A 55617-nucleotide genomic window follows, 5' to 3' on the forward strand; every position below is an offset into this window, starting at 1 on the left:
GAGGTGGGTGGGGGCGGGCGGGGGGCCGCGTCAGCCGGTGGCGAGGGAGACCTCGGTCAGGCGACCGAGCGGGACGGCGACCCCGTCGACGACGGCCTCGGGCTCGTCACCGGAGAAGCGGACCGAGGTCACCGTCCCGGTGGCCGTGGTGCCGTCCTCGGCGGTGTAGCCCACGTGGTGGCCGACGAGGGCCCCGGCGCTCAGCGAGCGCTGCAGCGTCAGCAGCGAGGCGTTCTGGGCGGCGATCTGCTCGAGCTTCTCGACCTGGGTGAACGTCGCCGTCTGCGACATGAACTCCGTGGTGCTGGTCGGGTTGTTCGGGTCCTGGTAGCGCATCTGCGCGACCAGGAGCTGCAGGAACACGTCCTTGTCCATCTGGTCGGCGCGGGTCACCGACGTGGTGGCGGGCGTGGTGCCGCCCATGCCGCTGATCGGATCGGTCATCGCTCGGTCAACTCCCTTCAGACCCGGACGTCCAGGCCGGACGCAGCGGTGGTGGCGACGGGGGCCGGCCGGCCCCCGTCGAGGTCGGCGGGGCGCTGCCACGGGCCGCCGCGGCCGTCGGGACGGCCCTGCTGCCCGGACCGGTCGCCGCCGGTGTGCTGCTGGGCGGTGGCCCAGCCGTTGCCCGGGCCCCGGTCGACGGAGGCGTTGGTGCAGTTCAGCCCGGCGCTCTGCAGGTCCCGGCGGAGCTCCGGGAGGGCGTCGAGCAGCGCGGCGCGCCCGGCCTCGGTCGCGCCGCGCAGGGTCAGGTCGACCGCGCCCTGCTGGAGGGTGACCTGTACCTCGACCCGGCCGAGGGTCTCCGGCGTCAGGACGACGGTCATCGTGTGCACGCCGTCGGGCGCGGTGCGCAGGACGGCGACGTGCGAGGCGACCTGGGTGCCCACCGGGGGTGCGGCGTCGGCGTCGGCCGGGGCGCCGGCCGGCTGGAGCACGGCCGTCGTGGGGACGGGAGCGGAGCCGGCGGCAGGCGGGCCGGAGGCCGCGGGGGCTGCCGGAGCGGGGGAGTCCTGCGGGCTCGTGCCGGTGCCGGTGTCGCCCGCGGTGGTGCCGGCTGCGGTCCCGGCGGGCGCCGCCCCGACCGGTCCGGTGACGGGCGTCGGTGTCGCCTCGTCGGCGGCGGGTGCGCGGTCGGGCGCGGCGACGACGACGGACAGACCCGGCAGCGCCCCGGTGCCGTCCGCCGGTGCGGCGGCCGGCGGCACGACCGGGGCGGTGCCCGGCTGGGGGGCGACGACCGGTGCGGCGGCCGTCGGCGCGGTCGGGGTGCCGGCCGGCTGTGCGACCGGCGCCGTACCCGGCACGGGGCCGGCCGGCGGGGCCGCGGTCGTCGGGGCGGTCGGTGCGACTCCCGCGTCCACGACGGCGGCGCCGCCCGCCGGCACGGCCGGGACGGCACCGGTGGCCGCGACGGCCGGCGTCGCGGCGGGGGGCGGGGTGGCCGCGGCCGGGGCACCGCCGTGCAGCAGCAGCCAGAGGGCCGGGGGCATGCCGGTCACCGCGGGCACCGTGCCGTCGGCCGGCGGCGTGTCCGTCGCGGCCGGCGTCGTCTCGTCGTCGGCCGTGGCCCCGGTCGGGGCCGCGTCGTCCCGGCCGCCGCGACCGGGGTTGCCGGCGACCGCGTCGTCCAGGGCGGAGGCGAACTCCTGACCGGCGGCCGGTTCGCTGGTCGTGGCTCCGGGAGTCGGCGCGGCCGTGGGCGCGGCCGGCAGCACAGGGGTCGTCATCGGTAGGTCGCCGCCTTGCTCATCACGGACCGGACGTAGTCCTGGGTCTCGGGGTAGGGCGGGATGCCGCCGTGGCGGCTCACCGTCCCGGGGCCGGCGTTGTAGGCGGCCAGCCCGAGCTCGGTCGAGCCGAACCGGTCGGTCAGCTGGCGCAGGTAGCGGGCGGCGCCGTCGACGGCCGACGCCGGGTCGAGGGCGTCGACGCCGAGCCCGGCGGCGGTGGCGGGCATGAACTGCATGAGGCCCCGCGCGCCGGCCGGGGAGACGGCCGAGGCGTCGAAGCCGGACTCGGTCGAGGCGACCGCCGCGAGCAGCGCCGGGTCGACGCCGTGCCGGCTGCCGGCCCGGGTGAACAGGTCGGCGTACGGGACGCCGGACAGGGCGGCACCGGACGCTGCCGACGCGGCGGTGGCCTGCTCGGGCAGCACCCGGCGGATGACGGTGGGCGCGCCGACCGACTGCACCTTGACCGTCTCGCCCTCCTGCGGGGCGGCGATCATCTTGCCGTCGCCGATGTAGATCCCGACGTGGTCGATGCCGGGGCGGGACGGGGTGTGGTCGAAGAAGACCAGGTCGCCGGGGCGGGCGTCGGCCAGCGAGGCCACCGCGGTGCCGGCGGTGGCCTGCTGGGAGGAGGTGCGGGGCAGCTCGATGCCGAGGTTGCCGAAGACGAGCTTGGTGAACCCGGAGCAGTCCAGGCCCCTCGCCGGGTCGGTGCCGCCCCACAGGTACGGGACGCCGAGGTACCTCTGCGCCTCGGTGACGACGGCCTGCCCGGAGGCGGCGCCCGCGGTGCCCGCAGCGGTGGTCGTGGCCGACCCGGTGCCGGTGAGCCCGGCGGCCGAGACCGCGGAGGCCCAGGCGCGGCTGGTCGAGGTCTGCACGGGGGTGGCGAAGCGGGCCTGGATCTCGCCGATCCGGGTCTGCACGGCGATCAGTCCGTCCACGGCACCTCCCCGGAGGAGGTCCGACGGGCCGATCGGCCGGTCACGAGGTCGTCCACGGTCCTCTCCTCGGCAGCCTGCTCGGCGAGTCGGACCGTCTGGAGGTGACGTTCCCGCAACCGCTCCAGTCCCTTGGTCCGCTGCGCCGCCGCCGTCCAGGCCGCGCGGACCAGCCCGGCCTGCTCGGCGGAGGCGGTGGCCAGCGACCGGGCGGCCGCGGCGTCCTCGGCCGCCACCCGGGCGAGCACCATCGCCGCGCGGAAGGCGCCGGAACCGACCGCGCCGGTCGGCAGGACGGCCGCGACGGCGTCCTCCGCCTCGGTGGCCCGGCGGTCGGCGTCGGCGGCGGCGCGGGCTGCCTCGGCGGCGGCCAGCGCGGCCGCGCGCTCCTGGGCCCGTCGCGCCTCGAGCACCGGCTGCAGGCGGAACGCGCCCCGCTTCACCGGGCCGGCGGGGGGAGTGTCACGACGACCTCACGATCCGGTTGAGCCACGCCCACGACTCCTGAGCCGGGGTCAGCTCGCCGGTGGACTGCTGCAGGAACGCCTCGATCGCGGGGGCCACCTGGCGGGCGCGGTCGACCAGCGGGTCGCTGCCGGCCTGGTAGGCGCCGATCTCGATGAGCTCCTTGACGTCGCGCAGCGCGCCCATCAGCCGCCGCACCTCACGGGCGTCGGTCATCTGCGGCGCCGGGACGACGGCCCCGGCGACGCGGGAGATCGACTCGAGGACGTCGATGGCCGGGAAGTGCCCCGCCGTCGCCAGCTCGCGGGTCAGGACGATGTGGCCGTCGAGGATCGAGCGGGCGGAGTCGGCGATCGGCTCGTTGTGGTCGTCGCCGTCGACGAGCACCGTGTACAGGCCGGTGATGGACCCGGTGGCGGCGGTGCCGGCCTTCTCCAGGAGCTTGGGCAGCATCGCGAACACGCTCGGCGGGTAGCCGCGTGTGGCCGGGGGCTCGCCGGCGGAGAGCCCCACCTCGCGCTGGGCCATCGCGGTGCGGGTGATCGAGTCCATGAGCAGCAGGACGTCGCGGCCCTGGTCGCGGAAGCCCTCCGCGATGCGGGTGGCGACGAACGCGGCCTTGAGCCGGACCAGCGGCGGCTCGTCGGAGGTGGCGACGACGACGACCGTGCGGGCCATGCCCTCGGGGCCGAGGTTCTCCTCGAGGAACTCCTTGACCTCGCGGCCACGCTCACCGATCAGACCGATGACCCGGATGTCGGCGTCGGTGCCCCGGGTGATCTGGGACAGCAGCGTCGACTTGCCCACGCCGGAGCCGGCGAAGATGCCGAGCCGCTGGCCCCTGCCGCAGGGGACCAGCGTGTCCAGGGCGCGGACGCCGGAGGTGAGCGGTTCCTGCACCCGGCGGCGCGCCAGCGGGTGCGGGGTCTCGCTGGACAGGTCGACGAACTCCAGGCCGGCGTCCAGCGGCGGGCCGCCGTCCACCGGCCGACCGAGGCCGTCGAGCACCCGCCCCAGCAGGGCCTCGCCGACCGGCACCTGCAGCGGCATGCCGGTGGCGCGGACCCGGGCGCCGGAGTGGACGCCGGACAGCTCGCCGAGCGGCATGCAGGTGAGCCGGTCGCGGGTCACCGCGACCACCTCGGCGAGCAGCCCACCCGAGCCGGGGTCGACCTCCACGAGGTCACCGACGGCGGCGACGATGCCCTCGACGGAGAGGGTGAGCCCCATCGCGCCGACGACCTGGCCGGTCACCTGCGGGCGGGCGGCGGCGCGTGCCCGGTCGAGCAGGCCCGGACCACTCACGGGGCGAGCACCGCCCGCACCCGCTCGAGCGCGGCGCCGAGCTGGGCGTCGACGCGGGAGGCGCCGGTCTCCGCGACCGCGCCGGCCCGCTCCACCGAGCGGTCACCGACGACCCGCACCGTGTCGGGCAGCTCGGCGAGCGCCTCCTCGGGCAGCTCGCCGAGGTCGTCGGGGTGCAGCCGCACGACGGTGGGGGCATCGGCGGGGCACAGGGTCAGTGCCCGCCGGACGGCGTCGAGGGCGGGGGTGTCGGCGATGGCCAGCTCCCGGCAGAGCAGGTCCTCGACGAGGGTGAGCACGATCGAGACGATCGAGTCGCGGACGTCCTCGGCCACCGGGACGGCGGCCTCCTCCAGCTGGGTGACCGCCGCGCCCATGGCCGCGGTCGCCGACACCATGCGCCGCTCCCACCGCGCCTGGACCTCGGCCAGGCGCGCCTCGGCGGCCCGCTCGGCCTCCGCGACCACCGCACCGGCCGCCCGGACGCCCTCGGCGTGCCCGGCGGCGTAGCCCTCGCGGCGGGCGTGCTCGCGCAGCCGGGCCAGCTCCTCGGCGTAGACGTCGCCGAGCCGGAAGGAGGGCCGGGTGGCCGGCACCGGCATGTCGGCGGCCCGGCGGATCGTCGTCCGGCGCTCGACCGCGGGTGGTCCCTCCCGCGGTGGCGGGACGGTGCTGCGGTAGGGCGCGGCCGCCGCGGCCGAGGCGCCGCGCAGCAGTGCCGTCTCGCGTGGGGCGTTCTCAGGCGACGAACTCATCGTCCCCGCCGCGCGAGATGGTCAGCACGCCCTGCTCCTCGAGGGTGCGGATGACGCCGACGACCTTGGCCTGGGCCTCCTCGACGGTCCGGGTGCGGACCGGGCCGAGCAGCTCGATCTCCTCGGCGAGGTTCTCCGCGGCACGCTCGGAGAGGTTGCGGACCACCTTGTCCCGGACGTCGGGCCGGACGCCCTTGAGTGCGGTGGCCAGGTCGTTGGCCTCGACCTCGCGCAGCACCAGCTGCAGCGACCGGTCGTCGATGGACACGATGTCCTCGAAGACGAACATCTGCGCCCGCACCTGGTCGGCCAGCTCCGGGTCGGTGCTCTCCAGCCACTCGAGGATGGACCGCTCGGTGGGCCGGGACGAGCGGTTGATGATCTCCACGAGGGTCTCGACGCCGCCCACCGTGCTCATGTCCTGGTGGGCCAGCAGCGACCCCATGCGGCGGCCCAATTCCTCCTCGACCAGGCGGACCATCTCCGGGGAGGTGCGGTCCATGGTCGCGATGCGGTGGGCGACGGCGGCCTGCTGCTCGGGGGCGAACCCGGACAGCACCTCGGCCGACTGCGCCGGCGTCAGGTGGGCCAGCACCAGCGCGATCGTCTGCGGGTGCTCGTCCTTGAGGAAGGTCACCAGCTGCCGGACGTCGGCGTTGCGCAGCGAGGAGAACGGCACCTCGGAGTAGACGACGTTGAGCCGGGACAGGATGCTCTCGGCCTTGTCGTCGCCCAGGCCCGCGGCGAGGATCTCGCGGGCGAAGTCGACACCACCGCGTCCCACGAAGCGCTGTGCGCTCATGAGGTGGTGGAACTCCTCCAGGACGCCGTCGACGTCGTCGGGCTCCACGGTGCCGAGCTTCATGAGCTCGCGGGTGACCTGCTCGACCTCCCGCGGGCGCATCCTGGCCAGCAGCGCGCCGGCATCGTCCTTGCTCAGCTGGGCGATGAAGACCGCGGCCTTGCGGATGCCGGGCAGGTCGGGCGCCTGGCGCACCGCCGGCAGGACGGAGGTCCGGGCGGCCGGGGTGAGCCCGACCATCTGCTCCACGCTGGCGAGCGTCATGACCTGCTGCCCTCGCTCAGCCAGCCGCGCAGCATCGCCGCGACCTCGTCGGGCTTCTCACTGACCATGGCGGCGATCTCCCCTCGGACCCGCTGCCGCTCGGCGGCCTCCAGCTCCGGCGCCCTGGTGTCGACCGGGATCTCACGGGTGCTCTCGATGCGGATCCGGTCCAGCTCGGCGAGGACGTCGTCGGGCAGCGCGAGCTCCTCGTAGTCCTCCTCGTCCTCCCGGTTGCGGCGCGACCGCAGCCAGACGACGAGCACCAGCAGGGCGATGCCCAGGGCGATGCCGCCGGTCCTGATCATCGACCAGAGCTGCGCCTGCTGCTCGGCCGCCTGCGCGGCCTCCAGCTCGGCCGCGGCCCGGTCGGCGGCGGTGGTGTCGAACGCCATCGACGCGACGGTGATGTCGTCGCCCCGGGCGGCGTCCAGGCCGACGGCGTTGCCGATGAGGTCCTCCACCTGGTTCTGGTTGAGGCTGCCCGCCACCGTCTGGTCCATGACGACCGAGACCGTCAGCCGGTTGATCGCGCCGGGCGCGCCCTGGACGGTCTCCACGGTCTCGCCCACGGCGTTGTTGGCCGTGGTCGACTCCTTGCTGTACGTCGACTCGCCGCCCGCGCCGGCGTCGGCGGTGTTCTCCGGGCCGAGCACACCGCCGACGGTGGCGCCGGTGCCGGTGTACTCCTCGGTGCTGGTGCTCTCCGAGACCGGCGGGGTGCCCTCCTCGTAGGTGTAGGTCTTCGAGGTGGTGTCGCGCTGGTTGAGGTCGAGGTCGGCGCGCACCGACACCTGGGCGTTGCCCGGGCCCAGCACCCGGTCGAGGATGACCTGGGCGTTGGCGGCCAGCCGGTCCTCGTACTCCTGCTCCAGCTGCGAGCGGGCGTCCCCCGCCGCCGACGTCACGCCCTGGCCCGGCGCCGAGAGCACCTGGCCGGTGGAGTCGGCGACGGTGACCTGGTCGGGGTCCATGCCCTCGATGCTGGATGAGACCAGGTTGGTCACCGCCTGCACCTGACCGCCGGAGAGCGTCGTGCCCGGCGCCAGGTCCAGCAGCACCGAGGCGGTCGGCTCCTGCTCGTCGGAGACGAAGACCTCGTCCTCGGGGAGGGCCACGTGCACCACCGCGGAGCGGACGCCCTCCAGTGCCTCGAGCGTCTTGGCCAGCTCGCCCTCGAGGGCCCGCTGGTAGGACACCTGCTGCTGGAACTCGCTGGTCGTGATGCCCTGCTCCTCGAGCAGCGCGTAGCCGGTGTCGGAGCCGGCGGGCAGACCCTTGCCGCTCATCGACAGCCGCAGGTCGTAGACCTGGTCGTTGGCGACCATGATCGTGCCGCCCCCGTCGGCGAGCTCGTAGGCGACGCCGGAGGCGTTGAGCTCGTCGACGATCGCCGACGCGTCGGTCGACGCCAGGTTGGAGAACAGCGGCGCCATCGTCGGTGCGGTCGTCCACCGGACGAAGAAGAACCCGCCCAGGAGCAGCCCGGCGGCCAGCAGGCCGATGACGACCTTCTGCCCCAGGCTGATCGTGGACAGCGTGGAGCGGATGCGCTCCAGCGGTCCGGCGAGGGCGGGAGGCATCAGACCGGCATCCTCATGATCTCGGTGAAGGCCTCAACGGCCTTGTTCTTGAACGTCACGACCATCTCCTGGGCGACCTTCGCCTCGGTGGACGCGATCATGTAGTCGTGCACGTCCTTCAGGTCGCCGGTGACGGCCTGGGTCGCGAGGTCGTTGGACACCGCCTGGGTGGTCTGCAGCTGGTCGAGCGCGCCGGCGAGGACACCGGCGAACCCCGAGCCCGAGGCGGACTGCGTGCCGGGGGCCGCCTCGGTGCCGGCGACGTCGCCGACGGCACCGACCGCCGGGATGGACACGGTGGGGAACGCGATGCCCCCGATGGGCGAGGTCATGAGCCCTTCCCGAGTTGCAGGGCCGCCTGGTAGGCGGCCGTCGCCCGCTCGATGGTCGCGAGGTTCGCCTGGTAGCCGCGCTGGGCCATGATCAGGTTGGTCATCTGCTCGGCGAGGTCGATGTCGGGGTACTTCACGTAGCCCTCGGCGTCGGCCAGCGGGTGGTCGGGCTGGTGGACCAGCCGGCCCTCGGCGCTGCCGAACTCGGCCCGCGCGGTGCGGACACCGCCCTCGCCGGAGCCGTAGTCGACGGCCTGGGCGACGATGAAGCGCTCCTGGAACGCGTCCTCCTCGGTCCCGGTGACCGTGTTCAGGTTGGCGATGTTGTCCGAGACGGCGTCCAGCCACTTGCGGTGGGCGAGCATCCCGGAGCCGGCGACGTTGAGGCTGTCGAACACCGCGTCACGCCGTCCGCAGGGCGGTGCGCAGGCTGCTGTACTTGCCGTCCAGCGCGTTGAGGGCCAGCTGGTAGCGCAGACCGGTCTCCGTGGCGATGACCGTCTCGCTGTCGAGGTTGACGTTGTTGCCGTTGGTGTTGGTCGGCTCCAGCGACCGCGCGACGCTGCTCCCGCCGATCGTCGGCGTCCGGCCACTGCTCAGCTGGCTCCGCAGGTCCGACTCGAAGTCGACGCGGCCGGCGAGGAAGCCGGGCGTGTTGATGTTGGCGATGTTGTCGGCGGTGACGCGCTGCCGCTGCGCCAGCCCGCTCAGGGCGGCGTGCAGCGTCGTCGTGGTGAGGTCGCCGATCATCGGGCGGTCGCCACGGGGGCGGGGCAGGACACGATCGACCTCCGGGTACGCGGAAAAGACACTCGCGAGCGAGTGGGTGGTCCGCCGATCCGTGGCGAGGTGGTGCTGTCCGTGCCCCTGTGCCATCGGCATCCCGAGCCCCAGGCATGACCAGATGTCGCCGACGGGAGTGACCGGTGTCGGCAGGTGGTGTGGGCGGGACGGGTGTGACTGCTGGGGGCGACCGGCCGTCCCGGGATGCGTGCGTCCGTGCGCAGGGTCGGAGCACGCGAACGCCCCCGCGGCGCCGGTGGCGCCACGGGGGCGGGGGTGCGGGGTGCGGGCTACAGGGCCCGGTCGATGAACGACGCGACCGGGCGGGCCGGGCCGTAGGACATCCGGGCGGCGACGTCGCGCTGCCGGCGTGACTGGATGATCCGCTCGACGAGCTCCTCGGCGACGGCCAGCTGGTGCTGGAGCAGCCGGGCCGCACGTTGCCGGAGGTCCTCGGGCAGCGGCCCCAGCCCGGAGGGCGGGACCCAGTCCTGGACCCGACGGCCCCACGCGGCGACCTCGTCCACCCGGTCCTCCGGCAGGTCACCGGCGGTCATCGTCGCCTCGGCGGCGAGGACCTCGCCCTCCAGCTCGTCGAGGACCGTGGCCCAGTCGCCCGCGCCGTGGTCCCCTCCGGCCGGGGGGCGGGGCGGGGTCATGCGGGGGCCGCGGCCAGCGAGGCGGCGGCCTGCCGCCACGCGTCCCGGAGGGGCTCGACGATCTGCCGGCAGGAGGCGACCCGGTTGCGGTCGCCCTTGACGGTGGCGGTGGTGAGCTCGGTGATCAGCCAGGCGTAGAGCGCGGCGAGCCGGGGGCCGCCCTCCCAGACGTCGACGCGCAGGCTCGAGCGCAACTCGAAGACGATGTCCTGGGCGTGCCGGAGCTGGCTGCCGGCCTCGTCGCGGTCGCCGGCGACGAGTGCGTTCTCGGCCCGCTCGAGGTCCAGGACCAGGCGGTCGTACAGCATGACCAGCAGCTGCTGCGGCGAGGCGGTGGCGACGGTGTCGCCCATGTAGCGGGCGCGCAGGGCGGCGGCACTCATCGGGGTTCCTCCGGGTACGGGTGGGTCAGTTCTTGTCGGACGACGACCAGCTGGGCAGCTGCGCCAGCTGGGTCGACAGCCACGTGGACTGGTTGTTCAGGGTGCCCAGCGCGCTCTCCATCGCGGTGAACTGCCGCGTCAGGTTCTGCTGGCGCAGCTCCAGGCGGATGTCCCACTCGTCGATCCGCTTCTGCAGCTGGGTCGCCTCGGAGTCCTTGCTCTTGGCGAGGAGGGTGAGCGTGCCCGTGGTGGCGTCCGTGGCCACCTTGGTCACCTCCAGCAGCCGCTGGGCCACACCTGGCACGGCAGCCGTGCCGGTGACCAACTGCTGGGCCAGCGCCGGGTCGGCCTTCAGCCTGGCGGTGAAGGTCTCGGCGTTGAACGCGACCTTGCCGTCGCGGGTCAGCTGGAGGCCGGCCGTGGCGGCGGAGTCGTCGGCACCGATGGCGGAGGAGACGGCGGTCAGGATGTCGCTGGCCAGCTGGCGCAGGGTGCTGTCCCCGCGGAGTGCCGCGGTGCTCCCGGTGCCGTTGTAGCTGTACCCGGAGACACTGGTGAGGGCGTTGTTGGCCGCGGTGACCAGCGCCTGGACGGCGCCGGCCACCGCGGCGGGGTCGGTGGCCACCGTCAGGGTGGTCGTGGTGCCCTTCTCGCTGACGGTCAGGGTCGTACCGGCGAGCAGGTCGGTGAACGTGTTCGTGTTGGAGGTCACGGGGAAGCTGTAGGTGTCCGCGCTGCCCACGGTCAGCTGGGCGTCGACGCCTTGGGCGAGGACCTTGAACGTCGGGCCGCCGCTGACGGTGAACGCCCCGTCGAGGCCCGAGGTCATCGAGGTGAGCTGCAGGCGGGCGCCCGACCCGGTGCCGACCGCAGAGGCGGTCACCCCGGCGCCGGCGGCGTTGATGGCCTTGATGGCGTCGCCGAGGGTCGCGCCTGCGGCGAGGGACACCGTCGTCGATGCCCGGTCGTTGTCGGCGTCGGCGATCGTGAGCGTGGTCGCGGCGGCAGGCGGGTTCCACGCGACGTCCCCGATGACGGAGTGGGTGGCGGCGAGCCGGTCGACGGTGAACGTGACCGACCCGGTGGAGGCACCGGCCGCGGCGCTGGCGGTGACCGTCGGGGACGAGCTGGTGGCCTTGACGGCACCCCAGGTCGTCGCCTTGGTGAGCGCCTCGGCGGCGGAGTGCAGCGCCGCGACGGAGGAGTTGACGGCACGGTAGGCGGCCGCGTCGACCTGGGTGTCGGACAGCTTGGTCCGCAGCAGCGTCTGGGGCTGCCTCTCCAGCTGCATCAGCTGGCTGACCAGCGACGCGTAGTCCATCCCGGAGGTGAGACCGATGCCGGTGCTGATGCCTGCCATGCGGTGTCCTCCGGGAGAAGTGTGGGCGGTGCGGGGTGGAGCAGCAGTGAGGGGGGAGGCCGAGGGCCTCCCCCCTCACCGGGTGGTGCTCAGGTGGTGCGGGTGGATCAGCCCAGCAGCTTCAGGATGCCCTGCGACGACTGGTTGGCCTGGGCCAGCATGGAGGTGCCGGCCTGGGTCAGGATCTGGGTCCGGGTGAAGTTGGTCATCTCCTGGGCCATGTCGGTGTCGCGGATCCGCGACTCCGACGTCGTGGTGTTCTCGATCGCCACGTTCAGGTTGCTGATCGTGTGCTCGAACCGGTTCTGGTACGAACCCAGCTGGGCTCGAGCGTTGGAGACCCGCTGGATCTGGGCGTCGATCGCGGTGACAGCGGCCTGGGCGCCGCTGGCCGAGAAGAAGTCCAGGCCGCCCGCGACGGCAGCGCCGGCGGCGGCGCCCGTGCCCGGGGCCGTCGTGCCCATGGTCCCGCCGTTGGTGGAGCGGACGACGAGCTCGTTGTCGTCGTTCACCGAGGCGCTGAACTTGGCAGCGAAGTCACTGTCCGCGTTCAGGGCCTTCGCGACGTCCTCGACGCTCGTGTAGGCCCCGGCGGTCGCGTTGAGCGCCACGGTCGCCGTCGTGGTGACGCCGCCGCTGGTCGACGAGAACGTGTAGTTGTCCTCGACCAGCGTGGGCGTGACGATCGCGAAGCTGGCGCCGGCGACGTCGAGAGCGTCGGCGACGGACTTGACGTTGGCCGCCGTCAGGTCGACCGAGATCTGGCTGGCGGTGTCACCACCGGCGCCGACCTGGAAGTTGAGCGTGGCGGTGTCGCCGTTCAGCAGCTTGGTGCCGTTGAAGTTGGTGGAGTCGGCGATCCGCCCCAGCTCCTTCTGCAGCCCGTCGACCTCGGTCGCGATGGCGTTGCGGGCAGCCGCGTTGTTCGTGTCGTTGGCGGCCTGGACGCCGAGGTCGCGCATGCGCTGCAGGATCGAGGTGGCGGTGCCCAGGGCGCCTTCGGCGACCTGCACGACGCTGATGCCGTCCTGGGTGTTGCGGACGGCCTGCTTCATGCCGCCGATCTGCGAGCGGAGGCCCTCGGAGATGGCCAGACCCGCAGCGTCGTCGGCAGCGCGGTTGATGCGGAAACCGGACGAGAGCCGCTCGAGCGACTTGCCCATCTGGTCGTTGGTCACCGACAGGTTCCGGTACGCGTTCATCGCGGCGGTGTTGGTGTTGACGCTGAGACCCACGGTGTTCCTCCTTGGAATCGGGTCCGTACTGGTTCCCGCTGCATCCGTGCTGCGGGGCTTGCCCTACTGGTTTCGGCCGGCACCAGCAGGGTCTTGAGGCGAGTCCGGCACTATTTCCGCCCGGGCTCACTCATGCGGGTCGGGCAGCGCCGCGGGCCACGGCCGCCCAGGGGATGCGGGGCGGGGGGAGCGGCGGGGCGTTGCGACCGGCGACGCGGTCGACGTAGGAGCGCTGCTGGTTGCGCGCCCGGACGCCGCCGTCCGCCGGCACCGCCCTGCCCTCCCAGACCTCGCTCATCGCCGCGTGCAGCAGGGTGAGCGCGCGGGCGCGCATCTGCGAGACGCGGGACAGGGTGACGCCGAGGTCGGCGGCGATGTCGGTGAGCGACTCACCGCCGAAGAAGTTCCGCTCCACGACCTCGTCGAGCCGGTCGGGCAGCGCCCGGATCGCCTCGTGCAGGTACCGGCTGCGCTCGCTGCGCAGCAGGGCCCGCTCCGGGGACTCGCCGGTGTCGGGGAGGTCGAGGGAGGTGCCGTCGGAGCCGCTCTCGGCGTCGATGCTCACCATCACCGCCCGGTGGACGTCGACCTGCAGCGAGTCCAGCTCGCTCGTGGCCATGCCCAGGCTGGCGGCGAGCTCCTCACGCGTCGGCGGCCGGCCCAGCGACATCGCGAGGGCGTCCGCGGCGGCGTCGGTGCGCCGGGCGGCGGCCCGCACGCTGCGGCTGGCCCAGTCCCCGGAGCGCAGCTCGTCCAGCACGGCGCCCTGCAGGCGGGCCAGCGCGTAGGTGGCGAAGGAGGCGCCCGCCGACGGGTCGAACCGCCGGGCCACCTCGACGAGCGCGACGCGGGCGCAGGACAGGAGGTCCTCCCGGCTCACGTGACCGGGCAGCGAGATGCGCGAGGCCACGGCGTTGACGGCGAACGCGGCCAGCGGCAGGTGCTCGGTCACGAGGGTGTCGACGTCCCGGGCGGGGAGTTCCCGCGCGGCGGCCGGTGGCCGCGGGGCAGGGAGCCGCTCGAACGCCGGGGCACGCGGTGGTCTCACACCCCCTTCCTCGGCAGGCCGGGGGCCGGACGGGACCTACCGATCGGAGCAGATCCCGTCGGACTTGAGGCCTCGGCTTGAGGGCCCACCCCCCGGTGCCGATGGCAGTTGGTGAGAACACGCTGGCGGCACCGAGGTCTGGCAGCCGGGGAGAGCGGAAGGACGGTGAGGGACGTGGACTACCAGCACCTGTCGACGTTGCTCTGGCGCGAGCAGGAGCTGCTGGACCTGCTGCTGTTCAAGGCAGAGGAGAAGCAGTACCTGATCGTCACCGGCAAGACCCGCTGGCTGGCGCGCATCGCGCACGAGATCGAGGTCGTCCTCGACCAGCTGCGCACGCTCGAGGTCGAGCGGGCTGCTGCCACCGAAGTCCTGGCCACCCGCCTGGGGGTGGGTGCCAATCCGTCACTGCGGAAGCTCGCCGAGGCCGCCCCTGCCCCGTGGAACGACCTGTACGGCAAGCACCACGAGGCGCTGCTGGTGCTGGTCACCGAGCTGCGCAGCCTGTCCGACGCCAACCGCGAGCTCATCGAGGGCGGCCTGGCCGCCCTCGGGGACGCGCTCCTGTCGGTCAAGGCGCCCTCGGCCGGGACCTACGGCTCGACCGGCCGTAGTGACGCGCGGGCGCACCGCGCGGTCACCCTGGACGGTGCCCTGTGAGCACCTTCAGCGGACTGAACGCCGCCACGACGGCCCTGTGGGCGGCGCAGCGTGGTCTGGACGTCTCCGGTCAGAACATCGCCAACGTCAACACCGAGGGGTACTCCCGGCAGCGGGTCGACCTGCGGGCGATGGGCGGCACCGAGGTCCCCGCCGTCCACTCGGTGAGCAGCCAGGTGGGTTCGGGAGTGAGCTCGGACCAGATCATCCGCATCCGGGACGTCTTCCTCGACGGGCGCGCGCAGGTGGAGTCGGCGCGTACCGCGAGCCTCACGGTGCGCAGCGATGCGCTCAGGCAGGTGGAGTCCGCCTTCCGGGAGCCCGGTGACACGGGGATCCAGAGCATGCTCGCCGACGTGTGGGCGGGGTTCAGCGACGTGGCGAACAAGCCCACCGAGCCGGCGGCGCGCAGCCAGGTCCTGGAGCGGCTGGACATCCTGACCGCCGGCCTGCGGACCACCCGGGCCTCGCTGGACCAGCAGTGGACCCAGACCCGCGACGACCTGCAGGCGCTGCTCAGGGACGTGAACGAGAGCGCGGAGTCCATCGGGGAGCTGAACGCGGCGATCCGGACGGCATCCCAGGCCGGCCTGCCGGTCAACGAGCTGTCCGATCGCCGTGACGCCCTCGTCCTCTCGCTGGCCGAGCAGGTCGGCGCCACCTCGATCCCGGGCCGGGACGGGATGGTCGACGTCGTCGTCGGGGGCAGCACGCTGGTGTCCGGTGCCCACGTGCTCGGGATGGAGCTGGTCGGGGCGGACACCGCGGACGGCGTCGGCAGCGGGGACGACCCGCGGGTGCAGACCGCCCCCGGCGGGACGAGCCTGAGACTCGGCGGGACCGTGGGCGGACAGCTGTCGGCGCTCACCGGCGTCATCCCCTCGTACCGCGGCCGGCTCGACCAGCTGGCCCGCGACCTGGTGCAGGACCTCAACGCCGTCCACGCCGGCGGCACCGACAGCACGGGCACCGTGCACCTGGGTGGCTACGACAGCACCGGCGCCAAGGGGGGCGTGCTCCTCGACGACGGCTCGGGGGCGGCGACCGTGGACCTCACCAAGGTCACGGCAGCGAACATCACGCTGCGCATCACGGAGGCGGGCGAGCTCGCCGCGGCCGCCAAGTCCCCCGACGACCTCAAGGCGTCACCGACCGACCCCACCGGCCCGGTGTCGGCCGACGGCGGGAACGCCGACGCGTTCTTCCGGCTCAGTCTCAAGCCGAACGGCGTCGATGCGGACTACCGCACGCTCGTCGTCGCCCTGGGGGTGGAGTCCTCGGTCGCCGGGCGCGACCTCACCGTGCAGTCGGTGATCTCCACCCAGGTGGACGCGGCGCGGGAGGCGGTCTCGGGCGTCAACCTCGACGAGGAGATGACCAGCATGCTGTCCTTCCAGCACGCCTACAACGCCGCGGCCCGCATGGTGACGGCCATCGACGAGGCCCTGGACACCCTGATCAGCCGTACCGGCCTCGTGGGGCGGTGACCTGATGAGGATCACCCATCGCGCCGTCACCCAGACCGCGCTGCTCGGGCTCAACGGCAACCTGGCCGCGGTCGGCAAGCTGCAGCAGCAGCTGACCTCGGGCAAGCAGATCAGCGCCCCCTCGGACTCGCCGACCGGGACGAACCGCGCCATGCAGGTGCGTCAGGACCAGAGCGCGGCCGGCCAGCACGCCCGCAACATCTCCGACGGGCAGAGCTGGCTCGACGCCACCGACACGGCGCTGAGCTCCGTCATCAGCCAGGTCCGGCGGGTCCGGGACCTGACCGTGCAGGGGCTGAACACGGGCGCGCTCTCGGGCGCCTCCCGGGTGGCGATCAGCGTCGAGGTCGCCGCCCTGCGCGACAGCCTGCTCGGACTCGCGAACCAGACTGTCGCCGGGCGGCCGTTGTTCGGCGGGGTGACCACGGGTGCCACCGCCTACGACTCCTCGGGGAAGTACGTGGGGGTCGGCGGCACCGCGACGGTCCCGGTCGTGGAGACCCGCCGCCGGGTGTCGAACAGCGAGGAGCTCCGGATCGACATGACCGGCCCGGAGGCGTTCGGTGACCCGGACGGTGAGGACCTGTTCGCCGTGGTGGCCAGCATCGCCGACCACGTCGTCGGTGACCCGACTGCGCTGGGGGCGGACCTCGATGCGCTCGACGGGGCCCTCGACCGGCTGCTCAGCGCCGCCTCCGCGATCGGCGCCCGCTCTGCGCGCCTGCAGGCGGCGGCGCAGGTCAACACCGACCTGCAGCTGTCCCTGAAGACGCAGCTGGCGGACGTGGAGGACATCGACCTGGCCAAGACGATCATGGAGCTGAACCAGCAGGAGGTCGGCTACCAGGCGGCGCTGCGGGCCACGGCCAAGGTCATCCAGCCCACCCTCCTGGACTTCCTCCGATGACGCTGTCCGCGGTCACGACGCTGCCCCTGCTGTCGCTGACCGAGGCGCTGCCCGGGTTCCCCGGGCACCGTGACTACGTGCTGGTCACGGCCGACGGCGACGGTCGGCTGTTCTGGCTCCAGTCGATGGCGCCGGAGGGGCCGCGGTTCCTCGCCGTCGACCCGGGCATGTACTTCCCGGGGTACGCGCCGGTGCTGCCCCGGTCGGTCTGCGCCGACCTGGCGCTCGCCGAGCCCACGGAGGCCCGGGTGTACTGCCTCGTGACCGTTCCGCCGGAGGGGCCGGCGGCGGCCACGGCGAACCTGCGGGCACCGGTCGTGGTCAACCCGGCGAACTGGCGGGCCGCGCAGGTGGTCCTCCGGGACGACACCCATCCGATCCGGCGTCCCCTGCGCCGATAACTGGAGAGGGCGGCGACACCGGCCGGCGCACACCGCGCCCGGCGATGCCGCCCGGCACCACCGCCAAGGACGGCTCCCGCACACCCATGGAGGGGTACCCATGCTCACTCTCACCCGCAGCGTCGGCGAGACCATCCGCATCGGCGACGACATCGAGGTGCACGTCGTCGAGGTCCGCGGCGGCACGGTCCGCCTCGGGTTCAAGGCCCCGCGCGAGGTGACCATCCACCGCGAGGAGGTCTACCGGCAGATCGCCGAGGCCAACCTCCTCGCGGCGCAGGTCACCGCCGACACGCTCGGTGCACTGGCCGCGTTCGCCCCTGCGGCGGCCGGTGCGCCGGAGCCGGCGGCGGACGGTGGCTCCGACGGCCCCGCCGAGCCGGCCGGTGCCCCGGCAGGTCACGAGCCGGTCACGGAGGACGCCGCCGGCTGACAGATCTGACCGGGGGAGGACCCCCTCCTGTTGGCGAGACCTGCCGAGCACCTCATCGGACGGTCGCGATCCGCCACCAACACGGGCAAGACCTGCCGAAGAGAAGGCCCGACAACTGCGTTCGGCACAGCGAGTGTTGTGCCGGTTCTCGTCCGTGCGTGCGCGAGAGTTGCCTCAAGCACGTCACAGGGGGCGATCACCATGGAACAGAGCGCAGTCACCGCCACCGGCATCGACGCCGGCGGCTTCGGCACCGAGTCCGACACCGTGGTCGTGCACGTCCAGCTGCGACCGCGGCGTGGTTCGACCCGGCGCTGCCTGGCGGCGCTGGCCGAGCTGGCCGGCGAGCACCCCGACGTCTCGTTCGACCTCACGGGGCTGAGCAAGGACGACCGCGTCGTCCGCGTCACCGTCGGCGTCGAGCTGGGCCCGCGCGCCGCGGTCGCCCGGTTCTCGCCCGAGGCGCAGGCCGCGTACGCCTTCGTCAGCGCGATGTTCACGACGCTGTACGACCACATGCCCGTCTACTCCGTCGAGCCGAGCAGGGCCGAGCGCGCCGCGGCCGCCGACCTGGTGGCCCGTCTGGAGTCGGCGTCGGCCGCCCCTGCCGCCGTCCCCACGCCGAGGCAGCCCCGGCCGACCGAGCAGATCCCGGCCTGAACCCCTCCCCGGGCGTCGTCCTGGCGCCCGGCGCGGCCTCGTCTTCCCCGCACAGTCGCCCAGGAGTCCCGGTGTCCGACCGCATCCCCACCACCCTCGACGTCCCCGCCGACCCCGGCGCCGCCGCGCACGGTCGCGCGCCGCTGGTCTTCGGCGGCATCCCCGAGGCCGAGGGCTGGGTCCTCGCCCCCATCACCCCGCGCGACCGCGTGCACTTCCGCGTCGACCGCGAACTGCCCCTCGACCAGTTCCGTCGGGAGCTGCCGGACGGCGTCACGGTCACCTACGACCAGGGCGACGGCCTCTACCGGGTGGACGGCGCGTGCGGGTCTGCCCAGGTGCTCGCCGACTGGGTGCGGGCGTGGTGCGCCGGGCGCGGGTACACGACGGTGGGCCTGCGGGCCGAGACCGACGTCCGCCGCCGCGCGCCGCGCGACCTGCCGCCGGCCTACCTCGACGAGCTGTGCCGCCACTACCTGCCGGTGAGCCTCAAGCGGCTGCAGCGGAACATGAGCACGTTGCGGCTGCACCTGCCCGACCCCGACGACCTCACCCAGCAGGTCAGCGAGTGGATCCTCAAGGCGGTCGGGCAGTACGACGAGACCAAGGGCGTGCCCTTCGGGGCGTTCCTCGCCACGCAGCTGTCGAAGTGGGTGCACGACCTCGGCCGCAACGCCCACGGCCGCACCGCCGCCGACACGGAGAACAAGCAGCAGAAGGCGATCGCGGCCTTCCTCGCCGAGCACCAGCGCAAGCCCAGCGAGAAGGAGCTGGCCGCGTACATGGGGCAGAGCGTGGCGACGCTGCGGCGCAACTCCCAGACGGTCGCGACGCTCAACGGGCTGCGCAACCTGCAGTCCCTGGACGGCGGCCCCGAGGGCACCGAGATCATGCTGCCCGACACCAACGAGGCGCCCGACGAGATCATGGGCGAGGCGGAGCAGACCCTGCTGTCGCACGCGCTGACCGCCGCCTGCGCCCCGGACCCGACCGCGCGGCCGGACCAGCGGGCCGGCCAGCCGAACGTGCTCGGCTGGGCGACCTGGTACCTGACCACCTGGGGTGGGAGGACCAAGACGCAGCTGTCGGCGGACCTGGGCACCTCGGTGCGCAACATGAACGTGCACGCCGACCGGGTGGAGCGCACCCTCAAGCAGCGGCTCGCCGAGCTCGCGGACTGACCCGTCCCGTCGGGAGAAAAGGGCGGTTCCCGGGTCGAATGCCGTGCCGGCCTGCCGATATCTCCATCGTGATGGAACGCACGGGGCCCCGCCGCCGGTGCGGGACCGTGCCGGGGCGGGACGGCGCCCGGTGAGCGCCCTCGCCGCGGGGGACCCGACCCCCGACGTGCTCGTGCCGCACTGGCTGGCCGCCGCCGACCGCGAGGCCCTGGCCGCCGTCGTCCGCGGGGCCCTCGATGACCCCGGCGTCCACCCGGTGGCGGCGGTGCACCTCGCCGACGTGCTGACCGAGCTGCACGTCGCGGCCGCCCGTGACGCGGTGTGGCCGGCGCCGGCCGCCCGGGTGCGTCGCGTGACCGGCTGGGGCGCCGACGTGCTGCCGGTGCGGCTGTCCGCACGGGAGCTGGCCAGCGTCCTGGACCTGCCCGCCCTCCCGTCGCTCGTGCGCACCGCACTCGGCCGGGGACGCGTGTGACCGCCGGCCCGGGCGGTGCGTCCGGTCTGCTGCAGCGGCTGCGCCCCGTACCGGTCACCGTGGCCGGCCTCCGTCAGGCTCTCACGGTGGTGCTGCCGCAGTTGGCGACGCCGCGGTTGCGCATCACCGTCGTCGACGACCGCGTCGACGGGCCGGTGCTCGTCGTCGTGGAGGGCGAGCGGCGGCAGCGGGTGCCGCTGCGCGACCTCGCCGAGGACATGACCGACGCCCGCGTCGACCCGGGGGTGGAGGCGCTCGGCGCGGCTCTCGTCGCCTGGGTCGAGGCCCGCCCGGTGCCGGACGCCGTCGCGGCCGAGACGGGGGTCGCCGTCCTGGACTGGACCGACCGGACGCAGACCGCCATCGGCTGGCGCGTCGCCGTCCGCCGGGGGCGGACCGCTCGTCCCTGGACGCCGTCGGCCGGCCTCGGTCCGCGCGAGGTGCACCGGGTGCGCGAGGCGGCCGCCGGCCGGTCCGCGGGCGTGCCCGGTGAGCTGCGGGTGGAGGGTCCGGTCGCCCTGTGGTCGCACCCCGAGGTGTCGCTGCTGTCCTCCGCGGTGCTGGTGCGCCCGGACCGCCTGCTCGACCGGATCGCCGCGGCGGGGCTGGAGGTGGCCGAGCCCCACGTGGTCGTCACCCCGAGCTCGGCGGTGGCCTGTGCCGGTGCGGGCGTGGCGGCGCGACTGGCGGGTGAGACCGGTGAGGCCTGCGTGCGCCTGCCGTGGCAGCACCTCGCCCGGCTGCCCTGGATCTGACAGCGGACCCTGCTGCTCCACCGCTCCTGGCAGCACCCCCCACCGGACGGCGGCGCTCCCTCAGCTGAGCAGGCCGTACTCCCAGTGCCACGGCTCGGGCTTCTCGCCGTCCGGGCGCGCCCAGTCCGGCTGGACGAACCCGAAGCGGCCGGCGTTCTCCGCCATCCACGAGTTCTGTGGCGTCCCGGCCACGTTGATCCCCCCGCACAGGTCCACGGCCAGGGCCCACCCGTGGTTCGACGTCCCGGGCACGGCGGCGAGCGCCGGCTTGGTCCGGAAGGCCGTCACCTGGGCGGCGTGGGACCGGTAGGAGTCGGTGATGCACAGCGGGCGCCCGAACGCCGTCTCGAAGGCGCCGGCCAGCGCCGTGTAGCCGGCGGCCGCGTCGCACCGCAGGGCGTGTCCGCGGGCGACCGAGCACAGGGTGCCCGACGGGATGCGCCCGTTCGACCAGCCACCCCAGGCCGGGCTGACCGGGCCCACCGGTGCCGGCGGGGCGCCGCACGCGCCCCTGCCCGCGGTCCCCGCAGGCAGCGCCGGGTTGGGCCCGCCGGGGGCCGGCAGGGTCACCCGCACCGCGCCGGTGACGTCGGACACCGTGCGGACGCCGACCTGGAAGGTCGCGGCCGAGGCGGCGACGACCTGGCCCTCGCCGAGGTGGATGCCGACGTCGGCCCCGCCGTCGGCGAAGACGAGGTCGCCGACCTGGAGCTGCGACAGCGGGACGGCGGCGCCCCCGGTCCACTGGTCGGCGGCGCCGGTGGGCAGCGCGTACCCCGCCAGCAGCCACGCGCCGGCGGCGAGCCCGCCGCAGTCGTAGACGTCCGGCCCGGCGCCACCGGCGACGTAGGGCTTCCCGACCTGCGCCAGGGCACTGCTGACCGCAGCGACGGTCTCGGCCGGCAGCACGGTCACCGGCTGGTTGCCGGCGACGGCCCACGCCACGCCGGGGACCGGCCGGCCGTCGCCGTCGAGGGCGGGGGAGAGGCCCGGCGGGAGCGCCGCCGGGTCGGCCAGCGCGGCCGCGGGCGGCGGCGTGACGCCGGCGACGGCCAGCCGCCCGAGGTGGTCCTGCCAGCGGCGCAGCGCCTGCTGGTTGGTCTCCTGCTGCGTGCCCGCGGAGGGCAGGGTGCCGAGCGCGGCCAGCTCGGCGCTGATGTCGGTGCGGAGACCACCGACGTGCGTCCGCACGTCCTCCAGGAGGACGGCGGCCTGTTGCTCGACGGTGGTGACGGCGGCCCGCGCGGTGGCCACCCGCTCGACGGCGACCGCCAGGTCGGCCCCGGCGCGGTCGGCCCGGACGACGGTCCGCTCGAGCTCGCGGCCGGACAGCTCCGCCAGGGCCTCCCGGTGGAGCACGTCGGAGGTCGCAGCCGGCTGCCGCACGCTGAGCCAGAGGAGGGGGTGCCGCGACTCGGGGGACGTCCGGTACAGCGCCGCGGCCCGCGCGCCGACGTCACCCCGGGAGGCGGCGACCCGGTCCTGTGCGGCGCGCTCGGCCTCCTGCGCCTGCTGCAGCTCCGCCCGGCGCGCGGCGAGGTCCTCCTGCAGCGCGCGGAAGCGGGTCGCGCCGTCGAGCATCCTGCCCTGGGCGGCCAGCGCCAGGCTGGTGCTGTCGGTCGGCTCGGCGGCGGTGCCGGTGGCCTGCGTGCCGGGCGCCAGGAGGCCGGCGAGCACCGGCAGCACCAGACCCAGCGCGGCCAGCGACAGCCGGACCCGCCAGTGGCGGCGGCCGACCGGGGGGATGCCGGGCCGTCCACTCCGCGTGCGGGTGGTGCGCCGCCGGGCCCGACGGGACGCGCGGGAGCGCCTCTCGGCCGGCCGGCGCCGCGTGGCCGCACCGGAGGGCGGGCCGCCCGCGGTGGCGGGGCCGGTGGCCCGGGCGGCGAGGGCCGCCCGCAGCGCCCGGACCTGCTCGGGCGTCAGCGGGGGGCGGGTTCCCGGTCCGGGGGCCGTCGCGCCGCCGGAGCGGGCAGACGGGGTCCGTGCGGACAGCGGGCGCGTGGTGGTGCTCCGGGGAGCGGTGGCGTCCGCGCCGCGGGCACCGGCAGCAGTGGCCTGACGGAGCGCGGCCTGCCGGGCAGCGGCGACCAGCGCCGCCTGGCGGTCGGCCGGCGGACCACCGGCACGGGAGCCCCTCGTGCGTGGTGCAGGCACTGCGGATCCCCCGGCGGTCTCGTCGTACGTGGCCGGCTCCGCGGTGTGCCGCGGAGCTCTCGGCCGTCGTATCGACGGACCCGGCGGGTCCCCGGAGGGCTCCGGGGACCGGCGTCACCCCTCCGGGGGAGGGTGGATCCGGGGTGACACCCGATCGGCGTACCGGCCGGCGACCGGCGGGGTGCGGTCGGCCGGGGGCCACCAGCCGCCGTGGTGGCGCTCGAGGGGGATGCGCAGCTCGGCGCCGTCCTCGGTGGAGACGACGACCTCGACCCGCGCGACGCGGTGGTCGGCGCCGTCCAGGTGGACCACCCCACCGGTGGCCAGGGGGACGGGAGGGAGGGTCAGGTCGTCCTCGGTGGAGGACTCGGCCATGGGACTCCTCCCCGGTGGGCACGGCTGGTCGGGTCCATGCTGCCCGAGACGCCGAGGTCCCGTCGTCCGGGGCGGACGACGGGACCTCGGGCCCGGCGCAGGCCCCCACCGCGAGCGGTGGGAGCGCGGGTCGCGCTCAGCGGTCGGTGATCTCCACGTACGACCGCTCGGTGGCGCCGGTGTACACCTGCCGCGGGCGGCCGATCTTGGTGGCCGGGTCGGCCATCATCTCGCGCCACTGGGCGATCCAGCCGGGCAGCCGGCCGAGGGCGAACAGGACGGTGAACATCCGCGTCGGGAAGCCCATCGCCCGGTAGATGAGCCCGGTGTAGAAGTCGACGTTCGGGTAGAGCTTGCGCTGGACGAAGTAGTCGTCGCTCAGGGCGATCTCCTCCAGCTGGCGAGCCAGGTCCAGCAGCTGGTTGTCGCCGCCGAGCTTGTCCAGCACCCGGTCGGCGGTCTGCTTCACGATCGCCGCGCGCGGGTCGTAGTTCTTGTAGACCCGGTGCCCGAAGCCCATGAGCTTGACGCCGGGCTCCTTCTTCTTCACCCGCTCCACGAAGCGGTTGATGTCGCCGCCGTCGCGCTGGATGGCCTCCAGCATCTCCAGCACCGACTGGTTGGCGCCGCCGTGCAGCGGGCCGAACAGCGCGTTGATGCCGGCCGACACCGACGCGAAGAGGTTGGCCTGCGACGAGCCGACCAGCCGGACCGTCGACGTCGAGCAGTTCTGCTCGTGGTCGGCGTGCAGCACGAAGAGCATGTCCAGCGCCGCGGCCAGCTCGGGGTCCACCTCGTAGGGCTCCGCGGGGAACCCGAAGGTCATCCGCAGGAAGTTCTCGGTCAGCCCCAGCGAGTTGTCGGGGTAGAGGAACGGCTGCCCGACCGACTTCTTGTAGGCGTACGCGGCGATCGTGGGCAGCTTGGCCAGCAGCCGCAGCGTCGAGATCTCGACCTGCTCGTCGTCGAACGGGTCCAGGGAGTCCTGGTAGAAGGTCGACAGGGCGCTGACCGCCGACGAGAGCACCGGCATGGGGTGCGCGTCGCGGGGGAAGCCCTTGAAGAACTGCTTGAGGTCCTCGTGCAGCAGCGTGTGCCGCCGCAGCCGGGAGTCGAAGTCGGCCAGCTGCTGGGCGGTGGGCAGCTCGCCGTAGATCAGCAGGTAGCTGACCTCGATGAAGCTCGCCTTGCCGGCCAGCTGGTCGATCGGGTAGCCGCGGTACCGCAGGATCCCGGCGTCACCGTCGATGTAGGTGATCGCCGAGGTGCAGGCCGCCGTGTTGACGAAGCCGATGTCGAGGGCGACCTGGCCGGTCGTGGCCAGGAGCTTGCTCGTGTCGATGCCGTCCGCGCCCTCCGTCGCGGGGACGACGGGAAGGGGCAGGTCTCCACCGGGGTAGCGCAGGGTCACGTCGGCGGTGCCGACGGGTGCGCTCGCTGTCTCGCTCATCAGGTGCGCACGCTACTCAGCTACTGGGGGGTAGGCGTCCCGACCCCCACCCGGACGGAGCGGGGCGGGGTGTGCACCCCGCCCCGCTCCGTCCGTGGGCCTCAGGGGTGGGTCATCGAGAGGACGTCGAGCGCCTCGTCGAGCTGGGCCTCGGTGAGCCTGCCCTGCTCCACGTAGCCACGCTCGACGACCACCTGGCGGATCGTCTTCTGCTCGGCCAGCGACTGCTTGGCGACCTTGGCGGCCTCCTCGTAGCCGATGTACTTGTTGAGCGGCGTCACGATCGACGGCGAGGACTCGGCCAGCTCGCGGCAGCGCTCGACGTTGGCGGTGATGCCGTTGACGGTCCGGTCGGCGAGGATCCGGCTGACGTTGGCCAGCAGCCGGATGGACTCGAGCACGTTGCGCGCCATCAGCGGCAGCGTCACGTTCAGCTCGAAGTTGCCGGTGGTGCCGGCGAAGGCCACCGCGGCGTCGTTGCCGATGACCTGCGCGGCCACCTGGATCGTCGCCTCCGGGATGACCGGGTTCACCTTGCCCGGCATGATCGAGCTGCCCGGCTGCAGGTCGGGCAGGAAGATCTCGCCCAGGCCGGTGCGCGGGCCCGAGCCCATCCACCGCAGGTCGTTGGCGATCTTCACCAGGCCGACGGCGATGGTCCGCAGCTGGCCCGAGCCCTCCACGAGCGCGTCGCGGGCGCTCTGTGCCTCGAAGTGGTCGCGGGCCTCGGTCAACGGGAGGTCCAGCTCGGCGGCGAGCTTGTCGATGATGGCCGCGGCGAACCCGGGCGGGGTGTTGATCCCGGTGCCGACCGCGGTGCCACCCAGGGGCAGCTCGCCGATGCGCGGCAGGGACGCCTGCAGCCGCTCGACGCCGTAGCGGACGGTCGCGGCGTAGCCGCCGAACTCCTGGCCGAGGGTGACCGGGGTGGCGTCCATCAGGTGGGTGCGGCCGCTCTTGACGACCTCGGCGAACTCCTCGGCCTTGCGGGAGAGCGAGGCCTCCAGGTGCTGCAGCGCCGGGATGAGGTCGCGGACGATCGCCCCCGTCGCGGCGACGTGGATGGCCGACGGGAAGACGTCGTTGGACGACTGCGACGCGTTGACGTGGTCGTTCGGGTGCACCGGCGAGCCCAGCGCCTCGGTGGCGAGGGTGGCGATGACCTCGTTGGTGTTCATGTTGCTCGACGTCCCGGAGCCGGTCTGGAAGACGTCGATCGGGAAGTGCTGGTCCCAGTCGCCGCGGGCGACCGCGGCGGCCGCGGTGCCGATGGCGTCGGCGATCTCCTGCGGGAGCACCCCCAGCGAGGCGTTGACCGCGGCGGCCGCGCCCTTGATGGCGGCCAGGGCGCCGATCAGTTCGCGCTCGATGGGCGTGCCGGAGATCGGGAAGTTCTCGACGGCACGCTGGGTCTGCGCCCGCCACTTCGCCCAGGCGGGGACCCGCACCTCGCCCATGGAGTCGTGCTCGATGCGGTACTCGTCCTGCTCTGCGCCGTCCTGCTGTGGGGCCACGCTGCGCTCCCGGTTGTGGTGTGTCGGATCAGTGCTCGCCCGCGACCCTAGAGGGCGCGCGGACGGCCGCCGTCGCGGTCGTCCCACCGGGGACGACGGTCATGGTCGGGACGGCGGGCGGGCCCTAGCATGCCGACGCCACCGTCGGCGCGGTCCCGCGAGCTCGAGGAGCCACCCGCATGTCCCAGCCGCCGAACCCGCCTCCGGGCGGCCACGACCCCTCGGGGGCGCAGCCGGGCCGGCAGGGCTGGGGGCAACCGGCTCCCGACGACGACACCCAGCAGCTCGGCCGCCCCGCGCAGCAGGACGACGAGACCACGCAGCGGCTCGGCGACCCGGGCGGCACGACGCACCAGGTCCGGCCCGGCGACCTCGGTCCGCCGCCGCCGCCCGCGGGCCGGGAGCGGCAGGAGACGCGGCAGTTCGACGCGCCGGCGTCCGGTCAGCAGTCGCCGGGGTACGGGGCGCCGCCGGATTCCGGGCAGCCCCGGGGCCAGCCGCAGTACGGGCAGCACCAGGGTCCGCCGCCGTACGGGCAGCCGCACCACGGTCCGCAGGCCGGCTACGGGCAGCCTGCCCACGGGCAGGGTGTGTACGGGCAGCCGGGCTACGGCCAGCCGCCCTACGGCCAACCGCCGTACGGCCAGCCGGGCTACGGGCAGCCGCCCTACGGGCAGGGGGCGTACGGCCAGCCGGACTACGCGCAGCAGCCGTACGGCCAGCCGGGCTACGGCCAGCCGGGCTACGGGCAACCGCCCTACGGCCAACCGCCGTACGGCCAGCCCGGCTACGGGCAGCAGCCGTACGGCCAGCTCGGCTACGGGCAGCCGCCCTACGGGCAGCAGCCTCCCGGCCCCGGCGTCCCCGGGGGGCCGGGGAGTCGCAGGCGCGCGACGGTGGTCGTCCTCGTCGCGACCGGCGTCGTCGTCCTCGCTGCCGTCGCCGTGGGCCTGTTCCTCCTCCTGCGGGCAGAGGACCCCGACCCCGCCTCGCCCCCCACGGACACCTCGGCCTCGCGGACGGAGTCGCCGGGACCCCCGCGCCGGTCGACGACGCCCAGCCCGTCGGCCCCGGCCCCGACCCCGACCGGCGGGGAGGACGTGCCGGCCGGTCGGCCGCCGGGCACGCTGGGCGACGACCCCGCGCTCGACGCGCTGGCCGCGAGCTGCTTCGAGGGGGACTGGGCCGCCTGCGACACCCTCTACCTCGACAGCCGGATCGGCTCGGCGTACGAGGACTACGGCCAGACGTGCGGTGGACGCAACGAGCCCGACCCCGGGGGCTGCGTGGGTCGCTACGCCGGCGGTGCGTCCGGTGGCGTCCCGGCCGACCTCCCGCCGGCCCGGCCCGCTCCGACGGGGATCGGGGACGCGGACGTCCAGGAGGTGGCCGACGGCTGCGAGGCCGGGATCATGGCGTACTGCGACGTCCTCCGGCTGGCCGCGCTGGACCGGAGCGACCCGGCGCTGCGGCCCTACGGCGACTACGGGCTCACCTGCGGCGGCCGCAACCAGCCGACGGAGACCGCCTGCACCGACCTCTACCCGGCCTGACCCCGCGTCGTCCCGTCCGCGCCGTGGGCAGGGCCGAGGAGGCTCACCGGAGCAGCGCGCTCCACTAGCGTCGGGGACCGTGAGCCCGAGCCCGGACGCCCCTGAGCCCGACCCCACCGCCGCCGTCCGTGCCTCCGACGCCGACCGCGAGGTCCTGGTCAGCCGGCTGCAGAAGGCCCTCGCCGAGGGTCGGATCGACCTGCACGAGTTCGGCGAGCGGGTGGAGGGCGTCTACGCCGCCGTCACGACCGCCGAGCTGGCGGCGTTCGTCGCCGACCTGCCCGCCGACGCGCCGCCCCCGGTGGAGATCGTGGGCAGCCGCGTGCCGGAGTCGATGACGTCGGTCTTCGGCGACGTCCGCATGGAGGGGACCGCCGAGGTCCCCCGGCAGGTCTCCACCGTCTTCGGCGACATCCGCCTGGACCTGCGCAACCTGCGTACCGACGCCGACCGGGTCGAGCTGGTGCTGGGCGCCGTCTTCGGGGACGTCGACGTGATCGTCGCCGAGGGCGTCGATGCCGAGCTGTCCGGGTGGACGGTGTTCGGCGACAAGAAGACGCAGCTGGCGCCGGTGCCCCGGCTGGCCGGCACGCCGCGGGTCGTGGTCCGGGCGCGCACCGTGTTCGGGGACCTCAAGCTGCGCAGCCTGGCGCCGGGGGAGTCGCCGAGCCGGTGGCGGGCGATCATGGACCGGCTCGCCCAGCGGCACCTGCCGCCGCCCCCGCCGGTCCCCCCGCCCCCGCCGCTGCCGGGGCAGCCGGCCTAGTCCCGGTCGAACGGCACCGCGGAGTACGCGCGCAGCTTGGCCAGGGAGTGCAGGCTGTCGATCGAGCGGATGGTGCCCGACTTCGAGCGCATCACCAGCGACTGCGTGGTGCAGCCACCGGCCCGGTACTGCACGCCACGCAGCAGCTCGCCGTCGGTGATGCCGGTCGCGACGAAGAACACGTCACCGCGCACGAGGTCGTCGATGTGCAGCACCCGGTCGAGGTCGTGGCCGGCGTCGAGGGCCTTCTGCCGCTCCTCGTCGTCCTTGGGCCACAGCCGGCCCTGCAGCGCGCCCCCCATGCACTTGAGCGCGCAGGCGGCGATGATCCCCTCCGGCGTGCCCCCGATGCCCATGAGCAGGTCGACGCCGGTGCCCTCGCGGGCCGCGGCGATCGCGCCGGCGACGTCGCCGTCGGTGATGAACTTGATCCGCGCGCCGGCCTGGCGGACCTCGTGCACCAGCTGGTCGTGCCGCGGACGGTCGAGGATGCAGACGGTGACGTCGCCGGGGGAGCTGTCCTTGGCCTTGGCCACCCGGCGGATGTTCTCGGCGACCGGCGCGGTGATGTCGACCACGTCGGCGGCGGCCGGGCCGGTGGCCAGCTTCTCCATGTAGAAGACCGCCGACGGGTCGTACATGGCGCCGCGGTCGGCGACCGCCATGACCGCGATGGCGTTGGGCATGCCCTTGGCCATGAGGGTCGTGCCGTCGATGGGGTCGACGGCGACGTCGCACTCGGGGCCGTTGCCGTCGCCGACCTGCTCGCCGTTGTAGAGCATCGGCGCCTCGTCCTTCTCGCCCTCACCGATGACGACGACGCCGTTCATGCTCACCGTGCCGATGAGCGCCCGCATCGCGTCGACCGCGGCGCCGTCCCCACCGTTCTTGTCCCCCCGGCCGACCCAGCGGCCCGCGGCCATCGCCGCCGCCTCGGTGACGCGCACCAGCTCCAGGGCCAGGTTGCGGTCGGGTGCCGGGCGGTCGACGCGGAAGTCACCCCTCGAGCTCGGGGGGCCATCGGGGAGCGGCAGGGACACGGGACCTCCTGGGGAAGGACCCCGTCCTCCCCGCCCCTCGCGAGCCGAGGGTGGGGCCCGGGACGGGGCCACGGACGTTGGGCGGCGGGGTGGGGGAGCAGTGCTGCGATCCTAGGGGAATGACCGGAGTCGGCCCGACGAGCCAGCCCCCCGCGGGCGCACCGCCCACCCCCTCGCCCGCGGTCGAGCGGGCCGACCGGATGAGCGCGGCCAACATGATCCGGTCGCTGGCCCCGCTGGTGGTCATCTGCCTGGTGCTCGTCGGCTGGGCGACCTTCCGCCAGGGGGAGGTGGATCCCGTCCGTGAGGTGGACCCCAGTGGCACGGTGCAGCTCGCCGCGGCCCGCGCGGACTACGCGCTGGTCGTTCCGTCGGGCCTGCCCGACGGCTACCGGGTCACCAGCGCCCGCACCGACGCCGGCGGCGCCGACCCGGGCGACCCGGTGACCCTCGAGGTGGGCTACCTGACCCCCTCGCACGAGTACGCCGGCTTCGTGGTGAGCGACGACGCCCGCGCCGACGCCGTCACCGGCGTCCTCGACGACGCCGACGAGGAGGGCACCGTCGAGCTCGACGGTCAGCGCTGGACACGCTCGACCACCGCGCGCGGGGAGACGGCGCTGTGGCGGGAGGACGCCGGGGTGACGGTGCTCGTCACCGGCTCCGCGACGGCCGACGAGCTGGCCGAGGTGGCCGGCGCGGTGCAGCCCCACTCGGGCTGACCACCGCGGCGGACCTACTCCGCCTGATCGGCCGGTGCGGCCGCTGACAGCCGCTCGCGGGCGCGGTCGAGCCAGTGCTGGCACAGCTCGGCCAGCTGCTCGCCGCGCTCCCACAGGGCCAGCGACTCCTCGAGGGTGAGCCCGCCGGCCTCCAGCCTCCGGACCACGTCCGCCAGCTCCTCCCGCGCCTGCTCGTAGGTCGTCGTCGGCTCGTTCGAGGGCTCGCTCATGGCGTCTGATCCTGCCGGTCGACGCGGACCGGCAGCCGGCCGCCCGCGACCCGCGCCACGAGCCGCTCGTCGTCGGCCACCTCGGCGGGGTCGCGGACGAGTGCGCCGTCGGCCCGCTGGAGCACCGCGTAGCCACGCTGCAGGGTGGCCGCGGGGGAGAGCGCGGCGACCCGGGCGCGGGCGTGCTCGAGGTCCCGCTCCGCCCCCTCCAGCCGGTGGGTCAGCGTGCGGCGGGCCCGGGTGCGCAGCGCCAGCACGTCCTCCGCGCGACCGTCGAGCAGCCGCTCGGGCGCGGCCAGGGCGGGCCGGCTGCGCACGCTCTCCAGCCACCGCTGCTGCTGGTCCACCCGGCCGGCCAGCAGGTGCCGGGCACGGGCGCGCAGCCCGTCGACCAGCCGGCGCTGCTCGCCGATCTCCGGGACGACGCGGTGTGCCGCGTCCGTGGGGGTGGCCGCCCGGACGTCGGCGGCGTGGTCGACCAGCGTGGTGTCGGTCTCGTGGCCGACGGCGGTGACCACCGGGGTGCGGCAGGCGGCGATCGCCCGGACCAGCCCCTCGTCGGAGAAGGGCAGCAGGTCCTCGACCGAGCCGCCGCCGCGGGCGATGACGATGACCTCGACGGCCGGGTCGGCGTCCAGCCGGCGCAGCCCGTCGATCACCGAGGCGGCGGCGCTGGGCCCCTGCACCAGGCTGTGGTGGACGGCGAAACGCACGGCCGGCCAGCGTCGCCGCGCGGTGACCAGCACGTCGCGCTCCGCGGCGCTGTCCCGGCCGGTGACGACGCCGACGACGGCGGGCGCGAACGGCAGCGGGCGCTTGCGGGCGGCGTCGAACAGGCCCTCGGCGGCCAGCAGCCGGCGGATCCGCTCGATGCGGGCGAGCAGCTCACCGAGGCCCACCGCGCGGATCTCGGTGGCCCGCAGCGAGAAGGAGCCGCGCGCGATGTAGTAGTCGGGCCGGGCCCGCACGATGACCCGTGCGCCCTCGGTCAGCTCCAGCCCGGGCCGGTCGGCGACGTCGCGGGCGCAGGTGACCGGCACGGAGAGGTCGGCCGCCGGGTCGCGGAGGGTGAGGAACACCGTCGCCGTCCCGCGCCGCGACAGCTGGGCGACCTGGCCCTCGACCCACACCTCACCCAGCCGGCCGATCCACTCGGCGACCTTGCGGGCCACCGTGCGGACCGGCCAGGGGGCTTCCGGGGAGGAGGGGGAGGTCATGCCCCGAGGGTGCCAGCCGCGTCCGACACCCCCGCCGGCCCGTCCCCGGTCCCCCGCAGGGTCCCGCCGTGGCCCGGTCCCGGCCCCGCCCCCCGCGTGCGCGGCGGGCGGGCGGGCCTCCCCCGGTGGGGCCGTGCGGCCCCGACTCCGGAGGGTGCGGCCCCGCTCGCTCAGGCGCCGCGGGGTGCCAGCGGGCTGCTCTCCACCGCCTGCCGGTCCAGCTTCTCCAGCCGGTTGCGCAGCATGCGCAGGTAGGGCTCGCGGGCGGCGTGGGACTCCTCGTAGGCGAGCAGCTCCTGGACGGTCACGGCCTGGTACCCGCGCAGCCGTCCCCGGAGCTGGGCGACGGTGAAGCTGTCGTACCCCTGGACCGGCTCGGCTCCCTGCGCCCCGTCGGCCTGTCCGCCGCCGGCCTGCGTCCCCTCGGCCTGTCCGCCGCCGGTGGCCGCGGCGACCGGGGTGCCGCCCTCGTCGGTGGCCACCACGGCGTCGCCCGGCGTGGGGCCGGTGGTGGTGTCCCCGACGGCCGGCTGCTCGGCCGCCGGCGCCTCCTCGGCGGTGTCCGCGCCACCGAGGGCGTCGTCCACGCGGGTGCCCTCGGCGGTCACGACCTCGTCGCCGCTCCCGGTGGCGTCGGCGTCGCCGGTGGTCACGGCCTCCGTCGCCGAGGTCGTCGCGGACGTCCCCTCGGCGTCGGCCTCGCTGCCGAGGGCCTCGTCGACCCGGGCCTCCTGCTCGGTGACGGCGCCGCCGGTCGCGGCCTCGCCGCCGGTGGCGCCCGACACCGCCGTGTCGCCCTCGGGGGTCGCGGCGGTCCTGGCGGCCTCGAGCGTCTCGGGTGCGGCGACGCCCTCGTCGGTCACCGTGCCCTCGACGGTCGCGATCTCCCCGTCCGGGGTGAGGACGTCGATGTCGGTGGCGACGTCCGGGGTCTCCCCGGGGAGGGCGGCGTCGATCGCCGGCCCGGCGTCGTCCGCCGGCGCCTCCGCGGTGACGGGGGTGGCGGGGGTGGTCGGGCTCTCGGCGATCAGGTCGGCGTCGACCAGCGCCGTCTCGGTGGTGCCGCCGTCGACCAGGGCGGTGTCGGGCGCGCCGTCGGCCTCCAGCAGCGCGGTCTCCAGCGCGTCCTCGGTGGTGAGCCCCGGCTCGGGCAGCGTCAGGTCCGCCGCCTGCACCTCGTCGGTGATGTCCTGGAGGGCCTCGACGACCTCCTCGGGCGACGGCTCCGGGGGCAGGCCGGAGACCTCGTCGTCGACGAGCTCCGCCGCCGCCCGGTCGACCGCCTCGTCGTCGCCGGCCCGGTCGAACGCCGACGTGTGGACCCGGGTCTCCGGGGTGGCCTCCGGCAGGTCCTCGTCGAAGGTGGCGAGTCCGGGCTCGTCCTCCCCGCGGATGCCGGTGAGCAGCTCGTCGCCGCGGGCCACGAGGCCCGCGTAGTGCTGCTGCAGCTTCATCGTGGCCTGCATGGCCAGCCCCACGACGCGGACCGGCAGGCCCGGCAGCGTCTGCGGGAGCCGGCGGGCCTCGTCGAGGACGGTGGCGGCCAGGCCGGCGACGGCGCGGATGGCCTGGGGGATCTCACGCGACATGCGCCCCACCCTGCCCGGAAACGCCGTCCGCGACACCCCTCTCGGGCACCGGGCCACCCGGACGTGGTCTTCGTCTCGTTCCGGGGGGCGGCGCGCAGCCCGGGGCCCGGTGTGAGCGTGCGAACACCGGGGGACGGCGGGTCCCTCTCTACCATGGGGTCATGGCTGATCAGCGCGGACGCGTCCTGCTGGCCGATCCCCGGGGCTACTGCGCCGGCGTGGACCGGGCGGTGGTCGCGGTCGAGCGGGCCCTGGAGATCCACGGGGCGCCGGTCTACGTCCGCAAGCAGATCGTCCACAACAAGCACGTGGTGGCCACCCTGGAACGGCGCGGGGCGGTCTTCGTCGACGAGACCGACGAGGTGCCCGAGGGCTCCGTGGTCGTCTTCAGCGCCCACGGTGTCTCGCCGGCCGTGCACCAGGAGGCCGCCGACCGGCAGCTGAGGACCATCGACGCGACCTGCCCCCTGGTGAGCAAGGTGCACCAGGAGGCCAAGCGGTTCGCCAAGGAGGACTACGACATCCTCCTGATCGGACACCGCGGCCACGAGGAGGTCGAGGGCACCTCCGGTGAGGCGCCGGCGCACATCCAGCTGGTGGACGGCGTCGAGGACGTCGAGCGCGTGCAGGTCCGCGACCCGGAGAAGGTCGTGTGGCTGTCGCAGACCACGCTGTCGGTGGACGAGACCCTCGCCACCGTCGACCGGCTCAAGAGCCGCTTCCCCGGGCTGCAGTCCCCGCCCAGCGACGACATCTGCTACGCCACGCAGAACCGCCAGCAGGCGGTCAAGCAGATGGCCGGCGAGTGCGACCTGGTGGTGGTCGTGGGCTCCACGAACTCGTCGAACTCGGTGCGGCTGGTCGAGGTGGCGCTGGAGGCCGGCGCCCGGGCCGCGCACCTGGTGGACTTCGCCTCCGAGATCGACCCCGCCTGGCTCGACGGCGTGGCGACCGTCGGTGTCACCAGCGGCGCCTCGGTGCCGGAGGTGCTGGTCAGCGAGGTGCTCGACTGGCTGGCCGAGCGCGGCTACCCCGACGTCGGGACGGTCAAGGCCGCCGAGGAGAAGCTGGTCTTCGCCCTGCCGCACGAGCTGCGGGTCCGCCGCACCGAGCCCGCGCCCGACCCGGCCTGACGGGGGGCCCCGCGGAGGACCTCGTCCTCCCCGGCCCCGCGAGCCCAGGGCGGGGCGCGGGACGGCCCGGCGGCCGGAGACGACGGTGGCCCCCTCCCGCACCGGGAGGGGGCCACCGTCGTGTCGGGGCCGGGGCGCTCAGCGGCGGGCGGCCCAGCGGATCAGGGCCAGCACCAGGGCGACGCCGGTCGCGACCGCCATGGTCGGGAAGCCGCGGATCAGCAGGGTGGCCAGGCCGGCCAGGTTCACCGACGCGACGATCGCGTTGCTGGCGACGGCGGCGGCGATGAACACCAGCGGCGGGGCCACCACCATGGTCGTGAGGTCGCGGCGGCGGACCAGCAGGGTGCCGAGCGCGGCGGCCACGGTCAGCGTGCCGAGCGTGATGATGCCCAGGCCCGCGCCCAGGTAGGAGTCGGCGGTGGCGCCGGCCAGGGTGACCACGAAGACGGCGACGGCGGCCATCCAGCCGCGCAGCCGGCTGCCGCGCTCCGGCTCGTCGGCGACCCGTCCGCCGGCGGCCCGCCCGGCGGCGCGGGGCTCGGCCGGACGGGGGGTGCGGCGCCGGGCGTCGTACTCGTCCTGCTCGGCGCGCTCGGGCTGACGGGGGCGCTCACGGCGTCCGCGCTCGAGCGGGGGGACGGCGGCCGAACGGTGCGGGGCCGGCGGCCGGGTGTGGCCGGAGCGGTCGTCGTCGGGACGACGGCGCTCGAGCCGGGCCAGGTGCTCGGGCAGCGGGGGGATGTCGGTCGAGCGCATCGGGCCGGCCGGGCGTGCCCGCGGGGGAACCGGCGGCCGGGGGATGCGGGACACGTACTCGGCTGCCTCGGGGCGGGGCGCCCGGGGACCGGAGCGCATCCCGGACTCCCGCCAGGTGTCGGCCGTGCTCGCCGAGGCCATGGCGCACCTCCCGTTGCTCTGGCGGAGCCCCCGACGTGGGGGTTCCTGTCCCGGCAACGGTAGCGACGGGAGACCTCGGCCGCCGGGAGGACGATCCGGGGGCGTGCTGTGCAGACCTGCCAAATCGACAGCTGCGCGCGCACATCAGGCGGGGGTGCAGGGGCTGGTGTGACGGACCGGTACTGGGGCGACGGCTGGGACGCCGCCGGCCTGTCAGCCCGTGGTGCCGTCCCGGTCGGTGCCGACGTCGGCCGGGGACTCGCCGAGCGGCGGCAGCTCGGCCGGGCGCAGCGTCCGGATGGTGGCCTCCACGGGCGGCGGGGTGGGCACCGGGGCCTCGGCCACACCCAGGTCGTCGAAGCGGCGGGCGGCGACCAGCACCGACCCCTCGTAGCTGCCGACCGTCTCGTTGTAGCGCGTCATGGTCGAGCTGATCGCCGAGCCCAGCCGGGTGAGGTGGCCCGACAGCGTGGTCAGCCGTGCGTGCAGCCGGCGGCCCACCTCGAGCACCTGGTCGGCGTCACGGGCCAGCCGCTCCTGCCGCCACGAGTAGGCCACCGTGCGCAGCAGGGCCAGCAGCGTGCTGGGCGTGGCCAGCACGACGTCGCGGGCGAAGCCGTACTCCAGCAGCCCGGGCTCCGCCTCCAGCGCGGTGGTGAGGAACCCGTCGGAGGGGACGAACAGCACGGTGAAGGGGGCGGCCGGGCGGAACGCCGTCGGGTAGCGCCGGGCGGACAGGGCGTCGACGTGGGCGCGCAGCTGCCGGGCGTGCGCCGCGACCCGCTCGGCGCGGACGGCGGCGTCGTCGGCCTGCACCGCCTCGATGTAGCCGGTGAACGGCACCTTCGCGTCGACGATGACCTGCCGTCCGTCGGAGAGGGTGACGACCAGGTCGGGCCGGACGCCGGCGCCGGCGTCGTTGGTGCCGCTGGGCTGTTCGACGAAGTCGCAGTGCTCCAGCAGGCCCGCCACCTCGACCACCCGCCGCAGCTGCACCTCGCCCCAGCGGCCGCGCACGTGCGGCGTCCGCAACGCCGTCACGAGCGCCGCCGTCTCCTGCCGCAGCAGCGAGGAGGCCTGCCCGACCGTGCCCATCTGCTCGCGCAGCTCCCCGTGCGCCGTGGCGCGGGCCCGCTCCATGCCCGCCAGCAGCCGGTGCAGGTGGTCCAGCGACTCGTGCAGCGGGTCGAGCCCGTCGTCGGCCGGGCGGCGCCGCGCGAGCAGCGCGACGACGCCGAGGGTGGCCGCGGTGGCCAGCAGCGCGCCGATGAGGAGACCGGTGAGCAGGGAGGCGGCATCCATGATGGGCGAGCCTGCCGGACGGGTCCGACAGTTCCGGGGAGGCGGCTCAGACGAGGGTGAGGTGGCGGCGGGGTGTCGCGGCGGCCTCGTGGTCGAGCAGCCACCGCTTCACCGGCGTCCCCCAGCGGAAGCCGCCGAGCCCGCCGTCGGAACCGAGCACCCGGTGGCACGGCACGAACAGCGCGGCGGCGTTGCGGGCGCAGGCGTTGGCCGCCGCCCGGACCGCCGAGGGACGGCCGCACCGCGCCGCGAAGGCGGCGTAGGTGTCCGGCTCGCCGGCCGGCACGGTGCGCAGCACCTCCCAGGCGTCCTCGAGGAAGGGGCCGGAGCGCTGCCGCACCGGTACGTCGTCGATCGCGGCGACGTCGCCGTCGACGAAGGCCTCCACCGTGTCCAGGACGGGCAGGTGCTCGGCCCGCTCGACCCACGTGGGTCGCAGCGAGCGGTGCACCACGGGCAGCAGCTCGGCGACGTCGTCGGTCCAGCCGCTGGCGAGGACGACGTCGGAGCCGTCGGGCGCGGAGGTGACGACGACGGTGAACGGTCCCGGTGGCGTGTCGATGGCGGCGAACCGGGCGGGCTGGGGGGTCATGAGGCGCTCCGTTCGGGGAGGGACGGCGGACGGCGGGTGAACAGGTCCGGGACGGCCATCGCCCACAGGTGCATGACGGCGTACGAACGCCACGGGCGCCAGCGGGTGGCCGCATCGGTGTCGGAGCTGCCGAGCCGGGCCAGCGAGCGCCGCAACGCGAGGTCACCGGGTAGCCACACGTCGGGGTCGGCCAGCCCGCGCAGGGCGACCAGCGCCGCGGTCCACGGCCCGATGCCGGGCACCGCGCGCAGCGCCCGGACGGCGTCGTCCCGGTCCGCGCCCGGGTCGAGGGGCACCGCGCCGTCGGCGAGGGCGGCGGCGAGTGCGTGCACCGTGCGCCGGCGCGCCCCGGTGAGCCCGACGGCGCCCAGGTCGGCCTCGGCGAGCGCGGCGCCCCGGGGGAAGACGTGCGTGAGGGTGCCGACCGGTTCGGGCAGCGGCGTGCCGGCCGCCGTCAGGAGCCGGGCGGTGAGCGTGCGGGCGCCGGCCACCGACACCTGCTGGCCGAGCACGGCGCGCACCGCGAGCTCGGCGGCGTCGGGGGCGGCGGGCACCCGCCGGCCGGGTGCGCCGGCGACCAGCGCGGCCAGCGCCGGGTCGGCCCCGAGGACGTCGTCGACCGCGGCGGGGTCCGCGTCCAGGTCGAGCACCCGGCGGCAGCGGGCCACGGCCACCCCGAGGTCGCGCAGCGCGGCGAGCCGCAGCCGCGCGGTCACCCCGGGGGCGCCGGCGGTCGGGGAGAGGCGGACGACGGCGGGCCCGTGCGGCAGGTCCAGCACGCGGGAGTACGTCGTCCCGTCCCACTCCTCGAGGCCCGGGACGGCGTGCGCGCCCAGGAACAGCAGGACCTCGTCGGCCGGGTAGGGGGCTCGGGCGGCCAGCCGGAGGGTGAGCTCGCCGGGGATGCCGGCCGCGGCCGCGGGCGCGGTGCGACGCAGCCCGCTCGGCGTGGTCGCGAACACCTCGCGCACGGTGTCGTTGAACTGCCGGATGCTGGCGAACCCGGCGGCGAAGGCGACGTCGGCCATGGGCAGGTCCGTCGTCTCGATGAGCAGCCGGGCGGTCTGCGCGCGCTGGGCGCGGGCCAGGGCCAGCGGTCCGACGCCGAGCTCGGCGACGAGCAGCCGGTGCAGCTGCCGCTCGGAGTAGCCGAGCCGGGCGGCCAGGCCCGGGACGCCCGAGCGCTCCACCTCGCCGTCCCCGATCAGCCGCATGGCGCGGGCGACGACGTCGGCCCGGACGTCCCACTCGGGTGACCCGGGGACGGCGTCGGGGCGGCACCGGCGGCAGGCCCGGTAGCCGGCGCCCTGGGCGGCGGCCGCGGTGGAGAAGAAGCTGACGTTGCGGGCCAGCGGGGTGCGGGCCGGGCAGGAGGGCCGGCAGTAGATGCCGGTGGTGGCGACGGCGGTGAAGAACCAGCCGTCGAACCGGGCGTCGCGGCTGGCCACCGCCCGGTAGCAGCGCTCGGCGTCGAGGGACTGCGTCATGCAGCGAGCATGGCAGCCGGGAGGGGCGGGGACTGGCGGGTTTCGGACGCGGCCGTCGCCGTCAGTGCAGGCGACCGTCGTCGCCGACCACCCGCAGGTGCGGCCCGGTGCTCACGTCGGCCCGGACGTCGTGGACCTGTGGCAGGCCCGCCGCCCTCCGGACGCGGTTCTCCGGGACGTCGATCGCCGTGGCCAGGGCCGCCGCGAGCCGCTCGCTGACCATGCCCGAGTGCCGGCCGTGCGCGATCCGGGCGATCGTCTCCGGGGCGACCGCCCAGCGCGACCGTCGCGAGGCGTCCTCGGCGGTCGCTCCCAGTTCCAGCAGGCGCCGCTGGACCAGCTCCTGCAGAGCGTTGTCGGCCACGCGGGCAGGTTAGGTCGTCGCCGTGCGGCCAGACAGTCCCCGCCTCGACGACGACCCCGGTCCCGTCGAGCGGTCGGGCCACCCCGGGCCCCCGTGGTGCTCTCCGCCCTCCGGCGGTGGTGCAATGCCGCAGATGCGCGCACGACACCGCACGGGCGAGGGCCGGCACGCCGGTCCGGGGTCCGGCCGGTGAGCGTCGTCGTCCGGGCCGCGCGGCCGTCGGACGCCGCGGGGTTGGCGGCGCTGAGCCGGGCGGCGATCGAGGAGTCCGCGGCGGAGCACTACACGCCGGCGCAGCGCGCGGTGTGGGCGGCGCGGCGGTCGCAGGCGGCGCACGCCCGGTTCATCGAGGCGACCTGCGTGGTGGTGGCGGAGGTGGACGGGGTCGTGGCCGGGTTCGCCTCGGTCGCGTTGTCGGCCGTCGACGGGCTGGTGCCGGGGGAGGTCGACCAGCTGTTCGTGACGCCGCCCGCGGGCGGACGCGGCGTGGCGCGCGCGTTGCTGACCGCGGTGGAGTCCGTGGCGCGGTCGGCGGGGCTGGCGTCGCTGGTCACCCACGCGTCGTGGCGGGCCGCGCCGGTGTTCCAGCGGCTGGGCTACCGGCAGGTCGCGGTCGAGAGCGTGGTCCTGGACGGCGAGACGCTGACGCGGGCGCGGATGGTCAAGCCCCTGGCCTGACCGGCCTCAGGCCGCCGTCCCCCTCGGCGGTGGCCGACGGCACTGCCCGCGCGACCAGCTCGACCAGGCGCCGGCTGACCTCGGCGCGCCGCTCCAGCTGGACCATGTGCCCGGCGCCCGGGTACACGGCCAGCTCGGCGAGCGGCAGTGCGTCGGCGATGACCCGGCTGTGCTCGATGGGGCACAGCCGGTCCGCGTCGCCGACGGCGACCAGCGCGGGGACCTCGGCGAGGGCCTCCAGTGCGCGCACCCGGTCGTGGTCGGAGAAGGTGGGGAGGAAGGCGGCCACGGTCTCGGCGGAGCAGGTGCGGTGCACCTCCAGCGTCGTCCGGACGTCCTCGGGGTCGGCGTCCCTGCTGAAGATCAGCCGCATGTCCGAGCCGCCGACCTTCCGCGCCCTGCCGGCGAGCTCGGCGCGGGCGTTGCGCTCGCTGAGCACCGGCAGCAGCTTCCGCACCACCCGGGCCACGGGTGCGGGGAGACCGTAGGTGACGGCGTCCATCCCGCCGGAGCTGGTGGCGACGAAGGCGGCGGCGACGACACGGTCGCCGAAGAGCTCGGGTCGCTGCTCCGCCAGCGCCATGAGCGTCATCCCGCCCATCGAGTGGCCACCCACGACGACGGGGCCGGTCGGGGCGACGTCGGCGATGACGCGGGCCAGGTCGCGGCCGAGCTGGTCGATGGTGGCGCGCTCGCGCGTCGTGCGGCCGGAGGCGCCGTGCCCACGGTGGTCGTAGGTGACGACGCGCAGGTCGGGGCGCGCGGCGAGGAGGTCCTGCACCTGGCCGGCCCACAGCCGGGAGGACTGCACGTAACCGTGCGCCAGGACGACGGTGGCACCGGGCTGCTCGGCGCCGGACACCTCCACGTGCAGCGGGACGCCGTCCTCGGTGAGCACGGTGCGCTCCTGCCCGCGGAGGGCCGGCGGCGAGGGCGTCGACGCGACCGTGGGGCGGGGCGACCGCCGGCGGGCGGCGGCCGCCCCGGCGGCGACGGTGAGGCCGGCGAGGACGACGGTGCGTGGGCGCATCGGCCCAGTCTGCCCGTGCGGGGCAGGGGCCCTGCGGGCTCCGGGGCGTTCCCCCGTCGGCGTCCCCGGCTCCTCGCGGGTGGTCAGTAGTTGCGGCCGTTGATCTCCCAACCGCCGTCGACCGGCAGGGTCTGGCCCGTCACGAACGACGACTCGTCGGACAGCAGGAAGGTGATGGCGGCGGCGATCTCCTCCGGCCGCCCCAGGCGCTTGATGAGGTGCGCGTTCGCGTTGATCTGCTTCTGCTCGGGGGTGATGTCCTGGAGGATCGGGGTGTCGATCGTCCCCGGTGCGACGGCGTTCACGCGGATGTTCTTCTCGGCGTAGCTGTACGCGACCTGCTGGGTGAGGCCGATGACCCCGGCCTTCGCCGCGGAGTACGAGGCGAGGTTGAGCATCCCCTTCAGCGCCGCGAGGGAGGAGACGTTGACGATGCTGCCGCCGCCGGCCTCGATCATCGAGGGGATGACGTGTTTCATCCCCAGCCAGACGCCCTTGAGGTCGGTGTCCAGGACGGTGTCCCAGGCCTCCTCGGTGAGGTCGACGACCTCGTCGGGGGACTGCATGTTGACCACGCCCGCCACGTTGGCGAGCAGGTCGACCTTGCCGTGGGTGGTGACCGCGTGCTCGACCAGCCCTCGCCAGTCGTCGGCCCGGCGGGTGTCCATGACGTGGTGCTCTGCCTGTCCGCCCTCGTCGACGATCGACTTCACGGTGGTCTCGTCGCTCTTGAGGTCGGCGACGAGCACCACGGCTCCCTCCCGCGCGATCCGGCTCGCGGTCGCCTGACCGATCCCCTGTGCGCCACCGGTGACGATGGCCACGCGTCCTCCCAATGAGCCCATGCCGGCCTGCTCCTCTCCTCGTCCGTGGGTGCCGCGGTGCACGCGGCCGGGGCGGGTCCGGCGGTCCTCCTCCGGGATCGCCCCGCCCTGGAACCTAGGGACGGAGCGGGGGAGCCGGCACCGCCCTCGTCGAGCCGCCGTTGTGGGTGTCACCAAGGGGGCGCGCCCGCGACGGTCGCCCGCCGCCCACGGGGAGGCGCGTCGGTCACCGGGCGCAGACCCGGTCGCGGGCAGCTACCCGCCGGCCAGGTCCAGCACCTGGAAGGCCAGCCGGGCGGTGAGGAGCGCGTCGAGGCTCGCGGGGTCCCGGCCGGTGACCTCCCTGATGCGGTTCAACCTGTACCTGACGGTGTTCTCGTGCACGCCGAGCGCGGCACTGGCCGGCTGGACGCGGCCCTCGGCCGCGAGGAACGCCCGCCAGGTCGCGAGCAGGGCACCGTCGTCGCCGTCGTGCTCGCGCAGCGGCCGCACGAGGTCGTGGGCGAAGCGCACCGCCTCCTTCACCCGGCCGCTGTTGAGCACCAGCCGGAACAGGCCCAGCTCGTCGACGGTGCGCACGCCGTCGGTCCAGCCGAAGGCGCGCAGCAGGTCGTCGACGTCGCGCAGCTCGCGGTGGGCGACGGTGAAGTCGGTCGCGCTGTGGCAGACGCTGGAGATGACCGCGCTGCGGGTGCCCGACGCCGGGGCGAGGGCGGCCACGACGGACTCCACGGCCGACCGCAGCCCCTCGGGGCCGGCCTGACCGGCGTCGCGGTCCACCCGGACCAGCACGATGACGGCACCGGGCAGGCTCACCGCCGGTGGCTCGCCGCCGCCCAGGGCCGTGGCGAACTGCCGCACCACGAGGTGGCGGCCCGCCGAGGCACTGGGCTGCTGCCCGCCGGTGGCCAGGCACATGCGGACCAGCACGTGCGGCTCGGAGAGGTCGACGCCGAACTGCAGGCCACGCCGGGTCAGCTGCTCCTCGTCGCGCGAGCCGCGCAGCAGGTCGGAGAGGTAGTCGTCGCGGGCCTGGCCCTCGGCCTCCACCTGCCGACGTTCGGACAGGACCTGGAGGGAGAGGACTGTCGCGCCCCGCTCGGCGAGCTTGGTGTCGAGGTCACTGAGGCCGCGGCCGACCTCGACGATGCTGAGGTAGCCGCTCGGTGCCCCCTCGATGACCAGCCGGCACACGAGGTTGCGGGGACCGAGCCCCACCGTGCGGGTGGGGGGCACCACCGCGGAGGGGCGCCCGGTGCGGAGGGCGGACAGGGCGGCGCGCACCGAGGGGACGGCGAGGGTGCTGGGCGCGAGGACCGGCGGGACCGACATCTTGAGGCCCGGGGGTGCCGCCCACGTGAGGACCTGGAACTCCTCGTCGTAGAGCACCACCGGCTTGGCCGACAGCTGGCTGAGCAGGCTCACCACGGCGCGGATGTCGGCGCCGTGGAGGACGGCGTTGGTGAGCTCGCGGTGGACGTCGGCGAGGTACTCCAGCACGTTGCGCTGCCGTACCGCCTCGGCGACCTTGTCCTTCAGCCGCGCGTTGAGCATGGCCTGCCGGATGAACAGCGCGGCGAGCCGGGCGAAGAGCGTGGTGAGGGCGATGTCCTCGTCGCTGTAGGCGTGCTCCCGGTCGACGTCGTCGACGAAGATGATGCCGATGACCTCGTCGTCGAAGACGAGCGGGACGCCGAGCATGGCGCGCACGCCCCACCGCTCCATCGTGCGGCGGTGCGGGCGCGGGTCGCGGGTCACGTCGCTGATCAGCACCGGCGTCATGGTGCTGATGACCTCGCGACTGAAGTCGTCGTCCGGGATGCCGGCTTCCTGGGCCTTGACCGCCTCGGTGATGTCACCGGCCCGTTCGCAGTGGCCGGCGGCTCCGAAGAAGCGGCCGTCGTCGCGGCGCAGGTACACCGAGCACCGGCTGACGCCGAGCAGGTGGCACAGCTGCTTGCCGACCAGCTTGAGCAGGTCCTCCAGCGAGGCGGCGGTGATGGCCTCGGTGGTGATCTCGCTGAAGGCGGCGATCACCTCGCGCTCCCGGCGGTCCGCCGGTCCGCCGTCCGCCTCCGGGTCGGGCCGATCGGTCTGCCGAGGGGCCGGAAGGGTCGACGTCACGGCAACGTGCACGGGCCACCACCTCGTTGTGCGAGCCTCTGCTGGCTCGCAGTGTGCCCGCTCGACGGCCCCGGCGGGGCGGCTGTGGGAGTTCCCGGCGGGGGTCCGGGCCGGCGTGGCCGGCCCGGACCCGGACCTGGTCAGGCGGCGACCGGGGTCTTGGCCTTCATCTTGTGCAGTTCGGGGACCACCTTCTCGCCGAAGAGCTTCAGGCTGGACTCGACCTTGTCGTAGGGCATCCCCGCGAAGGAGAAGGCCGCGTTGGCCATGAAGTCCCCGATGACCTCCCGGCGGTGCGCGTACTTCTCCACGATCTGCTGCGGCGTCCCGTAGACGTTGGCCTCCACGTAGGCGGCCGCGGCGTTCTCCATACCGGCTTCCCGGATCATGTCGGCGCCGGCCTGGTAGGCCTCGTAGCCCTTCGTCTCCCGCCAGTGCGAACCGGCGAAGTCGTAGTGCTTGATGACCGACAGGAAGTACCGGGAGATGTACTCCTGCGCCACGCGGCGGGCCTCCTCCTCGTCCTCGTGGCAGAAGGTGAAGTCCTGCAGCAGGGGAGGGCCGGGCAGCCGGCCGTGCTTCTCCAGGTGCAGGTCCCGCCAGCGGGCCAGTGCCTCGGCGTGGGTCTCGATGTCGTACTGCATGAACGTCATCAGCTGGACGCCGAGGTCGGCGATCGGCGGGACGGAGTCCGGCGACATGGCCGCGGCGAAGAGCCGGTCCTTCCACGGCCGGTCGGGGCTCGGTGCGGGGCGGATGGCGGCGCGGGGCTGCGGGTAGAGCGGGCCGTCGTTCTGCACGAAGCCGTCGTCCAGCCCTCGGACCACCATCGCCGCGGCCTCGTCGAAGCGCTGCCGGGCCTCGTTCATGTCGGTGCGGAAGGCCTCGTACTCCATCTTCGCCAGCCCGCGTCCCAGGCCCAGGAGCACGCGACCCTGGGACATGTGGTCGAGCATGACCGCCTTCTCGACGACGCGGAGCGGGTCGTTCCACGGCAGGATCACCGCTCCGGTGCCGAGCTTGACGCGCGAGGTGCGCGCGGCGAGGTAGGCCATGATCTGCAGGTTGTCCGGACACATCGAGTAGTCGTCGAAGTGGTGCTCGGCCGACCACACCGAGTCGAACCCGTACTCCTCGGCGAGCACGCCGAGGTTGAGGTCCCGGGTGAAGACCTCCTCGTCACTCATGTCCTCGAACCAGTTCTGGAAGACGAGCAGAACACCGACGTCCATGGACGATCTCCTCTGATGCGGTTCCGGGTGGGGTGGGGCGGGACGGTCAGGGCGCGACGAACACCGCGCGGGTGTGCTCGGTGTCCAGGTACTCCTTGACGCTCTGGACCTGGCCGTCCCGGACGACGAACACGAAGTGGTAGGCGTTGTTGTAGACGCGGCCGTTGCGCAGTTCGCAGTAGGACTCGGTCTCCACCGCCACCCGGTCGCCCTCGGCGGTCCAGGCGTGCGGGGTGAGGCGGATCGCGCCGGTGGTGGCCAGGCCGGACAGCGAGGACAGCATCTCCCCGAACGCGGCCTTGTCCTTGGTGCCGGAGATGCCCTCGATGTCCCCAGCGACCCACCAGGTGGCCGAGTCCGACAGGAAGGACAGGATCTTCTCGACGTCGCCGGCGGAGAACACCTCCATGAACTCCGCCACCAGCGCCTTGTTCGCCTCCTCGCGGCTCCGGGTCTCCTCCTGGGTGCTCATGCGCCACTCCTCGTCTCGGGGGGCCGTGTCGGCTCCAGTGGTGTCCCGACGCTAGGGAGGGCGCCGCGGGGCGACCATCCCCGTGCGGTGGCGCGGTTGGAGGTCAGCACAACCGCCTACCGGGCCGTGCCGCCGAAGGAGGCCAGCAGCCCGCCGTCCACCGGCACCGTGGCCCCCGTCATGTAGCTCGCGCCGGCCACGGCGACGACGACATCGGCGATCTCCGCGGCCGTTCCCACCCGTCCGGCGGGGATGGCCGCGAGGATCCGTTCCCGGGCCCGGCCGCTGAGACCGGCGGTCATCTCGGTGTCCACGAAGCCCGGGACGACGAGGTTGACCCGGATCCCGCGGGGCGCGAGCTCGACGGCCAGGACCTGCGTCAGCCCGCTGAGCCCGGCCTTGGCCGAGCCGTAGGCGACGTCACCCGGGAAGCCGCGGAAGCCCACGACCGCACCCACGTTGACCACCGCCGATCCCGCACCGAGCAGCGGGACGGCGGCGCGGCAGACCTCGAAGGCACCGCTGAGGTTGGTCCCGACCACCTCGTCCCAGGCCTCCCGGGTGAGGTTCTCCACCCGTCCGCCCCGGTGCACGCCGGCGCAGTTGACGACGACGTCGACCGACCCGAAGCGGTCGCGCACGACATCCAGGCCCGCGTGCACCGACGCTGCGTCGGTGACGTCGACGGAGACGTGCAACCGGTCGGGGCACTCGCCGTCACCGGTCGCGGACCGGGCGAACGTCGCCACCCGGTCCCCGATCGTGGCGGCCCGCTCCGCGACGGCGCGACCGATGCCGCGCGAGCCGCCGGTGACCACCCAGGTCCGCACCCGGTCCGTCGGTGCACTCATCGGTTCAGGAAGCCGACCAGCTCCGCCAGGTACTTGTCGCGCTCCTCGATGAACGGGGCATGGCCGCTGTGCTCGAACTCGACCAGACGGGCGTCCGGCCACAGGCCGACGGCGGCCTCGGCGCCGGAGAACGGCACGAAGGCGTCCTGCCGGCCGTGCAGCACCAGGACGGGCACCTCGATCGTGGCGAGGGTCTTGCGCTGGTCCAGCTCGGCGAGGTCCCGCAGCGAGTCGGTGCCGCGCGGCCCCATCTCGAGGAACATCGCCCACATCCAGTCCACGACCTCCGGGCTGACCGGCGCCGCGCACACAGCTGAGGCCACCGCCTTGAACGTCGTGGCGGGGTCGCTCTCCACGCCGGCCAGCACGCCCTCGACGTCGGCCACGCCGCCGCCGTGCGGCCAGTCCGGCGCGGCGGTGTAGCGCGGCGTGGCGCCGCCGGTGAGGACGAGGCCGGAGAGGTTCGAGCCGAGCCGGGCCGCGGCCTCGACGGCCACCGCGCCGCCGAAGGACCAGCCGTTGAGCACCGGGGAGTCCAGGGACAGCTCCTCGCACAGCCGGGCCACGTCGGCGCCGATGGCCCCGGTGCTGACGTCGTCGAAGTCCTTGTCCGAGCGTCCGCAGGCGCGGTGGTCGAGGGTGACCACCGTGTTGCCGTTGGCCCGCAGGGCGGGCAGGACGCCGTCCCAGCAGCGGGTGGCCATGCCCCAGCCGTGGATCAGCACGATCGGCCGGCCGGACCCCTTGTGGTGCTCGAAGTAGATGCGTCGAGTCCCCTCGACCTCCAGGAATGCCATGGTGTCTCCTCCAGGCTCGCAACGGTGCGGCGGACGCTAGGGGCGCCGGCGGCCGCGGGGCACCGGTCCGCGTCGGGGGCGTTGGAGGCGTCTACAACGACGGGCCCGGCACGGCTGCACGCAGGCGTTTCTTGTCGACCTTCCCGACGCTGGTCCGCGGCAGTTCGGTCACGACGAGCACGCGCTCGGGCAGCCACCACCCCGGCACCCGGTCGCGCAGGTGGTCGAGCAGCTCCGCCGGGCCGGCCGTCGAGCCGTCGTCCAGGACGACCACGGCCACCGGTCGCTCCTGCCAGCGCTCGTGCGGCACGGCGACCACCGCCGCTTCCCGGACGGCGGGGTGGTCCAGCAGCGCCTGCTCCAGCTCCACGGAGCTGATCCACTCCCCGCCGCTCTTGATGAGGTCCTTGCTCCGGTCCACGATCCGCAGCCAGCCCCCGGGGTCGATGGTGGCGATGTCGCCGGTGCGCAACCACCCCTCGTGGAAGGACTCGGGGTGCTCGTCGCGGAAGTACCTGCTCGCCACCCACGGCCCGCGCATCAGCAGCTCGCCGCGGTGCACGCCGTCGTGCGGCACGTCGCGCAGGTCGTCGTCCACCAGCCGCCACTCCAGGCCGGGCAGCAGCCGGCCCTGCGTGCGGACGTAGGCGTGCCGGGCGGCGGGGTCACCGTCGGCGCTCGCCGGCGGCCGGGCGAAGGTGCCCATGGGCGAGATCTCGGTCATGCCCCAGCCCTGGTAGACCGGGACGCCGAGGTCGCACTCCAGGGTGCGGAGCAGCTCCAGGCTCGGGGTGGAGCCGCCGAGGACGAGGGCCCGGAGGCTGCTGAGGTCGGCGCCGGTGGCCTTCGCGTGGCGGGCCAGGTCCACGGCCACCGTGGGGACCATGCCGACGTAGGTCACCCGCTCGGCCTCGATGATGCGGGCGATCTCCGGCGGGGTGGGGTGCGGGCCGGGCAGGACCTGGCGGGCGCCGGACATCAGCGCGGCGAACGGGATGCCCCAGGCATTGGCGTGGAACATCGGGACGACGTGCAGCACGGTGTCCCGCTCGGAGATCGCGTGCCCGTCGGCGAGGCAGGCGGCGAAGGTGTGCAGGTACAGGGCGCGGTGGGAGTAGCCGACGCCCTTCGGCAGCCCGGTGGTGCCCGAGGTGTAGCACAGCGCGGCGAGGTCCTCCTCGCCGACGGCGGGCGGGGCGTCCAGGTCCGGGCCCTCGGCCACGAGGTCCTCGTAGTCCAGCAGCCCCGGTCCGCCGTCCCCGCCGTCGGTGACGACGACGAGCAGGTCGGGGCGCCGGGCCCGGACCTGCTCGAGCAGCGGCAGCAGGGAGCGGTCGACGACGATCACCCGGTCCTCGGCGTGCTCGACGATGTAGCTGATCTCGGTGGGCTCCAGGCGCAGGTTGACGGTGTGCAGCACCGCGCCGGCCAGTGGGACGGCGGAGTAGAGCTCCAGGTGCCGGCGGTGGTTCCAGGCGAGGGTGGCGACCCGGTCGCCGGGGCGGACCCCGAGGCGCACCAGCGCCCCGGCCAGCCGGACGACGCGGGCGTGGTGCTCGCGGTGGGTGTAGCGGTGCGCCTCGGTGCCCGCGCGGTACTCGACGACCTCCCGGTCGCCGAAGAGGTCGCGGGCCCGCCGGACGAACCCGGAGATCAGCAGCGGGCTGCTCATCCGGCCACCACGGCCTCGGCCTCGGTCTCGGCTGCGAGCCGCTGCCGCACCCGCGGCACCACCTTGGTCGCCAGGACCTCGATCCGTTCGGAACCGCTGTCGACCGACTCGCCGGGCAGCTGCGCCCAGAAGTGCACGTCCTTGATCTGGGGGCGCTCGCGCAGCAGGGCGGTGAGCTCGTCGACCGCGGTGTCCGGGTCCCACAGCGTGAACGCGCCGCCGGCGACGAGCTGGTCGGGGTCGGCGAACCGGGGCACCTGGTCGGCGGGGCCGAAGGCGCCCCAGGAGACGTAGTTGTTGATCTGGTAGAGCGCGTGCTCCCCGATGCGGGCCCAGGTGCGCTCCGGGTCGTCGGCGATCACGGCCCACTGCCCGGCGTAGATGCGGCCCTCGTCGACCGGCTTGCCGAGGCGCTCCAGGGCGTCCAGGTAGGACTGCTGGTGGGCGTTCTGCGTGCTGAGGAACCCGTCACCGATCCGGGCGGCACGCTCGATCGCCGGGTCGGCCATGGCCCCGACGAGCAGGCTCGGGGTCTGCTCGGGGACCGGGGTGACCGGGACGTCGGGGAGGCGGAACCGTTTGCCCTCGTAGGGCTCGCGGGAGCCGGACCAGGCCCGCCGGATCAGCTCGACGCTCTCCTCGAGCAGGCTCGGGCGCTGCTTGAGCTCTCGGCCGAAGGCGGCGAACTCCGGCGCCCAGTAGCCCTGGCCCAGGCCGAGGTCGAAACGCCCGCCGGTGAGCAGGGAGACGGTCGCGGCGTCCTCGGCCAGCCGGACCGGGTTGTGCAACGGCGCGACGATGAGGTTGGTGCCGATCCGCATGGTGCTGGTGCGCTGACCGATCGCCGAGGCCAGGACGAAGGGGGAGGGGGTGTACCCGTCCTCGACGAAGTGGTGCTCGGTCAGCCACACCGAGCCGATCCCGAGGGACTCGGCCCAGGCGATCTGGTCCAGCGCCTCGGCGTACAGGGCGCTGAAGGACCGCGGCCAGCGCGCGGGGTTCCGGAAGTCGTACCAGAGGCCGAAGGTGCAGTCGCGCTCGCTCACGGGCGTCTCCCTCGAGGTGCTCACCGGGTCCCGCCCGAGGGCGGGGCATCGTCGCGGCTCAGCGTGGAGCCGGGCGCGGGCGACCGTCACCGGTGGGGTGCGCGCGCGGTTGTAGCCCCCTCCAACGGCTCGGCCTCAGCGGGCGGCGCCGAGGCCGACGGTCGCCGCTGCCTCCTCCAGCAGGGCGGGGACGTCGTCCTCCAGCGCGGCGGCGTACTCGGTCTGCAACTGCCCGTCCAGGTGCTGGGTGTAGGCGGCCTCGACGATGGCGGCGAGCTTGAAGAAGGCCAGGCCCTGGTAGTAGGGCAGGTGCGGCACGGCAGCCCCGGTCGCCGCCTCGTACCTGGCCAGCAGGTGTGCGCGCGGCGGGGCGCCCGGGACCCGGGAGACCGCCTGGATGCGCGGCATCGCGCAGGGGGTCACCGGCCGCTCGCCCCAGAAGGCCAGCAGCAGGCCGAGGTCGAGCAGGGGGTCCCCGATCGTCGCCATCTCCCAGTCGATGACCGCGAGCAGCCGCGGGCTCGCCGTCGAGAACAGGCAGTTGTCGAGGTGGTAGTCGCCGTGCAGCAGTGCCGGGGGCCGGTCGGCGGGGCGGTGGCCCTCCAGCCAGTCCGCCAGCGCCTCCATGCGGGGCAGCGGCCGGCGGGCGACGGACCGCCACTGCCCGTACCAGCGGGGCACCTGCCGGGCCAGGAACTGGTCCGGCCGGCCGAACCCGTCCAGCCCGGCCGCACGCCAGTCCACCCGGTGGACGGCGGCCAGCGCGTCGACCACGGCGTCGGCGACCACGGCCGGCGCGGCGGGGTCGTCGGCATAGGCCGGCGGCAGCGCGTCGGTGATGGACACGGAGTCGGGGACGCGTTCCATCACCAGGAACGGCGCGAGGGGGACGGCGGGGTCCTCGCACAGCGCGATCGGTGCCGGGGCGGGGACGCCGGTGCCGGCGAGTGCGGCGAGCAGCCGGTGCTCGCGCGCGACGCTGTGCGCCGACGTCGACAGGGCGTGCTGCGGTGGGCGGCGGAGCACGACCTCGACGCCGTCGCCGCGCACCAGGCAGGTCTCGTTGGAGTTGCCGCCGGCCAGGCGGGCCAGCTCCCACGGGCCCGGCGAGCCGGTGTGCCGGGTGAGCCACCCCGCCAGCGCGCCGGCCACGCCCGTGCCCGTCGTCGTCCCGGTCACTGGGCCGCCACGGCGACCTCGAGGTGGTCGCGGAAGCGGGCGAGGGCCTCGGCCCGCCGGGTGGGGACGTGCTCGGTGGGGACCGCCCGCGGCGTGTAGTCGCGCAGCACCCGCCGGGCGACGGTCACCCGGTGCACCTCGTCGGGGCCGTCGTAGATCCGGGCGGCACGCGCCCACCGGTACATCTGCTCCAGCGGCATGTCCGTGGAGAACCCCAGCGAGCCGTGCACCTGGATCGCCCGGTCGATGACGTCGTGGAGCACGGTCGCCCCGTGGTACTTGATCATCGCGATCTCCGTGCGGGCCGCGGACGCGCCGACCTGGTCGATCTTCCACGCCGCCTGCAGGGTGAGCAGACGAGCCGCCTCGATGGCCGCCTTCGAGTCGGCGACCCAGTTCTGCACCGTCTGCTTCTCCGACAGCAGGCTGCCGTGGACGTCGATGCTGACCGCGCGCTCGCAGAGCATGTCGAACGCGCGCCGGCAGACGCCGATCCAGCGCATGCAGTGGTGGATGCGACCGGGCCCGAGACGCTTCTGCGCCAGCGTGAACGCCTGCCCGCGCTCGCCGAGCAGGTTCTCCTCGGGCACGCGGACGTCGTCGTAGGTGACCTCGCAGTGCGACCACACCGGGTGCCGGCCGTCGGGGTCGTTCATCAGCCCGATCTCCCGGATGCCGATGCCAGGGGTCGACCGGGGCACGATCAGCATCGACATCCGCTGGTGCGGTGGGGCGTCGGGCTCGGTGACCGCCATGACGATGTGGAAGTCGGCACGCCCGGCGTTGCCGACGAACCACTTCCGACCGTTGAGCACCCACTCGCCGTCGACAAGGCGGGCGTTGCTGGTGAACTGCCGCGGGTCCGAGCCGGTGCCCTGCTCGGTCATCGAGAAGGCGCTGAGCAGCCGGCCGTCGAGCAGGGGGTGCATCCACTGCTGCTTCTGGGCCTCGGTGCCGGCGAGGGCGAGCAGCTCGGCGTTGCCCGAGTCCGGCGCCTGGCAGCCGAAGACGTAGGGCGCGAGCTCCGTCGTCCCCAGGATCTCGTGCAGCAGGCCCAGCCGGAGCTGCCCGTACCCCTGGCCGCCGAGCTCCGGGTCCAGGTGAGCGGCCCACAGCGACTGCTCCTTCACCCTCTCCTGCAGGGGCGCGGCCAGCCGGCGGAACTCGGCGTGGTCGAGGTCCAGGGTCTCCAGCGGGTAGATCTCGGTGCGGACGAACTCGCGGGCCCAGTCCAGCTTCGCGGCGAACTCCGGTTCGGTGGAGAAGTCCCAGGCCATGCGGCCTCCTCGTCTGCTCGGCGCGGGGCGGTCGACGGCCGGGTGCCGTGTCTGGACGCGCCCGACGGGAACGACGCTAGGAAGGGACCGCGGGGGCGGCCAGCCGCCCTCTGCTCCGCCGTTGTAGGAAGGCACAAGGCTCCGAGCGGGCCGACGGGGGCGCCCGCCGGGGGCCGTACCCTCGACTCCCGTGAGTCTCACCATCGGCATCGTCGGGCTGCCCAACGTCGGCAAGTCGACGCTGTTCAACGCGTTGACCAAGAACGACGTCCTGGCCGCGAACTACCCGTTCGCCACCATCGAGCCCAACGTCGGTGTGGTCGGCGTCCCGGACCCGCGGCTGCAGAAGCTCGCGGAGCTCTTCGGCTCGCAGAAGGTCATCCCGGCGACGGTGTCGTTCGTGGACATCGCCGGCATCGTGCGCGGCGCGTCGGAGGGTGCGGGGCTCGGGAACAAGTTCCTGGCGAACATCCGCGAGAGCGACGCCATCTGCCAGGTGATCCGCGTGTTCACCGACCCCGACGTCGTGCACGTCGAGGGGAAGGTCGACCCGGCCGACGACATCGAGACGATCAACACCGAGCTGGTCCTCGCCGACATGCAGACGCTGGAGAAGGCCGTCCCGCGGCTGGAGAAGGAGGCGAAGAAGGACAAGGAGCGCGCGGCGCTGCTGGCCTCCGCCCTCGACGCGCAGAAGGTGCTGCACGAGGGGAGGACGCTGTTCGCCGCGGGCGTCGACCCCGAGCCGCTGCGGGAGCTGACCCTGCTGACCACCAAGCCGTTCCTCTACGTCTTCAACGTGGACGAGGAGGAGCTGGCCAACGAGTCGCTGATCGAGGAGCTGCGGGCGCTGGTGGCGCCGGCCGAGGCGATCCTGATGGACGCCAAGATCGAGGCCGAGCTCGCCGAGCTGCCCGAGGAGGAGGCCGCCGAGCTGCTCGCCGGCATCGGCCAGGACGAACCCGGCCTGCACCAGCTGGCCCGTGTCGGCTTCGGCACCCTCGGCCTGCAGACCTATCTGACCGCCGGGCCCAAGGAGGCCCGCGCCTGGACGATCCCGATCGGCGCGACCGCGCCCCAGGCTGCCGGGGTCATCCACACCGACTTCCAGCGTGGCTTCATCAAGGCCGAGATCGTCTCCTTCGACCAGCTCGTGGAGGCCGGCTCCATGCAGGAGGCCAAGTCGCGCGGCTGGGTCCGCATGGAGGGCAAGGACTACGTCATGCAGGACGGCGACGTCGTGGAGTTCCGCTTCAACGTGTGACTCCCTCATCTCTGTGCAGCTCAGTCGCGTGCGGACTGCTCCGGTGGCACTGGGGCAGGACAGAGGACGGGTTCACGACGTCGGAGGGGCATCCAGGGAGCTGTACTGCTCGTGATGCGGTCCGGCGTCCGTGACCGGGGCAACCACTCCGGCGAGACCGGACTGCGGCAGTGCTCGACAGCGAGTGCCTATGGATGGCTGGCACTCGCTGTCGAGCACTGCTCGTCGACTAGCCCGGAATCGTTCCATGGCAGGTGAGGGTTCCCTGACCTGATGCAGTCCACACGATGTGTGAGTCGGTCGTCGTCCCGGCAGGGCCGACGCGACAGGGGAACCCGGATGCTTGGAAGGGTTTCACGGATCCCCTTTCGACCTGGCCACGGCAAACCAGATTGACCCGGCCGCTGGGTGTGACGACCGCTTGCATGTCCGTTGTTCTGACCGTCGCGGTGCCTTCAGCATTGGTCCGCATGGTGCATCCTGCGCCCCTGATGATGTCGGCCCCATCTCCTGGTGCCGCGTGCGCGGCACCACCAAGGAGCACTATTGCTGGGGTCATTGCCACCGTTGCCAGGGCAGCAGTCATTGTGCGCCGCATGAGTCCCATCTCCTCATGTCCGCCGCCGGGTTATCCCGGCCACCGGATGCGGTTCCGCCCTTGGAGAATCATGGGCGGTCATCTGCGGTGCCTAGCCAATGGCTGCTTGCCATTGCTCCTCGGATGACACGATGCGGTCCCAAGAAGGGGGCCCCGCGCCGATGACGATTCGCGTCCTGGCCGCTACGGAGGAGAGGGTAACGTCACTACGGGGAAGGCCGTCCGTCCCTGTCGGTCACCCGGGGTTGCGGGCAATCGGTCGCTCTAGCGACCTGTTCACCGGGTGAGGGGTTTGGGCAGTCCCCGCTAACCGTCGCCGTCGCCGCCGTCCCCCGCGTCACCGAAGCCCGGGCTCCAGTCGGGCGGGGGTTCCGCTGGCCCGGCTGGGTGAAGAGCGATCGTCTCTTCGAGCGCTACGGGCTCCGGTAAGTGCTGATAGCCGGGGCTGGCGCCGTCGGGCCAGCGTGTACGAGCATCGTCCGGTGTTGTCATGACCGTCACCTTCCGCCACCCGCAGTGTGGCGTCGACAGTCCGCGCCGCATCGACAGGCCGAACTCTGGCGGCCGAGGTACTGGGTCGCGACCAGGCCGGTCGCCATGGCGTCGGCGACGCCCCCCTGGGGTGTCGGGCGACGATCCGGCCGCTCACGCCCGGGGATCGTCCGGCTGGACCTCACGCCCGGGGAGGTCCTCGACCGGCACCGGTACGGGTGCTGCGGCCCCGAAGACCCTCCCGGCGGCCGTGATCGTGCCCTTCAGGACGTGCTGCACGTAGTTCGCGGCGGCCATGGGACCCAGGCCGAAGGGCAACAGCCCGGCCAGGAGCGGTGGGCCGACCGCCAGCGCCCATGCCCGGAGGATCTCCGACTGTGAGTCGGCGATCTCCTGTCGGTCCGACGCCGGCAGGGACGCCAGAGCGTCGTACGAACCGGTCTGCCCCACCAGCGGGGCGTGGCGTCCCAGGACCGCCTCGGGACGGATCCTCCCGGTCCTGTCGATCTCGACCGCTCCCTCCGTGAGGACGAGGAGCACGGCCAGGCGGGTCAGTTCAGGGTCGGTGAGGTCCCTCTCGTGGAGCAGTCCGACCTTGACCGCCGCACTCACCGCCTCCTTGAGGACCTCCCTCAGCGCGACCGGGAGCGCCGCTGCCGAGATCACCGTCCCGTAGCCCGGGAGGATCGAGGGCAGGGAGTAGGAGACCGCTCGTGCCGCCCTGATCCGGTTCCCGCGCGTCACCTGGTCGACCAGCTCTCCCGGTGCGACCAGGGGTCTGCCCGCCCGCACCTTGCCGACGACCTGCCGGGCCTCCTCGAGGGAGGGTTGGAGTGTCCGGTTGATCAACGCCAGCGCGCGCTCGACGGTCGACTCGATGTCGAACTCCGGCTTCGGGAAGGTGAATCCGCCAGTCATGTCCGTCTCCTGTCCGTCGGCGACTCCCGGAGGATGCCAGCGGGCCACTCGGCAACGGGGGCCACGGAGCGTGGGCGCCGAGACGGGGAGCGCCGACCGGCCGGTCAGCGCCGTTCGGTCACCGGATGCGGCGGCCGGTCAGACCCGTCCCCGGAGGATGCGGCGGAA

Annotated in this window: 57 protein-coding genes (1 of these 57 only partly in view); 15 read left to right on the plus strand and 42 right to left on the minus strand. The window is 74.4% G+C overall.

The window, feature by feature from the left end; translation table 11 throughout:
• Window positions 1-30 precede the first annotated feature (30 nt).
• The 16 genes from ACI78V_RS14800 to ACI78V_RS14875 all read right to left on the minus strand — a co-directional run bounded on the left by ACI78V_RS14800 (window position 31) and on the right by ACI78V_RS14875 (window position 13645).
• Window positions 31-444: a flagellar hook assembly protein FlgD gene (locus ACI78V_RS14800; RefSeq protein ID WP_456851989.1), complete on the minus strand. Its 414-nt coding sequence runs from the start codon at window positions 442-444 to the stop codon at window positions 31-33.
• Window positions 445-461: 17 nt separating this feature from the next.
• The gene (locus tag ACI78V_RS14805) at window positions 462-1730 is read right to left on the minus strand and encodes a flagellar hook-length control protein FliK (RefSeq protein ID WP_456851991.1); all 1269 of its coding nucleotides are present in this window, start codon (window positions 1728-1730) and stop codon (window positions 462-464) included.
• Entirely contained in the window at window positions 1727-2677 is a 951-nt protein-coding gene (locus ACI78V_RS14810) for an NlpC/P60 family protein (protein ID WP_456851993.1), read from the minus strand. Before ACI78V_RS14810 ends, ACI78V_RS14805 begins: the two co-directional genes overlap by 4 nt.
• The gene (locus ACI78V_RS14815) at window positions 2665-3117 is read right to left on the minus strand and encodes a flagellar export protein FliJ (RefSeq protein ID WP_456851995.1); all 453 of its coding nucleotides are present in this window, start codon (window positions 3115-3117) and stop codon (window positions 2665-2667) included. Before ACI78V_RS14815 ends, ACI78V_RS14810 begins: the two co-directional genes overlap by 13 nt.
• 19 nt (window positions 3118-3136) lie before the next feature.
• On the minus strand, window positions 3137-4444 hold the full coding sequence (locus ACI78V_RS14820) for a FliI/YscN family ATPase (RefSeq protein ID WP_456851997.1): 1308 nt from the start codon (window positions 4442-4444) through the stop codon (window positions 3137-3139).
• Window positions 4441-5199: a FliH/SctL family protein gene (locus ACI78V_RS14825; protein ID WP_456851999.1), complete on the minus strand. Its 759-nt coding sequence runs from the start codon at window positions 5197-5199 to the stop codon at window positions 4441-4443. The genes ACI78V_RS14820 and ACI78V_RS14825 overlap by 4 nt, the downstream gene beginning before the upstream one ends.
• Complete coding sequence (gene fliG, locus ACI78V_RS14830; RefSeq protein WP_456852001.1) at window positions 5183-6265, minus strand: flagellar motor switch protein FliG; 1083 nt, start codon at window positions 6263-6265, stop codon at window positions 5183-5185. The genes ACI78V_RS14825 and fliG overlap by 17 nt, the downstream gene beginning before the upstream one ends.
• A complete protein-coding gene (gene fliF / locus ACI78V_RS14835) occupies window positions 6262-7845 on the minus strand; it encodes a flagellar basal-body MS-ring/collar protein FliF (protein ID WP_456852003.1) in 1584 nt (527 codons plus the stop codon). Before fliF ends, fliG begins: the two co-directional genes overlap by 4 nt.
• Window positions 7845-8177: a flagellar hook-basal body complex protein FliE gene (fliE, locus tag ACI78V_RS14840; protein WP_456852006.1), complete on the minus strand. Its 333-nt coding sequence runs from the start codon at window positions 8175-8177 to the stop codon at window positions 7845-7847. The genes fliF and fliE overlap by 1 nt, the downstream gene beginning before the upstream one ends.
• Window positions 8174-8575 carry a flagellar basal body rod protein FlgC gene (flgC, locus tag ACI78V_RS14845; protein ID WP_456852008.1) on the minus strand — a complete coding sequence of 134 codons (402 nt, stop codon included), beginning with the start codon at window positions 8573-8575 and terminating at the stop codon, window positions 8174-8176. The genes fliE and flgC overlap by 4 nt, the downstream gene beginning before the upstream one ends.
• 4 nt (window positions 8576-8579) lie before the next feature.
• Window positions 8580-8927, minus strand: coding sequence for a flagellar basal body rod protein FlgB (flgB, locus tag ACI78V_RS14850; protein WP_456852010.1), 348 nt, complete (start codon window positions 8925-8927; stop codon window positions 8580-8582).
• 323 nt (window positions 8928-9250) lie between these two features.
• Window positions 9251-9619 carry a hypothetical protein gene (locus tag ACI78V_RS14855; RefSeq protein ID WP_456852012.1) on the minus strand — a complete coding sequence of 123 codons (369 nt, stop codon included), beginning with the start codon at window positions 9617-9619 and terminating at the stop codon, window positions 9251-9253.
• A complete protein-coding gene (fliS, locus tag ACI78V_RS14860) occupies window positions 9616-10002 on the minus strand; it encodes a flagellar export chaperone FliS (protein ID WP_456852014.1) in 387 nt (128 codons plus the stop codon). The genes ACI78V_RS14855 and fliS overlap by 4 nt, the downstream gene beginning before the upstream one ends.
• Window positions 10003-10027: 25 nt before the next feature.
• Complete coding sequence (gene fliD, locus ACI78V_RS14865; protein WP_456852016.1) at window positions 10028-11362, minus strand: flagellar filament capping protein FliD; 1335 nt, start codon at window positions 11360-11362, stop codon at window positions 10028-10030.
• Between the two features lie 107 nt (window positions 11363-11469).
• On the minus strand, window positions 11470-12597 hold the full coding sequence (locus ACI78V_RS14870; RefSeq protein ID WP_456852018.1) for a flagellin N-terminal helical domain-containing protein: 1128 nt from the start codon (window positions 12595-12597) through the stop codon (window positions 11470-11472).
• Window positions 12598-12727: 130 nt separating this feature from the next.
• Window positions 12728-13645, minus strand: a complete 918-nt coding sequence (locus ACI78V_RS14875) for a sigma-70 family RNA polymerase sigma factor (protein ID WP_456852020.1) — start codon at window positions 13643-13645, stop codon at window positions 12728-12730.
• 174 nt (window positions 13646-13819) lie between these two features.
• Here ACI78V_RS14875 and ACI78V_RS14880 point away from each other — a divergent pair, with 174 nt between their 5' ends.
• From ACI78V_RS14880 to ACI78V_RS14920, 9 genes are all read left to right on the plus strand, one after another.
• The gene (locus ACI78V_RS14880) at window positions 13820-14305 is read left to right on the plus strand and encodes a flagellar protein FlgN (RefSeq protein WP_456852022.1); all 486 of its coding nucleotides are present in this window, start codon (window positions 13820-13822) and stop codon (window positions 14303-14305) included.
• Window positions 14302-15792 carry a flagellar hook-associated protein FlgK gene (gene flgK / locus ACI78V_RS14885; RefSeq protein ID WP_456852024.1) on the plus strand — a complete coding sequence of 497 codons (1491 nt, stop codon included), beginning with the start codon at window positions 14302-14304 and terminating at the stop codon, window positions 15790-15792. The genes ACI78V_RS14880 and flgK overlap by 4 nt, the downstream gene beginning before the upstream one ends.
• 4 nt (window positions 15793-15796) lie before the next feature.
• Window positions 15797-16699 (plus strand): flagellar hook-associated protein FlgL, encoded by a 903-nt coding sequence (flgL, locus tag ACI78V_RS14890; RefSeq protein ID WP_456852026.1) that lies wholly within the window; start codon window positions 15797-15799, stop codon window positions 16697-16699.
• Entirely contained in the window at window positions 16696-17100 is a 405-nt protein-coding gene (gene fliW / locus ACI78V_RS14895) for a flagellar assembly protein FliW (RefSeq protein ID WP_456852028.1), read from the plus strand. Before flgL ends, fliW begins: the two co-directional genes overlap by 4 nt.
• Window positions 17101-17200: 100 nt before the next feature.
• Window positions 17201-17533: a carbon storage regulator CsrA gene (csrA, locus tag ACI78V_RS14900; protein ID WP_456852030.1), complete on the plus strand. Its 333-nt coding sequence runs from the start codon at window positions 17201-17203 to the stop codon at window positions 17531-17533.
• A 201-nt stretch (window positions 17534-17734) separates the two neighbouring features.
• The gene (locus ACI78V_RS14905) at window positions 17735-18193 is read left to right on the plus strand and encodes a hypothetical protein (protein WP_456852032.1); all 459 of its coding nucleotides are present in this window, start codon (window positions 17735-17737) and stop codon (window positions 18191-18193) included.
• A 71-nt stretch (window positions 18194-18264) separates the two neighbouring features.
• On the plus strand, window positions 18265-19374 hold the full coding sequence (locus ACI78V_RS14910) for a flagellar biosynthesis protein FliA (protein WP_456852034.1): 1110 nt from the start codon (window positions 18265-18267) through the stop codon (window positions 19372-19374).
• Between the two features lie 130 nt (window positions 19375-19504).
• Window positions 19505-19849, plus strand: a complete 345-nt coding sequence (locus tag ACI78V_RS14915) for a hypothetical protein (protein ID WP_456852036.1) — start codon at window positions 19505-19507, stop codon at window positions 19847-19849.
• The gene (locus tag ACI78V_RS14920; RefSeq protein WP_456852038.1) at window positions 19846-20604 is read left to right on the plus strand and encodes a hypothetical protein; all 759 of its coding nucleotides are present in this window, start codon (window positions 19846-19848) and stop codon (window positions 20602-20604) included. Before ACI78V_RS14915 ends, ACI78V_RS14920 begins: the two co-directional genes overlap by 4 nt.
• Window positions 20605-20664: 60 nt before the next feature.
• On the opposite strand, the gene ACI78V_RS14925 is transcribed toward ACI78V_RS14920, so the two are convergent.
• The 4 genes from ACI78V_RS14925 to ACI78V_RS14940 form a co-directional block, all read right to left on the minus strand.
• Window positions 20665-22761 carry an NlpC/P60 family protein gene (locus tag ACI78V_RS14925; protein WP_456852040.1) on the minus strand — a complete coding sequence of 699 codons (2097 nt, stop codon included), beginning with the start codon at window positions 22759-22761 and terminating at the stop codon, window positions 20665-20667.
• A 114-nt stretch (window positions 22762-22875) separates the two neighbouring features.
• Window positions 22876-23136, minus strand: a complete 261-nt coding sequence (locus tag ACI78V_RS14930; protein ID WP_456852042.1) for a hypothetical protein — start codon at window positions 23134-23136, stop codon at window positions 22876-22878.
• Between the two features lie 136 nt (window positions 23137-23272).
• Entirely contained in the window at window positions 23273-24586 is a 1314-nt protein-coding gene (locus ACI78V_RS14935; RefSeq protein WP_456852044.1) for a citrate synthase, read from the minus strand.
• Window positions 24587-24687: 101 nt separating this feature from the next.
• Complete coding sequence (locus tag ACI78V_RS14940) at window positions 24688-26100, minus strand: class II fumarate hydratase (RefSeq protein ID WP_456852046.1); 1413 nt, start codon at window positions 26098-26100, stop codon at window positions 24688-24690.
• 179 nt (window positions 26101-26279) lie between these two features.
• On the opposite strand from ACI78V_RS14940, the gene ACI78V_RS14945 reads away from it, so the two are divergent.
• Window positions 26280-27653, plus strand: a complete 1374-nt coding sequence (locus ACI78V_RS14945; protein ID WP_456852048.1) for a hypothetical protein — start codon at window positions 26280-26282, stop codon at window positions 27651-27653.
• A gap of 79 nt (window positions 27654-27732) precedes the next feature.
• Window positions 27733-28419 (plus strand): DUF1707 domain-containing protein, encoded by a 687-nt coding sequence (locus tag ACI78V_RS14950; RefSeq protein WP_456852050.1) that lies wholly within the window; start codon window positions 27733-27735, stop codon window positions 28417-28419.
• Here the strand turns inward: ACI78V_RS14950 and glpX are convergent.
• The gene (gene glpX, locus ACI78V_RS14955; RefSeq protein ID WP_456852052.1) at window positions 28416-29459 is read right to left on the minus strand and encodes a class II fructose-bisphosphatase; all 1044 of its coding nucleotides are present in this window, start codon (window positions 29457-29459) and stop codon (window positions 28416-28418) included. The genes ACI78V_RS14950 and glpX overlap by 4 nt on opposite strands.
• Before the next feature lie 119 nt (window positions 29460-29578).
• On the opposite strand from glpX, the gene ACI78V_RS14960 reads away from it, so the two are divergent.
• Window positions 29579-30181 (plus strand): DUF4245 domain-containing protein, encoded by a 603-nt coding sequence (locus ACI78V_RS14960; RefSeq protein ID WP_456852054.1) that lies wholly within the window; start codon window positions 29579-29581, stop codon window positions 30179-30181.
• A gap of 14 nt (window positions 30182-30195) precedes the next feature.
• On the opposite strand, the gene ACI78V_RS14965 is transcribed toward ACI78V_RS14960, so the two are convergent.
• The 3 genes from ACI78V_RS14965 to ACI78V_RS14975 all read right to left on the minus strand — a co-directional run bounded on the left by ACI78V_RS14965 (window position 30196) and on the right by ACI78V_RS14975 (window position 33217).
• Window positions 30196-30411, minus strand: a complete 216-nt coding sequence (locus ACI78V_RS14965) for an exodeoxyribonuclease VII small subunit (RefSeq protein WP_456852056.1) — start codon at window positions 30409-30411, stop codon at window positions 30196-30198.
• Window positions 30408-31628, minus strand: coding sequence for an exodeoxyribonuclease VII large subunit (gene xseA, locus ACI78V_RS14970; protein ID WP_456852058.1), 1221 nt, complete (start codon window positions 31626-31628; stop codon window positions 30408-30410). The genes ACI78V_RS14965 and xseA overlap by 4 nt, the downstream gene beginning before the upstream one ends.
• A gap of 170 nt (window positions 31629-31798) precedes the next feature.
• A complete protein-coding gene (locus ACI78V_RS14975; RefSeq protein ID WP_456852060.1) occupies window positions 31799-33217 on the minus strand; it encodes a hypothetical protein in 1419 nt (472 codons plus the stop codon).
• Between the two features lie 161 nt (window positions 33218-33378).
• Between ACI78V_RS14975 and ACI78V_RS14980 the strand changes: the two genes are divergently transcribed.
• On the plus strand, window positions 33379-34350 hold the full coding sequence (locus ACI78V_RS14980) for a 4-hydroxy-3-methylbut-2-enyl diphosphate reductase (protein ID WP_456852062.1): 972 nt from the start codon (window positions 33379-33381) through the stop codon (window positions 34348-34350).
• Window positions 34351-34488: 138 nt separating this feature from the next.
• Here ACI78V_RS14980 and ACI78V_RS14985 read toward each other — a convergent pair whose 3' ends face one another.
• The 5 genes from ACI78V_RS14985 to ACI78V_RS15005 form a co-directional block, all read right to left on the minus strand.
• Window positions 34489-35250 (minus strand): DUF6542 domain-containing protein, encoded by a 762-nt coding sequence (locus ACI78V_RS14985; RefSeq protein ID WP_456852064.1) that lies wholly within the window; start codon window positions 35248-35250, stop codon window positions 34489-34491.
• 213 nt (window positions 35251-35463) lie between these two features.
• Window positions 35464-36552, minus strand: coding sequence for a DNA recombination protein RmuC (locus tag ACI78V_RS14990; protein ID WP_456852066.1), 1089 nt, complete (start codon window positions 36550-36552; stop codon window positions 35464-35466).
• 46 nt (window positions 36553-36598) lie between these two features.
• A complete protein-coding gene (locus ACI78V_RS14995; protein ID WP_456852068.1) occupies window positions 36599-37144 on the minus strand; it encodes a methylated-DNA--[protein]-cysteine S-methyltransferase in 546 nt (181 codons plus the stop codon).
• Window positions 37141-38631, minus strand: a complete 1491-nt coding sequence (locus ACI78V_RS15000) for an AlkA N-terminal domain-containing protein (protein WP_456852070.1) — start codon at window positions 38629-38631, stop codon at window positions 37141-37143. Before ACI78V_RS15000 ends, ACI78V_RS14995 begins: the two co-directional genes overlap by 4 nt.
• Before the next feature lie 61 nt (window positions 38632-38692).
• On the minus strand, window positions 38693-38995 hold the full coding sequence (locus ACI78V_RS15005; RefSeq protein ID WP_456852072.1) for a hypothetical protein: 303 nt from the start codon (window positions 38993-38995) through the stop codon (window positions 38693-38695).
• A gap of 189 nt (window positions 38996-39184) precedes the next feature.
• Between ACI78V_RS15005 and ACI78V_RS15010 the strand changes: the two genes are divergently transcribed.
• Window positions 39185-39673, plus strand: a complete 489-nt coding sequence (locus ACI78V_RS15010; protein ID WP_456852074.1) for a GNAT family N-acetyltransferase — start codon at window positions 39185-39187, stop codon at window positions 39671-39673.
• Here ACI78V_RS15010 and ACI78V_RS15015 read toward each other — a convergent pair.
• The 11 genes from ACI78V_RS15015 to ACI78V_RS15065 all read right to left on the minus strand — a co-directional run bounded on the left by ACI78V_RS15015 (window position 39657) and on the right by ACI78V_RS15065 (window position 52177).
• Window positions 39657-40703 carry an alpha/beta fold hydrolase gene (locus ACI78V_RS15015; RefSeq protein ID WP_456852076.1) on the minus strand — a complete coding sequence of 349 codons (1047 nt, stop codon included), beginning with the start codon at window positions 40701-40703 and terminating at the stop codon, window positions 39657-39659. The genes ACI78V_RS15010 and ACI78V_RS15015 overlap by 17 nt on opposite strands.
• An 83-nt stretch (window positions 40704-40786) precedes the next feature.
• A complete protein-coding gene (locus ACI78V_RS15020) occupies window positions 40787-41527 on the minus strand; it encodes an SDR family NAD(P)-dependent oxidoreductase (protein ID WP_456852077.1) in 741 nt (246 codons plus the stop codon).
• A 255-nt stretch (window positions 41528-41782) separates the two neighbouring features.
• The gene (locus ACI78V_RS15025) at window positions 41783-43564 is read right to left on the minus strand and encodes a GAF domain-containing protein (protein ID WP_456852079.1); all 1782 of its coding nucleotides are present in this window, start codon (window positions 43562-43564) and stop codon (window positions 41783-41785) included.
• A gap of 227 nt (window positions 43565-43791) precedes the next feature.
• Window positions 43792-44883, minus strand: coding sequence for an LLM class flavin-dependent oxidoreductase (locus ACI78V_RS15030; protein ID WP_456852081.1), 1092 nt, complete (start codon window positions 44881-44883; stop codon window positions 43792-43794).
• A 46-nt stretch (window positions 44884-44929) separates the two neighbouring features.
• Window positions 44930-45355, minus strand: a complete 426-nt coding sequence (locus ACI78V_RS15035; protein WP_456852083.1) for a nuclear transport factor 2 family protein — start codon at window positions 45353-45355, stop codon at window positions 44930-44932.
• Window positions 45356-45471: 116 nt separating this feature from the next.
• Window positions 45472-46206, minus strand: coding sequence for an SDR family NAD(P)-dependent oxidoreductase (locus ACI78V_RS15040; RefSeq protein WP_456852085.1), 735 nt, complete (start codon window positions 46204-46206; stop codon window positions 45472-45474).
• On the minus strand, window positions 46203-47003 hold the full coding sequence (locus tag ACI78V_RS15045) for an alpha/beta fold hydrolase (RefSeq protein ID WP_456852087.1): 801 nt from the start codon (window positions 47001-47003) through the stop codon (window positions 46203-46205). The genes ACI78V_RS15040 and ACI78V_RS15045 overlap by 4 nt, the downstream gene beginning before the upstream one ends.
• 91 nt (window positions 47004-47094) lie before the next feature.
• Window positions 47095-48675 (minus strand): long-chain fatty acid--CoA ligase, encoded by a 1581-nt coding sequence (locus ACI78V_RS15050; RefSeq protein WP_456852089.1) that lies wholly within the window; start codon window positions 48673-48675, stop codon window positions 47095-47097.
• On the minus strand, window positions 48672-49721 hold the full coding sequence (locus ACI78V_RS15055) for an LLM class flavin-dependent oxidoreductase (protein ID WP_456852091.1): 1050 nt from the start codon (window positions 49719-49721) through the stop codon (window positions 48672-48674). Before ACI78V_RS15055 ends, ACI78V_RS15050 begins: the two co-directional genes overlap by 4 nt.
• A 135-nt stretch (window positions 49722-49856) precedes the next feature.
• The gene (locus ACI78V_RS15060) at window positions 49857-50900 is read right to left on the minus strand and encodes a phosphotransferase family protein (RefSeq protein ID WP_456852093.1); all 1044 of its coding nucleotides are present in this window, start codon (window positions 50898-50900) and stop codon (window positions 49857-49859) included.
• Window positions 50897-52177, minus strand: a complete 1281-nt coding sequence (locus tag ACI78V_RS15065) for an acyl-CoA dehydrogenase family protein (protein ID WP_456852095.1) — start codon at window positions 52175-52177, stop codon at window positions 50897-50899. The genes ACI78V_RS15060 and ACI78V_RS15065 overlap by 4 nt, the downstream gene beginning before the upstream one ends.
• Before the next feature lie 190 nt (window positions 52178-52367).
• Here ACI78V_RS15065 and ychF point away from each other — a divergent pair, with 190 nt between their 5' ends.
• Window positions 52368-53441: a redox-regulated ATPase YchF gene (ychF, locus tag ACI78V_RS15070; protein ID WP_456852097.1), complete on the plus strand. Its 1074-nt coding sequence runs from the start codon at window positions 52368-52370 to the stop codon at window positions 53439-53441.
• A 1243-nt stretch (window positions 53442-54684) separates the two neighbouring features.
• Here the strand turns inward: ychF and ACI78V_RS15075 are convergent.
• Together ACI78V_RS15075 and ACI78V_RS15080 are read right to left on the minus strand one after the other, a co-directional pair.
• The gene (locus ACI78V_RS15075) at window positions 54685-55449 is read right to left on the minus strand and encodes a hypothetical protein (RefSeq protein ID WP_456852099.1); all 765 of its coding nucleotides are present in this window, start codon (window positions 55447-55449) and stop codon (window positions 54685-54687) included.
• Window positions 55450-55587: 138 nt separating this feature from the next.
• On the minus strand, window positions 55588-55617 hold the final stretch of the coding sequence (locus ACI78V_RS15080) for an NAD(P)/FAD-dependent oxidoreductase (RefSeq protein ID WP_456852101.1). Its footprint extends 1155 nt past the window's final position; only the last 30 of its 1185 coding nucleotides appear in the window; its start codon lies off the right edge, out of view — the gene reads right to left on this strand; it ends in the stop codon at window positions 55588-55590.

It is taken from the genome of Geodermatophilus sp. SYSU D00742 (assembly GCF_054049935.1).

Coding starts and splice junctions, on each gene's coding strand:
- ACI78V_RS15015 (WP_456852076.1), bottom strand. CDS start 40,703: ATGCGCCCACGCACCGTCGTCCTCGCCGGCCTCACCGTCGCCGCCGGG.
- ACI78V_RS14905 (WP_456852032.1), top strand. CDS start 17,735: ATGGAACAGAGCGCAGTCACCGCCACCGGCATCGACGCCGGCGGCTTC.
- ACI78V_RS15000 (WP_456852070.1), bottom strand. CDS start 38,631: ATGACGCAGTCCCTCGACGCCGAGCGCTGCTACCGGGCGGTGGCCAGC.
- ACI78V_RS14805 (WP_456851991.1), bottom strand. CDS start 1,730: ATGACGACCCCTGTGCTGCCGGCCGCGCCCACGGCCGCGCCGACTCCC.
- ACI78V_RS14985 (WP_456852064.1), bottom strand. CDS start 35,250: ATGGCCTCGGCGAGCACGGCCGACACCTGGCGGGAGTCCGGGATGCGC.
- ACI78V_RS14930 (WP_456852042.1), bottom strand. CDS start 23,136: ATGGCCGAGTCCTCCACCGAGGACGACCTGACCCTCCCTCCCGTCCCC.
- flgB (WP_456852010.1), bottom strand. CDS start 8,927: ATGATCGGCGACCTCACCACGACGACGCTGCACGCCGCCCTGAGCGGG.
- ACI78V_RS14935 (WP_456852044.1), bottom strand. CDS start 24,586: ATGAGCGAGACAGCGAGCGCACCCGTCGGCACCGCCGACGTGACCCTG.
- ACI78V_RS14990 (WP_456852066.1), bottom strand. CDS start 36,552: ATGGATGCCGCCTCCCTGCTCACCGGTCTCCTCATCGGCGCGCTGCTG.
- fliW (WP_456852028.1), top strand. CDS start 16,696: ATGACGCTGTCCGCGGTCACGACGCTGCCCCTGCTGTCGCTGACCGAG.
- flgL (WP_456852026.1), top strand. CDS start 15,797: ATGAGGATCACCCATCGCGCCGTCACCCAGACCGCGCTGCTCGGGCTC.
- ACI78V_RS14855 (WP_456852012.1), bottom strand. CDS start 9,619: ATGACCCCGCCCCGCCCCCCGGCCGGAGGGGACCACGGCGCGGGCGAC.
- ACI78V_RS15045 (WP_456852087.1), bottom strand. CDS start 47,003: ATGGCATTCCTGGAGGTCGAGGGGACTCGACGCATCTACTTCGAGCAC.
- ACI78V_RS14960 (WP_456852054.1), top strand. CDS start 29,579: ATGACCGGAGTCGGCCCGACGAGCCAGCCCCCCGCGGGCGCACCGCCC.
- fliE (WP_456852006.1), bottom strand. CDS start 8,177: ATGACCTCGCCCATCGGGGGCATCGCGTTCCCCACCGTGTCCATCCCG.
- xseA (WP_456852058.1), bottom strand. CDS start 31,628: ATGACCTCCCCCTCCTCCCCGGAAGCCCCCTGGCCGGTCCGCACGGTG.
- fliF (WP_456852003.1), bottom strand. CDS start 7,845: ATGCCTCCCGCCCTCGCCGGACCGCTGGAGCGCATCCGCTCCACGCTG.
- fliG (WP_456852001.1), bottom strand. CDS start 6,265: ATGACGCTCGCCAGCGTGGAGCAGATGGTCGGGCTCACCCCGGCCGCC.
- ACI78V_RS15050 (WP_456852089.1), bottom strand. CDS start 48,675: ATGAGCAGCCCGCTGCTGATCTCCGGGTTCGTCCGGCGGGCCCGCGAC.
- ACI78V_RS14980 (WP_456852062.1), top strand. CDS start 33,379: ATGGCTGATCAGCGCGGACGCGTCCTGCTGGCCGATCCCCGGGGCTAC.
- ACI78V_RS15065 (WP_456852095.1), bottom strand. CDS start 52,177: ATGGCCTGGGACTTCTCCACCGAACCGGAGTTCGCCGCGAAGCTGGAC.
- ACI78V_RS15035 (WP_456852083.1), bottom strand. CDS start 45,355: ATGAGCACCCAGGAGGAGACCCGGAGCCGCGAGGAGGCGAACAAGGCG.
- fliS (WP_456852014.1), bottom strand. CDS start 10,002: ATGAGTGCCGCCGCCCTGCGCGCCCGCTACATGGGCGACACCGTCGCC.
- ACI78V_RS15040 (WP_456852085.1), bottom strand. CDS start 46,206: ATGAGTGCACCGACGGACCGGGTGCGGACCTGGGTGGTCACCGGCGGC.
- ACI78V_RS14995 (WP_456852068.1), bottom strand. CDS start 37,144: ATGACCCCCCAGCCCGCCCGGTTCGCCGCCATCGACACGCCACCGGGA.
- fliD (WP_456852016.1), bottom strand. CDS start 11,362: ATGGCAGGCATCAGCACCGGCATCGGTCTCACCTCCGGGATGGACTAC.
- ACI78V_RS15030 (WP_456852081.1), bottom strand. CDS start 44,883: ATGGACGTCGGTGTTCTGCTCGTCTTCCAGAACTGGTTCGAGGACATG.
- csrA (WP_456852030.1), top strand. CDS start 17,201: ATGCTCACTCTCACCCGCAGCGTCGGCGAGACCATCCGCATCGGCGAC.
- ACI78V_RS14800 (WP_456851989.1), bottom strand. CDS start 444: ATGACCGATCCGATCAGCGGCATGGGCGGCACCACGCCCGCCACCACG.
- ACI78V_RS15075 (WP_456852099.1), bottom strand. CDS start 55,449: ATGACTGGCGGATTCACCTTCCCGAAGCCGGAGTTCGACATCGAGTCG.
- ACI78V_RS14945 (WP_456852048.1), top strand. CDS start 26,280: ATGTCCCAGCCGCCGAACCCGCCTCCGGGCGGCCACGACCCCTCGGGG.
- ACI78V_RS14965 (WP_456852056.1), bottom strand. CDS start 30,411: ATGAGCGAGCCCTCGAACGAGCCGACGACGACCTACGAGCAGGCGCGG.
- ACI78V_RS14975 (WP_456852060.1), bottom strand. CDS start 33,217: ATGTCGCGTGAGATCCCCCAGGCCATCCGCGCCGTCGCCGGCCTGGCC.
- ACI78V_RS14825 (WP_456851999.1), bottom strand. CDS start 5,199: ATGAGTTCGTCGCCTGAGAACGCCCCACGCGAGACGGCACTGCTGCGC.